Here is a 57671-nt window from a genome sequence, read left to right on the forward strand (position 1 = left end):
ATTGTCCCTTGAGATGTATTAATAGTAATTGTAACATCGTAATTTCCTGAATTTGCATAAACATGACTGATATTCATGCCAATTTGAGTTGGTGTACCATCCCCAAAATCCCAAGTGGTGTTTGAAATAGAGAGATTGCTATTTATACTAAAATTACTCATTTCACCTTCACAACTACCATTAAATTGTATGGTAGGTGAGAAAAAAAATGATGTAACAAATGGAGGCAGACCTAAATCGCATTTTCTTCCTGCTAAATCAACAGCATCTAATTGCACATTACATCCAGCACCTACAATATCTGGGTTGTTTATTACCCCCAATTTTGATTCTCCGTATTGGCTAATATAAATCTTATTATTGGGCCCCATCTGTATGCCTGAAGGTATAACTCCAAATGGGGTATTACTTACAACTTGAACAGATGATGAAATATTTGGAGAGTTTAAATCAAATTGTAAAATTGAATTGACATTATCATATGGAATTGTTGCATATAAAATTTCAGAATTTGGGGAAAATTCGACTCCATAAGTATATTGACCAAATATTGTTTGTGGATTACTTAACTGACCTGTATTGATATTAAAATCAAAAAGTTCAAGATTCATTAATGTATTTGAAATTGCCAGTTTGCTACCATTAGGAGAAATCTTCATATAGCCCCAAGCATTATCAGTTACCCCGCCAGTAGAAGATCCTACGTTTGATATTATAGGGGTAGTATTTAATCCCGAAGATGTTAATAAGTAACTGTAAAAAGAATTGTTGTTCCAACCATGAGTGACAATCCAAAAGTCTGTACCATTTGCATGTTTTACGACAGATATTTTTTCGTTAGATGGAGTATAAATCAAAATATTTTTATCATTAGTAACAGCACCTAAAGCTCCATCTTGATTCATATCAATTATGGAATAGCGAAAGCCGTTTACTCCTGCATAAGAATCTAAAGTAAAAATATAAAATAAATTAACGGAACCTGGTTTTTGAACAATAGTTGCAGATTGAGTTGTAGACCAATTACCCATTAATCCACTACCATTACTCATTATTTGATGATTTTTATTCCAAATTGTACTCCCGTCAGTATAAAAGAGTAAATTACCATTGCTATCTGCAAGAGATGCACATCCTTCCGAAGTGTTCAACTGACCATCTAATAAGGCTGTGATACTTCCATTATTGTTAAATTTAACACCAGCATTCCTTCCAAAATACCAAATACTCGCTTCTTGCTGAGAAAAAGCGAGTGCACTTGTGAAAAATAAAAAGAATATGAATTTCATTATTCTATTTCTTTCAAAGAATCTTCTAAATCATAAATGAAATTTTCTAATTCAAACTCTTTCAGCTTTTTATCAGATAAAATTATTCTTGATTTTATCAAAAATTCATTGCATAAAATTTTAAACCTTTCTTCAGAATTTGAATTAAAAAAGATTTCAAAATCTAATTTGATTTCATACTCAATTGCTGATTCCTTTTTTAAAATTTTTAGAGGTCTAACTGTAAAAAAAGACTCAAAATCTTTAGATATACAAATAAAATCTAAATAGACTTTTTTCAAATTATTGCTATAGCTTTTTGTCGAAATTTTTTCATTTAAAATATTTCTTAGTTTTTCTGTAATTAATGTCTCCTCAAAGTTAAACTCTCTTGAAAATTGTGTTCCTATAATAAATTCCATAATTTAAATTTTATCTAAATATTCTATTTCCTGGAGGTAATGTTCCATTTGTGAAAAAATACCCATAAATCATTATTTTTTCTTGTATTTTAATTTCTACTTGATTTCCTGTAAATATTGGAAACATTCTAACACCCCCTGGCACCATTGCTTGAAGTTCTGAACGAGAATATCTTGTCTCTCCAGATGTAGTTTCACCATATTTCCAAATATCCCCTGAGTTTAAATGAACTTTATTTCCTCTTACATCCAAATATTCTCCTGATCGATTAACTCTTAATTCATATAAAAATCCTTTTGGCCCTCCTACTTTACGTCCAATCCTTTCAATCTCTTTATTCATTTTCCCAACATAATCAGTAGTTGCCGTAAAAGCTAGTTTTACTTCTTGAGCACCATCAATTGCTGATTTTATAATTGCAAATCTATTTTCCCATGCCCAATAACCAGCAGCTCCACCTACAACAAATGGGATGAGCACGTCATCCACAGCACCAATTCCAGTTACATCATCAGCTAAAAGAGCAACAGTTACCGCTCCTGCATACTTAAATGAACTATTGTCATATTTGGCTTTGTTTATATTTGCTACAAATGTATCATAGTTTAGTTCATTATCTTTAATACTTGAATTAACATTTGATGTTTCCCTTTCATTTTTATTCCAACTACTTTCAATTAAATTATTTGAACTATTTGTTAATGCAGTTGACATTGTTATTGAAGCTGCACTCAAACCTGCATTCACCCATTGCCCAGCATTCCATTGAAATGGATTTGGATTTCCTGTTGCTTGTGCTCCATGGACATAAGTTGAGAATATAAATCCTGCGAACCAACCCCAAAATTCTCCTGTTTGATCCGTATATTTAGTAGGATTGTTCATCACATAAGCATAACGGTTGTAGTTTTGTGTGTTAGAAGGGTCTTGTATATTATTATCAGGTTGTAAAAAGCGATGCAATTTATAATCGTAAATACGTCCATTCATATTAATTAAACCTACTCCAAACAAATGTTCATGCCCCGTATATCCTCTATCAATAAGCATTGTTCCTGTGTTTACAGGTAAGGCAGTAATTGCTCCATTTTGGTATTTAATTATTTCACCCCAAACATCAAATAGACGTTTTTCTACTATTGCTCCCGAAGCATCAGAAACGCCTACAATAGTTCCTTGATAATCACGGTGTAAATAATATATTTTTTGTGTAGTACCATCACTTTTTAAGACGGCTGGAGCAGTATAGCCATCACCTCCTAAATAGGTAATCAACTCAACAGAAGTAGGAGAGGAAGTTTTTAGCTTTATTTCCATCGTCCCATCATCAGAGTAGTATTTGCGGTATGGACGTATTGATTTATCAGCATCTAAACTCCCATAATACATAGCTGACCTAGAGTTATAAGCTCCATATTCAAAATCAATATTTTCTTTTGTAGCTTCTTGAATACTTATTGGACTTTTGAAAAGATTATAAGTAATATTTTGTGTTCTAGGATCATAATAGTTTAATACAGTCGATGTCGCTGATTGGTCTAGAGGTGTAACAGATGATGTTTGAAACGGTTTTCCTGAGATCCCATAGGCATAATCTCCAATATTATTTTTAGCAATAGTTCCGTTATTATTATATGATTGATTTTGAACACCTACTGCATCTCTATAGCTTGTCAACCTATCAGCATTATCATATGTTATTGTTTCACTCCATGTCCCAAACATGTTATTAGTACGAGTTAATAAGTTACCTCTTACTGGATCGAATGTATTAGTCAAAGTCATGATATTTGTACCTGACTTGTCATGTTTATTTTGAGAAGGGAAACCATATTCATCATAAGTGTTGGTAATGGTTATTCCGTTACCCAAGCTTGCTGTTAAAATTTGTCCATGAGAATTAACTGTTTTAGCTTCCCAAAGAGGAATTGTTGGTGAATTATTATCATAAATTTTTGATTTGTAACCGTTCTTATATTCATTTATAATAATTCTTGAAGATGTTTTGTTGTCAGATTTATTTTCAATTAGATATGTTTCTGTTGAAGGCCTTCCAAACAAATCATAAGATATTGTTTTTACAAATTTAGCTTTTCCATTTAATTCCTCTGTACTTGACAAAATATTATTATAAGTGCCATATGTGAAACTATTCGTTGAAAATGTTGAATTAACATAATCATCAAATCGTATATTTTCGATCAAGTTATTTGATGAATTATATATATATGTACTTTTTGATTTAATGTTGCCTCCAACATCTTTTACCGTTTTGAAACTGATTTTGCCAAAATCGTCTAATTCATAAATTAGTTCTCCTTGACCAACTATTTCCTCACGAATTAATTGACCAAAGTGATTATAATCATATTTTCTATTTCCAGCTGAAGGATCATTTAGTTCTATTTTATTTCCCCAACCATCTTCGACGATATTTATAGTTGCTCCGTTGCAAATTGTGGATTTTAAATTACCACTTGCAAAGTATTCATTGTTAATAACACCTCCTGGAGTCTCCGTTATAGTTATTTGTTGATCTAAAGAATTTCGTATTATTTCTTTAGTCTTTATTCCATCATTTTCAGTTGTTGAAGTACCAGAATAAGAATAATTTGTTATTTGACCTGGTGAACTTAATGATTTTAATCTTGTAGACTGCATTAACCTACCGTATACATCATATTGCATTTCATTCCATACAGATGCAACATTATTATATGGTTGACTTTTCTTTATAACTCTATCATAAATATCATATTCAGTATCAATTATAGACCAATTATCATTAATATCTTTTACTTGACTCCTCACCTCTCTACCTAGTTCGTCAAACATAATTTTTGAACTGCTACCATCATCTTGTATAGTCTCTTTTAAAAATCCACCTAATCCGTAATAATAATAATTATAAGTTTCATTTTTTCCATAAATGTCTTTCTGAGAAATTATTTTACCCCAGACATCATACTTATAACTGTTTCTTAGAGTTGTAGTTGTCTTGGAAGGGAATGATTTACTCTGAAGGTTTCCATTATTTACATCATATGTATATTTTGTAATTATACCTCCAACATCTGTTTTTTTAATTAGAAAACGACCAGTATTGTCATATGCAAAACTGCTGACTCTAGGTGCTAATCCAGGTGCAGATATTGTTTTTTTTACAATATTCCCAAAGTCATCATAATCATTATCTTCTATTATATAAACTGTTCCATTACCTTTCTTCTTAATTCGTGTCAATAAATTTCCATTATATGTATAAATCTCTTCACTACTAGTTGAATTATTACTAGGGTAAATTATTGCATTTTTATTTTTTTGTTCTAATCTATCTACCATATATGGAGATGTGATAGATGCATATGACAATATTTCTGTACTAACTTTTTCAACTAATACTCCTTTTTTATATGTAGTTGTAATTTGAATAGGATTACTATTTAAATTATAAACAGTTGCAATTTCTTTACTTGTGTCTTCTAAACCATTTGTTTGTTTAATCAAAGTCTTTTTTAGTTTAAATACTTTATTTGGTAATAATGGCATTTCGTATGAAGTATCTTCATCATTATAAACAATTTCCGTTCTATTTATAAATGGATTAACACCTCCTGTATTTAAATTATAGTCTGGAGTAACCAAGCCTAAAACTGTAAAATTATCAATTTGCGCACCTCTCTTACTTAAATCAAATTTTTCAATGTTAGAAATTATTTGTAAAGGATCAGTATACCAATTTGTTTTTAATATAGATCGAAAACCTAAAAACCCTAATCCTTCTGCGTGGAAAGTAGCACCAGAATATTTATAATCTTTTTTCTTAGAATGTGAATCCGAATAACTGTGTATTTGTGATACTAACTTAAAATCAATTCTAGATGGGATTTCGTAATAAGGATAGTCATATATTTGTGTACTACTATTTGTATATACATCAAAATCGCTTAATTTTCTATAATTAATTTCATCTACCAAAGAATTATTGATGATAGATTTTAATAAATTTTCATTTCCAAGTGTTGATATTTCAAATAATACAGTAGGATAATTATAGGGAGTTAAATACTGTAAACCTAATATGTTTTTTGAAGTTTTTTTATTTGTTTTTAAAAGAACAGGATATTGTGGTGGAATAGGAATTCCGTCAGATTTTTCAATAGCTCCAGTGTTATATTCAAGAGTATTATATGTCCAAACAGAACTATCAACACCTGAAACACCACTTTTTATAAATGTTCTTATAGATACATATTTATAGTATAATTGTCTTTCTCGTGATTCGTAAAATGGCCCACTAGCTGTATAACCAGCAAGAACTGGATAATATTCAACACCAGCATATACATTATAATTACTAACACTTATAATATCTGATTTTCTATCATTGTTTAAATCAAAAACAAGAATAAAATTATCTTTATCTGGAGTAGGTAAGTTATTTGGTAAAGGTTCAGCTATAAGTCCACTTCCTGTAGAATATAAAATAGATTTTTGTACATAAGTAGATAACAAATCGGATTTCCCATCACCATTAAAATCAGCTACTAGAATTGATCTTAATAGAATAGATGAGCTATAATTGACTCCAAAATCGAAATCATAATCAAAAATCTTTTGCAATGCTGAATTGGATTCATCTAATGAAAATGCAATAATTTTTTTTGTATCCCCATTATAGGTAAGTATATCTGTTTTACCATTTCCATCAAAATCTCCAATTTTTAAAAAGCTATTATTTATAATATTATTTGCAGAAGAAATATCTTTATTATAATTGTTTATTAACCTTTTGTCTAAGTCTATAAGAGTAATTTTAAAAGTTGAATGATTATTAGGAGAGGTTCCTAATAGAATTACATCTGTTAAACCATCTCCGTTAAAATCACCGTTTAATATTGTCTCAGGAGAATAGTGATAACCATCAGTTAAAAACTCTTTTGTAACATGAAGAACGACATTATTTGTATTATAATTATTAGAATAAATTTTAAAAAGAAGTTTAGATGGATTATTTTGACCTCTGACAGTACACCAATATTGTTTATTTGATTTTTTATTACCAGACAAAGAATAATCTAGTGCTTCTATGTTAAACGATTTATAAACCGTTGATGATTCGTTGTTTGAAGTCTTAGTTGCTTGTATAACAGATCCAGCATTTTCATCTACATTTGAAATTATTTCATATGAATTATTAGAAGTTTTTAATAAATCAATTTCTCCATCTCCATTATAGTCTCCTTGAATTAGTGATGATTCATTTAAAGAAATATAATTGTTATTGTCATCAACAAATAATTTTTGAGCTATAAATTCAATGTCGTTAGAAAAATTTTGACCGTATGTGAATCTAATAGGTTTTAATGCCTTTGTTTCATTTCCAGATTTTTCTTGTATTTCTATGAGTTGCTCTTGTCCTATTACATTCTCATGTGTTAAGTAATAATTTCTATATCCATTTGTATTGCCTAATACTTTTATTTGACTCAATATCTTGTCGTTTATAATATTAGTGTTTCCTTGATAACTTTGTTCTGCACTAGCTCTAGATTTATAAATAAATTGTACTTCATTGATTCCTTCACTTGTTACTCTACTCCCATATTTAATAGAAGCTATATACAAATAGTTATTTGAATTCGTATAAGTATAATTAATTTTTAAACCTTGAGGATTTTCCCAAGATGTTATTCCTGAAATCGAGAAAGCACTGGAATCCAATGAATTACCATAATATGCTATAGCGCCATCTGGATATTCTACTTTAAAAGTCAGTTTACCAAATATTTGAACAGAACTTCCATTTTCAACACTTGTGGTATATGAGTAGTATGATGTTAATGTTATTTTCAAATTTGAATAGTTCTCTGTTTCATATGTTGATCCCGGGACTCCATAGGTACCGCTTTTCAACAAAAGCCTTTGTCCATCAAGAGCAAAACGATCATTACTATCAAGATCAACTGGATCGTTAATACCGTCATGAAATTTAGTAGCTGATATTCTAGTGATTGATGATAAACCAGAAAGATTCCAGCCATAACCAGCCAAGCCTACTGCTCCATGACTATTATAAGAAAGGGATAATCTAGGTTCAATCCCATTTATACCTGGAGGAACAAGGATTGGTATATCATAAGTTGCAGCTCCGCTTAAAGAAACACCAAGATTACCATTAGTTCGTCCAACTTCTCCTTCTAAAGTAAGCTCTGAATTTTGGGAAAAAATTGAATTAAATGTTAAAAATAAAATTATTAGATAAATATTTTTCATAATGCTATATGCTCTAAAGTATACGTTATTTATTCTTTAAGACTTTTAAAGACTTATTTTCTCCATTTTCATATATTAACAAAACATTATAAAAACCTTCAGGATATTTATAAAAGTCAATTTTCATATTATTTTGACTAATTAAATTTTCATATCGTTTTAGGAGTTGACCATTTAAAGAGAAGAGATCAATTGATATTACTTTTCTTTCATTTGTATTTGGCCATTTTATATAAAGTTCTTCTAAAACTGGATTTGGATAATATTTTATTTGTTCATACTCGGCATCTTGTATCATGTCTTCTTCAACTAAAGTTTCTTCAGTTTTATAAATTGAATCATTTGCATTTTTAGCACTTAAGCAAAGACAAATATATCTTTGTGTTTGATTTCCAGCTGAATCATATACAAACTTTATTCTTTTGGGTGTTTGACTATATGCGTTTGATCCTATTAGTAAGAATAAAAAGAGTAGTTTTTTCATTAAGATATTTGGTATTTAAATTTTGCGCGAAATTACTGTTAAAAATCAATACGACGCAATACCTAAATTTAGTTAGATTTATCCGACAAATAACAAATCCGCTTGATATGTTATAAATATTCTCATTTTGAAAAAGAGTATGGATATGCTAACTTAGAGTAGAGTTAAGAACAAAATCTTAATTTTAACCATTTTAGACAAAATGTCATGTTTTTTATTCGGCACAAAAGTTGCCTTGACTATCAGTCTATTAATTAAACTAAAAAACAAAACATGACTGAAAATTACTCATTAGAAATTGATTTTATGCCCGTTGGAGACGGAGAAAAAAGTGGCGATGCAATCGCTTTGAGATTCGGATTGTACGAAGACGGCAGATGGAAAAATCAAAAGGTTTTTATTATTGATGGTGGTAATCTAGCGAGTGGTGATGCACTTGTAAAACACGTAAAAGAGGTTTATAAGACCAACAAAGTTGACAGGGTTATTCTTACTCATCCCGATTCTGACCATGCTTCGGGATTAAGAAAAGTTATAGAGGGACTGGAAGTAGAAAAAATATGGATGCACAGACCTTGGAATCATTGGGGAGACTTGAAAGATTCAATCGTAGACGGACGAATCACAAGAAAGAGTTTTACTGACAAGTTAAGAAATGCCTACCAATATGCTCACGATATTGAGCAACTAGCGATTGAAAATAAAATTGAAATTTTTTCCCCACATCAAGGTAGTTCTTATACTATAAATGAAGAAGATATTCTAACAGTTTTAGGCCCTAGTAAAGAACTTTATACAAGTCTTGTTCAAGCATCCGGTAAAACACCGGATATGGGTGTTTTTGAGAGTGTACGTGGCTTCAGCGCAGATACAAAGACTAAAACCAAATTTGTACGTGAAGATTTGACTTTTGAAACGGAGAACTTGGCAGAAACTGATGTGCCAACATCAGCAGAGAATGACATGAGTTTAGTTTTACTTTTGACAGTAGGTAAAGCCAGAGTTCTATTTACTGGTGATGCAGGTACGCAGGGAATGCATAAGGCAATTTATTACGCAACTGAAAAAGGGATATCCCTTAAGAATTTAAACGTTTTTGATGTACCACATCATGGAAGTAGAAGAAACCTTTCAAAAGGGATTTTAAGACACATTTCAGCTAATTATTCTGTTGTTTCGTGTTCTGTGCTAGGTGCTCCAAAACATCCATCACCTATTGTCATAAATAGTTTGATAAGAAGAAACATGACACCCTACAAAACTCAAGGAAAAGTTCTTAACTTCAGATTTGGTAGTGTTCCAACTAGAGAAGGTTACACAACTGCAATACCAATGCCATTCACTAACCAAGTTGAAATTCCAGAGTAACATGAAATTTGACATTGATAATTATTCCGTTAAGGCAAGACTATATCCCTGCTTACTGATTTTATTGCCAGCATTTATTGTAGGTGTTTATTATATTACTGATTTAGAAAAATATTATCACTACTTCACAGCCGTTTTGGCTTTTGGTCTCTTCACTTTTGTACTAGCTCAATTCGGAAGAGATAAAGGGAAGTCCAAAGAGTCCGAACTTTACAAGTACTTTGGAGGTAAGCCTACAACACAAATTTTAAGATACAAAAATACATATTTGGATAGCGTTACTAAAAATCGATACCGACAGATTTTGACGCAAAAAATACCAAATATTCAGATGCCAACAGCTCAAGAGGAAAACGATGAACCTGATGATGCTGATGAAGTTTACAACAGCTGTGCAAAATTCTTAATATCGAAAACGAGAGATACCACTAAATTCAATTTACTTTTTAAGGAAAATGTGAGTTATGGTTTTAGGCGTAATTTATGGGCAATGAAAAATTTTGCTCTATCCATAATTTTTTTATGCCTAATAACTCATTTCTATTTTGTAACCGAAGGGTTTAAAGTTTTTAATAAATTCACAACTCAATCCATAGGACTTTTTGCATTTTTGCTAATTGCTATACTGACATGGCTTTTTGTAATAACAAGAGACTGGATTAAGTTGGTAGCTTTCTCATATGCTGAAAGGCTTTTTGAAGCTTTAAACGAAGTCTAGTGCGAAAAATAATTTAAAAAAGGGTCAATTCTGACCCTTTTTTATACGAAATATAGATTACTTACAATTTCATTTTCTAAATAATTCTAATACCGCTTCCTTTTTCATCGATTAAATCAAAAGTTTCAATAAGTGAAATTATAGAAGGATTTATTTTTGACAGCCTTTGGATTTTCTTTTCAGTTTCAGATAATACAATTTCAACCTTATTTTTATTTGTGTTATTTTTCACTGCAAAGTAAATATCAGCTAAATCTATTCCTGTTTCAAATTCCGAGTTCTCAACTATTGAACTGCATTTAATTTTAAAACCTTGCTTTTGCAATTCGATTACTTTTTTATTCCAGTCAGCAAATTCTCCCTTATCAGGGTAAACAACAATATTCTCTTTTTTGATTGGTTCTAACAATTGCAATTTTAAGTTTTGTTTACTTCCAGTAGCCATCCATAAATATTCGGGAATAAACAGGCTCATTATGATTGCAGTCTTTTCAGATTCCACAATTGCAATGGATGTTTGCAACAAGTTTGCAACCCTTGTTTTAACAAGATGCAACCCAAACAGACATTGTTTGAGGTTAAATTTATCCTTATTGATTTTCTTGTGAACCCAGTTAATATGTGGAAATGGAATTTTTACTCGTTTGCCTGTGTTTTCATCAAATAGAATTATTTTGCCAGTATGGACTTTTTGAGTTTGATTGATTTGCCAAAATACAGTTGCACCCTCCCAATGTTTTGAAGTTCCGATATTATACTTTGCGATGCAATTTTCAACTTCATCTTTTGCAAAATGCTTATATAGGAACTTTGCAAAATTGTTATTGCAATATTTTTTTAATGATTGCTTTACCAGTAGTGGATCAATAAAATCGGGAATTAAATTTATCGTTTCAATATTGAAAATTGTAATGCACTCATTTTGTTTTGGGCTATTATGATAGCCACAACTTGTCTCTCTGTCGCATCTACCGTAAGTTTCTTCAAGATAATCACTTGTAATTTTATTGATATACCTAACAAATCTTCTTTTGCCACAGTTAGGGCAAATAAACTTTTTACTCGACTTATCTAATGAATACTTAAACTCATTCATAACTATTCGTAATAATCGTAATCCTCGTAGTAATCGAAGTATTTACGACCATTACGAGAATTACGAGGTTAGTATTTGGGTTTGAAAACGGTTGCAAGTAAATATTCAATTGCATCTTCTTTGGTAAATTTGATTTTTTTGCTTTTTTTCTTTCTAAAGTCGTATTTGGGTTTTTCTTCTTGTCCTTTGACCAATACAATAAATTTCTCCCTCTCCTCTGGGGAAAGTGCTAGAAAAACTTCATATACTGTATTGGCAGTCATTTTTAAAGATTATTTTTCTTTAAAATGATTCTTACTGTACCCTCTGAAATACCTAGTTGTCTTCCAATTTCAGATTTTGAAATGCCACTTTCAAACAGCTCCAGTATTTTTGAATTACGCTCATTTGCATCCCCAACACTTAATGTTTTTAAATGCTCATTTTCTGAATCATAGCCATTGAAACTGAATTGTAAAAAGCTATTTACTTTTTCAATTCTGCAAACGATAATGTTTTCAGAATCGTAAATCTGTTCACAATTACGTTGTTTGATTTGCTTGATATATCTTAACCCAATTTCTTGATGACTTTCTCCAATTGCAAAACTGCTATCGCAAAAGTTCATTAACATTTTGCTCCCTGATAAATGGTTTTTTGTTATGGGTTTGCAAGTATCAATTTTTGGTGTATGCGCTAGAACTAAAATTGATAGCACATATTTGTTTTTCAAGTCTTTTAAAAATTTCATCAATGGTAAAGCATCTTTTGCTTTCTCATTGTCACTCTTCAAATAAGTGATGTTGTCAACAATTAAAACTTTAACACCAAAATCAATGATAGATTTTTCAAGTGAATAGAATAGAAATTCTTCAAAAGTTTTAAACCGTTTATCTTCAAAATAATCGGGATTAATTTCTGCTCTCAAAAAGTTTGGACTAAATGAAAAATGATTTGCGAAGTTTTCAGAATATCTATTTTCAAACTGTTTATCTGAAAGTTCAAAATCAAAATAGATAATAGGAGTAGGTGGGCATTCTAATTTTAAGCCACAAGTAGAAATTCCAGTACTAATGCTGTTGGCAATCTGAACAGCTAAAATTGACTTACCTAAATTAGTGTCAGCAAACAAAATGCATATTTCTCCCTCAAACCAAAATTCACCGAAAAGCATTCGGGGTATTGGTCTGTTTTTGGCAATTTCGATAAATTGGTTTGCTGATTTTATTTCAAAAATAGAGTTAGAATCAGAAGCTAATTCTTTCTTTATTTCGTCTTTGAAATCATCGAGATTATCATTCATAACACTTAGATTTTTTTGCAAATCTATTGTGGTATGTAATTAGGAATTTAATCTTAAAGCTTGAAAGTATTGTAATTACAGTACTTTACAAAAGTTTAAAGAAGTTTACAGAACTTAAAAGTATTGATTAAGGATTGTTTCTAATTCATTCGTTATTCTCGAATAATCGGAATCTTTATTTTCATTTACTTTATAACCGAAAATAGAGGGATAAGTACCAATATTACAATTAAATGTTCTTTTTAAAGCATCATATAATTCAGTTTGCGTGCCATAGGTAATAGTTAATGCTTTCTTTTTAACTAGAAAATCAATGATATATCTCATTTTTTTCCCTTTAATAGTTGGGTATTTCTTTAAAATGGTGCTTTCAATTTCTTTGTTTTTTTCGTGTGAAATAAAGTCTCTAAAGTATTTTTCTCTCGGAGCAAGATTAACGGAAAACCTCTTAAAAACCGGCGTTTCCTTTACTTCTTGAATAAAATTTTGCTGATTGAAATTTTGCACTTTTAAACCAGTTATTTTTTCGACTTCTGCAATGTGTGTGTTAAAGTTGAGACTTTGACAATTAAATAAAGCTTGTGTGTTTATGTCTTTATCTGGGGAATTTTTTTCAAAATACAGTGATAATTGATTTGAAAAAAAAGCATAGGTTTCGAGTTGTTTCAAGTAGTTTTCGGATAGATAACTAAAACTGATAGCATTTAATGTTTCTTTATATTCTATTAGTTTGAAACAATTGTTTTTTAATTTACTGGACTTTAAAAGGAGTGTTGAAAATCCAAGACTGTTTTCATATACGAAATTCAAGTCCTCATCAATATAAGTTATTCTATCAATAACTGATTTACTTTCTTCAGGGAGTTTTTTAAACTCTTCCATATCAAGAATTGATATAGGAATATAGAAAATAAAATTTCTAAATATTTCATTAATTAATTCGTTATATTTTGAGTTCAATTCAGACATTAGTTGATTTTTATGTTTACCGCATTGATGTGACAAACATCGCAATTATTTTATATTTTCATTGCAATTCTAATTCAATTTCATTGCAATTGTTGTCTTTACTATTTTGGGATAGTATCAAATTTTAGTTTTAAATAAAAAACATTGCAATTACTTTATTTTTTATTGCAATCTTATTTGAGTAAATGTGAATAATCTTCTGGTAGTTCGGCATCAATATCCCTTAAATACTTTTCAAGTGCTGTCATTGTAGAATGTCCTGTTACAAGCATTAATTTGCTTTTGGTTTCAAACTGTGAACTGGTTTTACGCATCTCTCTGTACAATTTAGTAATGAAAGTATGTCTGAAACTATACATTCCATAATCTTTGTTAAGATTAAAATGTGTTTTCACAACTTCTTTAAATCTTTTTGAGAAATAATCCCTTTTATTGTTTGGCTCTGTAATCCAGTCTTGACCGAAACCATTAGGAGTGAAAAGAAAACTTTCAGGATTAAATTTTGACAAATCGGGTAAATCATTCATCAATATTTCAGGTATGATTTTGATTTTTACAGCCTTGTTTTTAGTCCTCAAGTAAATCCTTTTACCAATTAAATCAATATCTTTAATCTTCAATTCACAAACCTCAATGGGTCTTAAAAAATTATATGACACAAATTTTATGAATAGTAAAAGTAACTTGTCATTTTCTTCTAGAAAAAAATAAATGTCTTTCTGCATTTCAGAAGTGTAAGTTTTATTTCTCTCTGGGTTTGACTTTAAAACATTTATTTTTTTGATTACATTATCAACAATTACCTCATTGTCCTCTAAAACTTGAAATAAAGAACTTAAATCTGCTCTTGTATTGTTTCTGTTCCTTGCACTTGAATTAATTAATACTCCATTCAGATAATCATTAATAACCTTTTTGGTTATGAAGGTTATCGGTTTGTTTTCATCTAAAGACTTTCTGAATTTTCTAACTCTTAATTCAAAGTTTTTATATGAAGTATCTCTAATTGTATTCTTCTTGATGTTTAAAGCAAATTCAAAAGCTTCTTTAATTGTTAGGGTTTCGGGTATTGCAATGCTATCATTAATAATTGCAATTTTTTCTTTAGGGATTACAACACTATTATTGTTCGCTTTTGAACTATCGGATTGTTTTTTGTTGAGTAGCTCTTCTATATTATTGTTATCAATATTTGGGTTAAATCCTTTTTCGAGTAAAAATTCAAGTGCGCTACTCATTGCACTCAAATAATCAATTCTTTCTTTTTTAGTTTTTAGCTTATTTGCATTGCCTTTAATGTTTGGCATTCTTTTGAGTTTACCTGTTTTTACATCCCTAAAACTATAATATACATACCAGCTTTTAGATAGTGCTTTTGATTTTTCGGATTCGCTAAGTTGATTCCATAGCAGAATATTTACGCCACCAGTAAATATTTTTGGAGAAGTAAATTCTTTCTGTTTCAACAAGTTTTTGAATTGATTAATTTGGGTATTGTGTTCTAAACTGTATACTAAATCGTGTACTTTTTGTAAATATAAAAAAATTTTAGACATAAAAAAAACGGTTTAGAGTACCTAAACCGTTGATTTTCATAACTTCAATTTCTGTAGCGAAGACGGGAGTTGAACCCGTGACCTCAGGGTTATGAATCCTGCGCTCTAACCAACTGAGCTACCTCGCCATTGTTGGTATTGCATCTCTCAATGCGGGTGCAAATATAACACTATATTTAAAGCCTGCAAATAAAATTTCAAAAAAATAATTATTAAAAATTTATTTTTTTTTCTATTCTATATTATATATATTACGCCCAAAATTAACACCTATGGATAGCAAAATACGTTACGAACTAGAATTCCCTATACATTCTTCGCCACAATTACTTTATCAATATATTTCCACTCCATCAGGACTTCAAGAATGGTTTGCAAACAATGTTAACTCAAGAGGTGAGTTTTACACATTTATTTGGGATGATTCCCAAGAAAAAGCAAGGTTATACTCTAAGAAAACAGGAGAAAAAGTAAAATTTAAATGGGTTGATGAACAAAATCATGACACAGAATACTTTTTCGAAATGAGAATATTAGTAGATGACATCACAAAAGATGTTTCACTAATGGTAGTTGATTATGCTGAAGAAGATGAAATGGAAGAGGCTAAAATGTTATGGGAAAATCAGATTTCCGATCTAAAACATGTTATTGGTTCTGTTTAATATTTAAAATTATAAGACTTATATTTGCCCCGCTTTGTTACTAAAAACAAAGCGGGATTTTTTTATGACAAACTCACTACTTAACAATCGCGGTTTTTTATATGGCGATGCCTTATTTGAAACAGTTAAAATTCTAGATGGAAAAATACTTTTTTTAGAAGACCACTATTTCAGATTAATGTCGTCTATGCGAATTTTAAGAATGGAAATCCCTATGAATTTCACTATGGAATTCTTTGAAAGCGAAATATTAAATGAGGTTAAAAAAGAACAATTAGAAACTTCAGCTAGAGCCAGAATGACTGTTTATCGCAAAGATGGCGGCTTTTATCTTCCCGACAACAACGCAATAGATTATGTTATTTCTGTTTCAAAAATTGAAAAACCAATTTACGAAATTGAAAACACAACATACGAAGTAGACATTTTTAAAGACTTTTATGTATCTAAACAATTAATTTCGACCCTAAAAAGCACTAACAAAATTGTTCAAATCACAGGAAGTATTTATGCCAAAGAAAATGCGTTGGACAATTGTATATTACTCAATGAAGATAAAAACGTAGTAGAAGTTCTTAATGGTAACATTTTTATGTTAAAAGACAAAACATTAACAACACCTCCAGTTTCTGAAGGCTGTCTTAATGGAATCATGAGAAAACAAATTATTGCTTTAGCAAAAACAATTGATGATTTAACATTTACCGAAAGCAATATTTCTCCTTTTGATTTACAAAAAGCCGATGAGATATTTATTACAAACGTGATTAAAGGAATTCAACCCATAACTAAATACAGGAAAAAAGAATTCGAAACCAGTTTAGCTAAATCTCTAATTTCTAAATTAAACGTAAAAATACGTCTAAGCTAGTTGTAAATAGGATTTTCGGGAGCATTAGACCAAATCAAATATTCGCCACCTTGCTCTATGATTTTTTCTTTCCAAAAATCTGTAGCAGATTTACCAATGATTTTATTTCTAAGACCATTTTCGGAAATAATCCAAGAGTTAGATTCGAGCTCATTTTGTAATTGCTCTGCATCCCACCCTGAATAACCTAGAAAAAATCGAACATTAGTTCTACCTATTTTACCTTGGTTAATAAGATTTTTGGCATGTTCAAAATCACCTCCCCAGTAAATCCCTTCGGCAATCTCTATGCTTTCGGGTATTAATTGAGGTACATTATGAATAAAGTAAAGATTATCCTGCTCAATTGGTCCGCCATTATAAATCTTGAAAGTTGCGTCAATTTCAGGAATTAAATCGTGAAGTGTATAACCAAGTGGCTTGTTTAGGATAAATCCAACAGAACCATCTTCGTTATGATCTGCCAACAGAACTACTGATCTATTAAAAGATAAATCTCCCGTAATAGACGGTTCTGCTACCAGTAAGTGCCCTTTTTTTGGTCGTACAGAAATCATAACAATAAGAATTAGACTTAAATTTAACAATTAATTTATCTAATTCCCAAATAAAATCGTTAAAAAGCAAAAAAAAAGCCACGCAAGGCGTGGCTCTATTTCTTTATGCAAACTATTATTTGTTTACTGCACCTTCTAATTCAGCACCAGCTTTGAATTTTACTACGTTTTTAGCAGCAATTTTGATAGTTTTTCCTGTTTGAGGGTTTCTTCCATCTCTTGCAGCTCTCTTAGATACTGACCAAGATCCAAATCCAACTAAAGATACTCTTCCACCTTTTTTCAAAGTACCTTCAACATTTTCTAAAAATGATTCTAAAGCTAATTTAGCAGCAGCTTTTGTAATCCCTGCGTGAGCAGCCATAGCATCGATTAAATCTGATTTGTTCATAATTGTTATTAATTGATTGGTTAATATTAATACTTACACCTACAAATTTAATAGGATTTCCTTACTATACAACAGTTGAGGCGTTTTTTTATTGTTTTTGTTAATAACTCAAGTAATTTGTTGATAAACAACTCTTTTTTATATAAAAAATTCGTTAAACCTTGTTTTTACTAGTCTTATAAAGCTTTGGCTTGTTCAGAAAAAGTCATTCCATTAAGTAATTCATGTATTAACATTTTCTTTTTTCCTGGAAATTGTATTGAAACCACATGAATAAATCCTCCAGAAACAGCAATTTTCATTTCTTTTTTTGTTGTTATCACTAAGCCTAGTTCAAACTCATGATTTACAACTTCTTTTGTTACTTCATAAATCTTAACATTCCATTCCAAATCACCGTCTTTAAAAAAGCAATAAGCAGTAGGATAAGGACTAAGTCCTCTTATTAAATTATAAACTTCATCAATTCCTTGGCTAAAATCAATTTTACAATTATCGCGATCAAGCTTGTAAGCCGTTTTAATTTCTGGTGTATCTTCTTGGATTTTTGTAGTGACAGAACCCAAACTTATTTTCTGTAAAGTTTCTAAAACAGCGTCACAACCTAAAACCATAAGTTTATCATGCAACTCTCCTGCTGTTTCATTTTCTGCTATACTAATTTCTTTACTAAGGATCATAGCTCCGGTGTCAATTTTATCATCTATAAAAAAGGTAGTCACTCCTGTTTTAGTTTCACCATTAATTATTGCCCAATTTATAGGCGCAGCACCTCTATAATTAGGCAACAACGAAGCATGCAAATTAAAAGTCCCATATTCAGGCATTTGCCAAACTGCCTGAGGAAGCATTCTAAAAGCGACTACAACTTGTAAGTTAGCATTTAACGATTGCAACTCTTGCAGAAATTCTTCATTTTTTAGGTTAGAAGGTTGTAATAATCTTAAACCTTTTTCAATTGCATATTCTTTTACTGCAGAGTATTTAATTTTTTGACCTCTACCTGCTGGCTTATCCACTGCAGTTATAACTCCAACAATTTCATGCTTATCTTCCTTCACTATTGCATCTAGGATTCCCACTGCAAATTCTGGAGTACCCATAAAAACAATTCTTAGTTTTTCCATTATTTTACTATTGTAAACTGATTTCTACTATTAATCGATACTATATTATATTCTAATAAACCCTTAATTACTTCCAATACTTGCTTCTCTTCAATACCAATTAAAGCAACAATTTCTCTAGCAGTCATTTCATTTTGACTTAAAAGTTTTATTATTTGTGTTTTTAAATCTTCTAAAGGAACATTCTTCATCCTTTTTGAAACACAAAAAGAACAAACTCCACATTCTTTACTGTTGCCTTCTCCGAAATAATTCAACAATAATTGACTTTTACAACTCTTATCATCAGACACATAATCAACCATAGCTTTTATTTGTTCAATTTTTGCCAGATTTTGACTTTCCAAGTGTCTAGAAACTCTATTAATTGTTCTTTCATCTTCTCTAACCTCTAAAAAAATAATTTTAGACTCATTAAATTGAGAAAAAAATTCAACTATATTCAATTTTTTAAGTTTCTCTAGCAAATTTAGCACTTTAACCTCTGTCGTTCCTGCTTTTTTTGCCACAAAAGCCAAATTAACATTGATCTGCAAATCAAAAATACCTGGATAACTTCTTAAAATAGTAGAAATAATAGGCTCATCTTCTGGATTTAAGCTTATATATCTAATTACCTCTTTAGACTCTAATAAAAATTGAACCTGAAGTTTTTCTGAAAATTCCTGAGTAAGACTAATTATTCCTTGTTTGTCTAAAAACTGAAGTGCGTTAAATGTTTTTAAAACAGGAAAATCGTACTGCAAACAAAACTGATTTAAACCAAACGGAAATTCCTCATTAATTCCTTCTCCATAAGCAATTTGAAAATAGTTGCAAAGTTTAACGTAAACTTCTTTAAGAAACTTAACATCTGGCAAAACCTGAATAAACTGATTTTCGGCTTGAATAATATCTGAAGGCGAACTAATTAATATTGCAAATGCTTTTTGCCCGTTTCTACCTGCTCTACCCGCTTCCTGATAATAACTTTCTAAATTTTCGGGTAGATTAATATGAATTACTGTTTTTACATTTGGTTTATCTATCCCCATACCAAAAGCGCTTGTAGCAATCATTACAGGTGTTTTATCTATAAGCCAAGAATCCATGTTCTTTTCCTTTTCCTTTAAAGGCAATCCACCGTGATAATAGGTTGTTTTAAAACCTAAATCTGAAAGTTTTTGAGCAAAAACATGACAGTTTTTTCTATTACGAACATATATAATTGATGGCTCAGGATTTTTTTGAAGAATTTGATTCAGCTTAAACAATTTATCTTCAGCCTTTATGACATGATATCCAAGATTTTCTCTAGCAAAAGACTTCGAAAAAAAACTAGGATCTTCTAATCCTAACAAGTTAATTATATCAACCTGAACTCTAGGAGTAGCCGAAGCTGTTAAAGCGATAAAAGGTACTTTAGGGAAATGAGTTTTTAAATTTTTAATTTTTAAATAAGAAGGTCTAAAATCATGCCCCCATTGAGAAACACAATGAGCCTCATCAATCGCAATCATGCTTATTGGCAAATTTTTAATTCGTTCTAATACCCACTCCTGCTCTAATCGTTCTGGAGATAGATATAAAAATTTATAATTACCAAATTGACAGTTATCTAATAATTGTATTATTTCTTCAGATTTAATTCCTCCTGTCAATGCTATAGCTTTAATGCTTTTGGATTGTAATTGAGCAACCTGATCTTTCATTAAAGCAACTAAAGGAGAAACCACTAGACAAATTCCATCAAAAACCATCCCCGGCACTTGAAAACATAATGATTTTCCTCCACCGGTTGGCATTAATCCAAAAGTATCTTTTCTTTCTAATACCGATTTGATTATTTCGTCCTGAACGGGTCTAAAAGAAGAATAATTCCAATATTTTTCAAGAATTTGTAATGCTTGTTGCATTCAAAAGTATTTAAAGTTTAAAAATAAAGAGTTTACTTGTTTAAAGCAAAACAATTTAAATTAAAACTATCAAATTATTTAAGATGAGTAAAAATAAAGTCTATACGCTCACTTACAGTCCCGATAGGCACTTCGATAAGTTCGTAACCATATTTTGCATATGTTTCTTTAAGATGATCGTAGATAATTTTTGCTTGTTCAAAATTTTCATAACGAGCCTGATCACTAACATATATATCTTCCCAAGGAGGCAAGACAAACACTTTAGTATATTTACTATCGTGACAACTTTGATCAAAATGTTCTGGATAAGTATCACCAATAAAATGCATATAAGCCAAAACATCTGGCACCCCCCTGTCAATAAAAACCTGAGAGCTTTCTTCTTGAATAGCGTTTTGATACTGTTTTAATCTCCCATCTAAAAGCATTTGACTAAACAGCAAAGGTTCCGTCAAAAACAATTGATCAATTCCTTGCCTTTGCGCCTCTAAGGTTACTTCACGGGAAATTTCAGGATAACACGTAAATCCTTTTTCGATTAATCCTTCAATAATCGTTGTCTTTCCAGTTCCTGGTCCACCGGTAATTACAATAATTTCCTTTTTCAAAACTCTAAAAATAAAGGTGCAAACTTAATTAAACTTATTGGTTTTTGAAAATTGAATTTACAATCGATAATTTCTAATTTCAAAAAGCTTATATTTGCGTTTATTTTAATGCAGAAGATGGATAAGAAAACAACTGAGTTTTACGAAAGATTAAAGGAAGAACTTAATTCGACCACAAAAAAATGGCCTTCTGAATACTTATATAAATTTATTGTTCCTAGCGATATCGAAAAAATAGCGCAAGTGGAAGGTGCCTTTAACAGAATGGGAGCTATTATTGATACTCGCCAATCTAAAAACGGAAAATTTACAAGTATTTCAATAAGTGTGCATTTAAATAGCGCTGACGAGGTAATTCAAAAATACCAAGAAGTGTCAACAATCGAGGGGATAATATCTTTATAAATGGATACAAAATACATTAGAGAAAATGCTGGCGATGTAGTTCATAACTTAGAATACAATTCTGAAAGAAAATCGCTAATCATACCTGAATATGGCCGTCATTTACAAAAATTAATTGACCAAGCTCTAGCAATTCAGGATAGAGAGGAACGAAATAAAATGGCTAAATATATTATTTCAGTCATGGGAAGCATGAATCCTCACTTGCGAGATGTGCCTGATTTTCAACATAAACTATGGGACCAACTATTTATTATGTCTGATTTTTCATTAGACGTAGATTCTCCCTACCCAATACCTTCAAAAGAGGTATTAAAAATGAAACCTGACACATTAAAATACCCTCAAAACTTTCCTAAATATCGTTTTTACGGAAACAATATAACTTATATGATTGCTAAAGCAAATGAGTGGGAAGAAGGGGATATGAAAAATGCTCTGGTTAGAGTTATTGCCAATCATATGAAAAAATCATATTTAAGTTGGAACAAAGACACCGTTACTGATGCAGTTATATTTGAACATTTATATGAATTATCGGGAGGTAAATTAAACCTTACTACCTCTAGTGAAGAGCTTTCAAACACTCAGGATTTAATGCGTACCAATAAACGTATGTCTAATAAAATCCAAAACAACAACAATAACAACAGTAAGCTTAAAAACCAAAAGAATGGTCCTAAAAAACCATTTATAAAAAACAATAATAATCCTAAATAATTAAGAGTAAACCTCATAATTACTAATTTATAACTCATAATTTAAAATGGGAACATTTAAAATTGAAGGTGGTATACCACTAAAAGGAACAGTTCAACCTCAGGGTGCAAAAAATGAAGCATTACAAATATTATGTCCTGTTTTATTAACTTCAGAAAAAGTAAGGATTACTAATATCCCTGACATTATTGATGTTAACAAGCTTATTGTCCTTTTAGGAAATTTAGGTGTAAAAATTCAAAAAAACGGCCCTGGAGATTATACTTTTCAGGCTGATGAAGTAAATATAGACTACCTTAAAACTGAAGCATTTAAAAAAGAAGGTGGAAGTTTAAGAGGATCAATCATGATTGTTGGACCACTTTTAGCACGTTTTGGTTGCGGATATATTCCTAAACCTGGAGGTGACAAAATTGGTCGCCGCCGTCTAGATACTCACTTTGAAGGCTTTATCAACTTAGGCGCTAAATTCCGTTACGAAAGAGCTGACCATTTTTATGGTGTGGAAATAGATGGAAGACTTCAGGGAACATACATGTTACTTGATGAAGCTTCGGTTACTGGAACAGCAAATATTGTTATGGCTGCAGTTTTAGCCGAAGGCACAACAACAATTTATAATGCAGCTTGTGAGCCTTATCTACAACAACTTTGTAAAATGTTGAATTCGATGGGTGCTAAAATCACCGGAATTGGATCTAACCTTTTAACTATTGAAGGTGTTGACAGTCTTGGTGGTTGCGAACACAGAGTTTTACCTGATATGATCGAAATTGGATCTTGGATTGGTCTTGCTGCTATGACAAGAAGCGAAATTACTATCAAAGATGTAAGTTGGGAGAATTTAGGAGTTATCCCAAATGTTTTTAGAAAATTAGGAATCACTTTAGAAAAACGAGGTGACGATATTTATATTCCTGCTCATACAGATGGATATGAAATCAAAACTGACATTGATGGTTCAATTTTAACAGTAGCAGATGCTCCTTGGCCAGGTTTCACTCCTGACTTATTAAGTATTGTATTAGTTGTTGCAACTCAAGCAAAAGGAGATGTTTTAATTCATCAAAAAATGTTTGAAAGCCGTTTATTCTTTGTGGATAAATTAATTGACATGGGTGCAAAAATCATGTTATGTGATCCACACAGAGCCGTGGTTATGGGACATAATTTCCAGTCGCAACTAAAAGCAACAACAATGAGTTCTCCAGATATTAGAGCTGGTATTTCATTATTAATTGCTGCACTTACTGCTAAAGGAACTAGCACAATTCAAAATATTGAGCAAATAGATAGAGGTTATGAGCGCATTGATGAGCGATTAAGAGCTTTAGGTGCTAATATTGTTAGAGCATAATCTAAAGTATGTAATTATATATAATTCCAAATTCCGATAACTATATTGGGATTTGGAATTTTCTTTTTAACCCAACCAAGAATGGAAACCTACATTATTATATTTCTTTGCATCGCCTCATTTTTAGCAGGATTTATTGATGCTATTGCTGGTGGTGGTGGATTAATTCAAACTCCAATTGCTTTGATTCTTTTACCTCATCAACCTATAGCTAATTTATCAGGATCTCTCAAAGTTCCTGGTATAACAGGAACGAGTATTGCCTCAATTCAATACTTAAAGAACGTGGACATGAATTGGAGATTGTTGTTTATAATGACAATATTTTCATGCTTGAGCGCTTTCTTTGGCTCTTATATTCTTACCATTGTGAACAATGATTTTATGAAGCCATTATTATTAGTAATCCTAATTTTATTAGCTATTTACACCTTCATAAAAAAAGATTTTGGCAGCCATCAACCTAAAGAAATTTCAAATATTAAAGCTATTTTATACGGGATATTAATTAGTGCTTTTATTGGTTTTTATGATGGTTTTATTGGTCCAGGAACAGGTAGCTTTCTTATTGTTGCGTTTATATTTGTACTTGGATTTGATTTTTTACATGCCTCAGCAAATGCAAAATTGGTAAACATCGCCTCAAACATTGGATCACTAGTCTTATTCATTTCGAAAGGAAAAATTCTATGGCTAATGGCTTTACCAATGGCCGTTTGCAACGGTTTTGGGGGATGGTTAGGCGCAAAATTAGCCATTAAAAAAGGAAACGGTTTTATCCGCATCTTTTTTCTAGTTGTTGTAATTGGCACCTTAATTAGACTAAGTTATGATGTATTTTTAAAGAATTAATTCAAAGCGTTTAATATTTTCAAGCCAAAAACAATTCCGTCTCTATGAATTGTACTTTGATATGAACGAACATAATCCAATCTAAACAGCTTAAATTTACCAAAACCTAAATTATCCAATCCAACAGAAAACTCTTGATACGGATTAATTCCAGGCAAAGACAAGTTGTGATACCCTAAAATCATATTTACTTTAAGTAGATTAATTAACGGAATTTTATTGGCAATAAACCCTTTGTCATCATATTCCGCATGCGCTTCAAAAAAAGAATCATTTGTACTGTATTTGTAATACGGCATCATATTAAATACATTCAAATATCTGTCTGATTGACCAATATGTGTTTGATTTCCATTAAAATGCTTATAATCCACAAAAGAAATATTATCTCCATTAAAAAATTTACCAGCTGAAATATTCACACCTAAATTTCCTTTATTACCCAAAGGAAAATCATGAGAAACTCTTGAAGCTACATAATCAAAATTATATTGTGATTCGTTTCCAGCAAAGCCTTTTTCATAAGTTAAATAAACAGTTGGATACTTATCATTAGATAAATTAAACTTTCCATCTGGTCTTGACCAATATTCTTGCGCAAAATTTATCTTCCCTGTGATTCTAGCTTTTATCAAATTATGCTTCATGATAATAGGTTTATTGTAATCAAAAGGCAGCAATGGATTGTTAGAAGTATACACTTTGTCTTTCTTCACGACAGTATAATCTGTTGTATTAAAGAGTGGTTTTCTTTCGGAATATTCCATGTTAGTATAAACCGAAAAACCATTTATAACCTCTTGACTATAGCCTACGTTTATAAAACTCTTATCATAAAGTTTCATGAAGTTATTCTTAAAGAATAAGGTGCTTACTGTGTTTACAATACTCGAAATTGGATTATTAGCATTGAACTGAACAATATCTCTTCCTCCTGAAAAACTCAACAACGCATCATTTACATTATTAAACTTTTGTGAATACTCCGCTTTCATCCTGAGTTTTTGTTCTTCTAATCCATAATTAAAAATAATACCCGCAGATGTATAAGTTCTATTTTCTCTATTATTTTTTAAATAATTGAAACCCGTACTTAAAACATAACCTTGAACAGTATTAAATCGTAAACTTGTTAAAACTCCTGAATAACTTAAAGTCCAATCTTTATATGAATTCTTGTAATTATAACCACTAACTACATCAAATAAAGAAAATTTATTATTCTTTCTATCTATAGAGTCTAAATATTCTTTAGACTGTCTTAATGTTTGAATGCTATCTTTTTTTGTATAGTCTGTACTTTCTTCTAATGTCAATGGAACTGGTCTTATAGAATTCCAAAAATCATTATCCTTTTTATTAGAATCTTTTTCAAAGCTCAACACTTCTCGTGTAAATGTTTTTTTATCAAATGAAGGCTCAAATTCAAAATTGCTATATACATATGTAAACCTTCCTGAAAGATTTATACCTAATAAACCTGCAACAAAATCAAGACTTTGAGTGTTCTTAGTCCAAATATTATCATTTTTATTATAACTAAAACTTTGTTTTAAAATTAAATTATCTAAAGCGGGTGTTTGCATTCTATAGCCTTTAATATTGACATCTACAGCATAAATAGCCCAAGAATCCTCAACAATATAAATATAACCTTCAACTACTGGTTCAGTGTCTCTACGTGGTATAACTTTAATTTTATTTACTTGTTGTTTGTCTTCTGTATAAAAACTTCCATCAATTTTAAATTTGTAGTACGAAAAAGCATTATCACTTATAGGAGAAATGATATTAACCTGAAATGGTAAATAATTCTCATAAAAATCAAACTCAACACTTGCTGCATTATTGAAACTAAAACCATTGTTTTTACCAGCTACTTTAGAAGCAAGAATGGTTTCTTTCATTTTATCAGGTTTTTGAAAACTAAGTTTAGAAACAGTTTCTGATAAATACAAAATACCTGTTCTAGTTGAATCTAAAGCTCCATCAAAATCGCCTAATTCCTGACCTAAAATCTTTTTAGGAGCATCCTTAATTCGCATCAGTCCTCTTGAATAGAAATCTGCTTTATATTTAGCCGTTCTTTCAGAGTTTTCTTTTTTGGCAGCAATTGCGTTACGAATAATTTGCTTAGCGGGATCTTCTTGATTTGTTACAACAACCTCATTTAATGTGTACTTTTCTTCCACTAGTTTTACATTAAGATCATGAGGAAAGCTATCAATATTGATCGCAACCTTTTTAGTCTTGAAACCCAAAAACTGGAAAATTATAGTATACTTCCCTTTTTGCTTTATATTCAACTCATAAAACCCTTTTTCATTTGTCGTAGTACTATTATAAGTATTATCTACTAAAACTGTTACTAAAGGAAGAGGTTGATTATTTTCATCTGTTACCAAACCTTTTATTTGAGAATTTGATACAATAGAAATCAATAGAAAGGCAAAAAGAAAGAAATTTTTCATTTGGTTTTTTCTTAATAGACGTAATTAAACAAGAAATGGTTGCTTTACAAAAAAGATTGAATGGCCAATTCATAACTTTGAAGACCAAAACCAATAATTACTCCTTTTGCATTAGGCGCAATATAAGATTGATGTCTAAAAGATTCTCTAGAAAAAGTATTAGAGATATGAACTTCTATAACTGGAGTAACAATTGCTTTTATACAATCGCCTATTCCAATAGATGTATGGGTATAAGCTCCAGCATTTAAAATAATTCCGTCATAACTAAAACCTACTTCTTGTAGTTTGTTAATAATTTCACCTTCAATGTTACTTTGAAAGTATTCCAAATCGACATTTAAATATTTAGTTTTTAAAGAATCAAAAAAAAAATCAAAATCTTGATTACCATAAACACTAGGCTCTCTCTTTCCCAGTAAGTTTAAATTTGGGCCATTTATAATAAGTACTTTCACATCAAATAATTTGAGTAAATATAAGGGTTTATTGACAAATATCTATACTATGACAGAATAGAATCCATTATCTTTTTAAACAAAAAAAGATAATCAACAAACATACTTTAGGAGCTTTTCCTACAAAAAACAACTTAAAACACACTTTAAAAAGTAAGAAAAAAACGTTCTAAAAGCCATGTTTTAGAGCATAAAACATTAATTAACAATTAAATAAAAATTGTTAATAACTATTTTATTAAGCTTACATTCGAAATTTATTAAATTATAATTTCACACTGTTAATTTTAAATTTAAAAAACAAATGAAAAAAGTATTAATGACTGCAGTAGCATTATTTGCTTTCGGTTTTGCTAATGCACAAGAATCAACAGGAGAAGGTTTCTCTAAAGGTAATGTTTTCGTTTCAGGATCAGTTGGATTTGGAACAGAATCAACTGGAGATGAAAAAATGAATGAATTTAATTTTTCACCAAAAGGAGCTTATTTTGTTACTGATAATATAGCAGTAGGACTTGCTTTAGGTCTTTCTTCTACTAAAACAGAAGACGCATCTCCTGTAGAAGAAACTAACACTAAATTTTCAGCTGGTGTATTTGGAAGATACTACTTTACTCCTGCTTCAAAATTTTCAATTTTTGGGCAATTAGGTGTTAACATGAATTCATATAAAGATGAGACTAAAAACACAGCTTCAGGAGTAACAGTAAGTACTGAAGGAAATGGATTTGATGTTATGTTATCTCCAGGTGTTAGCTATTTCTTATCTAACCATTTCGCTATTGAAGCTTCATTTGGTGCTTTAGGATACGAAACTACAAAGCCTGATGCTGATGGTGCAGAATCAACTGATAAATTTGGTTTAGAACTTAACTTAAGCTCAATTAACTTTGGTTTAGTTTACAAATTCTAATCAGTATAATAGATTATAAAAAAACCACGCTCAAAAAGCGTGGTTTTTTATTTATAAGAAATCATATTACATTTTAAATCCAATACCTGCTTGGATTACCATATTTTTAGAACCCGTGTCCTTAACCACTTCATTTAAACTCTGAGTAAAACGACCAAAGATAAAAGCTCCACCAGAAAAATTTAAAGAAATACCTCCAGCAATTGCGGTATCAAAGCTATTAACATCATTTTGATCAGAAACATTATTGTCTGATTCTACTTTTTCTGAGACTTTCATTCCAAACTGTGGACCAGCTTCTATAGCAAAAACATTTCCTAATTTTAATTTTGCTAAAACAGGTACATTAATGTAATCTATTTTATAAGTTACTTTATACGAATTACCAAAAATAGGCTTGATGGTATTTTCAAATCCTTGTCTAGAGTAAAGCAACTCAGGCTGAAGTGATAAAACTTTAGGCACTAAAGGCACTTCTCCCATAAAACCAAAATGAAAACTTGTTCTTGGATCTGGCCCTTCATCAAAATCTCCCTTAGACACAGTAGCATAGTTAAGTCCCCCTTTAATACCAAAACTTGAACCGCCTCCATCTTGCGCAAAAACATTACTCGATAATGTCAATAAAAAAACTCCTAATGTTAAATTTTTAATTAATTTCATATCCGAAAAGTTTTAGTTTATAAATATTGAACGCTAAAATTTTTAAAAAATTATATTTTGTAATGAACAACAATTGGACCAAATTTATTAAGAATTTTCAATCTTACCTAAAAATCGAACGTGGTTTATCTCAAAATTCTATTGACAATTACACTCTTGATATTGAAAAATTAAGTTTTTATTTAACTGAAAATCAAATAGACAAAACACCAATCACAATTACCGAAGAAGTTGTCCAAGAGTTCATTTATGATGTATCTAAAAAAGTGAATCCTAGAAGTCAAGCAAGAATAATTTCTGGATTGAAAAGTTTTTTTAATTATTTAATTTTTGAAGATTACAGACCAGATAACCCACTAGAATTAATCGAAGCTCCTCGATTAGGCAGAAAACTTCCAGACACCCTAAACATAAAAGACATAGACAACTTAATAAATGCAATTGACTTATCAAGCAATGAAGGAGAGCGTAATAGAGCTATGCTTGAAACATTATATGGTTGCGGACTTCGGGTTTCTGAATTGGTTTCTGTTAAAATATCAGACTTGTTTTTTGATGAAGGTTTTATAAAAATAACAGGAAAAGGGAATAAGCAACGATTTGTACCTATTAGCCCTTTAACTCAAAAATATATTGAGATTTATAAAAATGAAGTTCGTCCTCATTTACCAATTCAAAAAGAATTTAGCGATACTTTGTTTTTAAATAGAAGAGGTAAACAGCTTACTAGAGCTATGATTTTTACTATTATTAAAGATTTAGCAAAAAAAATAAACCTCAACAAAACTATAAGTCCACACACCTTTCGCCATTCATTTGCTACACATTTATTAGAAAACGGTGCCGATTTACGTTCGATTCAACTAATGCTTGGACATGAATCGATTACAACAACAGAAATTTACATGCATGTTGATCGAAAACATTTAAACCAAGTAATGCAGACTTTTCACCCCAGAAATAAATAAAAAATCCTTCTTTCGAAGGATTTAATTTATTGTAAAATATTTTGTAATGATTCAAAATCTAAGGTTTGCTGTTCTCCTGATGCCAAATTTTTTAAATTATAAACATTATTCTTAAGTTCCTCTCCTCCTACTATAATCGCATAAGAAATTCCTCTTTTATCAGCATACTGAAATTGTTTACCAATTTTAGCATTATCTGGATACATTTCTACTTTAATTCCAGCTGCACGTAATTTTGAAATAGCTTTCATAGCATATTTGGCTTCTGATTCTCCAAAATTCAAGAAAATAGCTTTTGAAGTAGAAGTTACTGTTTCAGGAAACAATCCTAATTCTTCTACAACTAAATAAATTCTATCTAAACCAAAAGAAATTCCCACTCCGCTCATATTTTTCAAACCGAAAATTCCAGTTAAATCATCATAACGGCCACCACCACCAATAGATCCCATTGAAACTCCTTCTGGAGCAGAAACTTCAAAAATAGCACCAGTATAATAATTAAGTCCTCTTGCTAAAGTAACATCCAAATCTAGTTTTGAATCCTTTAATCCTATTTCAAGAACATTTTCGCATATAAAACGCAACTCCTCTACTCCTTTTAGACCTTCTTGAGAACCTGCTAACAATTGTGATAATTTTTCGAGTTTTTCGGCAGTAGTCCCCGTGAAGTTAAATAGCGGTTGAACTTTCACGATCGCTTCTTCAGAAATACCTTTTTCAAGCATTTCTTTCTTAACTCCATCTTCTCCAATCTTATCTAACTTATCAAGTGCAACTGTAAAATCGATTAACTTATCCGATGCTCCAATAACTTCAGCAATTCCAGATAATATTTTACGGTTATTTATTTTAATGGTAACTCCTTTTAATCCTAAATCAAAAAAAACAGAGTCATACAATTGAACCAATTCTACTTCTTGCCATAACGATGTAGAGCCTACAACATCAGCATCGCACTGATAAAACTCTCTAAAACGCCCTTTCTGAGGTCTATCTGCTCTCCATACCGGTTGGATTTGATAGCGTTTAAAAGGAAACTCAATTTCATTTTGGTGTTGTACCACATAACGCGCAAAAGGCACTGTTAAATCGTAACGAAGTGCTTTTTCTGAAATCTTATTAGTGAACTGATTTAGTTGAACCAATTCTTCTACCGAAATTGTTTCAGCTGAATTTACTTGTAACGATTCAATTGATCTTGGCAACTCAATTTTTTGCTTATTAAAAAAATAATTTCCTGAATTTAAAATCTTAAAAATCAATCGATCACCTTCTTCTCCATATTTACCCATCAACGTTTCTGAGTTTTCAAAAGTTGGCGTTTCGATAGGCTGATAACCAAATCTCTCAAAATGGGCACGTATTGTATTAAAAATATAATTACGCTTTGCCACTTCAATAGGAGAAAAATCTCTGGTTCCTTTAGGAATACTTGGTTTTTGTGCCATTTTTAAAAATTATGAGTTATAAATTTTCGGTTATGAAATATCGGTTAAAGAAAACCTCCATCATAAAAGAAGTGCAAATATCTTACATTTTGAAAGAATACTAAAATTTTAAAAAGAATTGTAACAAAAAACATACTTTAATGACTTATTAGCCATGATAGGATTGTTTAGAGAGAATGTAAAAATCGCAATGGGTTCTATAAGAACTCAGTTATTGCGTACCATTTTAACCGTACTTATTATTGGTATTGGTATTATGGCTCTGGTTGGTATCTTAACTGTTGTTTCGGCACTCGAAAACACCATTTCGAAAGATTTTGCCTCTATGGGTGCCAATACATTTACCCTAAACCAATACGACAACTTAACTCGCAGCGAAGGAAACGGAGAGGTTAAAAAAATAAACCCTATCATATCCTATCCCGAAGCAGTTGCCTTTAAAAAGAACTACAACTATCCGTTTGCACATACATCGGTTTCATTTACTGCCACAGCAAATGCAGAAGTTAAATTTGAAAGCAAAAAGACTGATCCTGAGGTTTCGGTACTTGGTGTAGATGATTACTATACAGTCAATTCTGGATTAGAAGTTGTTAAAGGAAGAAATTTTACGGGCTTTGATATCGAAAACAACAATTATGTTTGTGTTCTTGGTGCCGATTTTGAAAAAGAACTTTTATCTGATGTTAATCCTATTGACAAAACAATATCTATTAGAGGAGCTAAATTTAAAGTTATAGGAGTATTAAAGGAAAAAGGATCAACTTTTGGAAAAAGTCAAGACCTAAGGGTTTTAATACCAATTCAAGTCGCAAGAACGCTTTTTACAGCACCCAACATTAATTACTCAACCAGCGTTATGATTGAGAAAAAAGAATTACTGGATGAAGCTGTTGATAATGCAACCATTGCCATGCGTAAGGTAAGAAAATTAAGCCCTATTGAAGACAATAACTTTGGAGTATCAAGGAGTGACGACCTAATTAATAAGATTTTAGGGATCACTCAATATTTAGGAATTTCTGCTTGGATCATTGGAGTTATTACCATTTTTGGTTCTACTATAGCCTTAATGAATATCATGTTGGTATCAGTTACCGAAAGAACTCGTGAAATAGGTACTAGAAAAGCCTTAGGTGCTAAAAGAAGTACTATTGCCATGCAGTTTTTTATGGAAACTTTGGTTATTGGTCAATTGGGTGGCTTAGTTGGAACTTTGCTTGGAATACTTATAGGTTTTGGATTTGCATCCTTGTTAGACTTTAAATTTGTTATTCCTTGGTTAGCCATAACCTCTGCTTTTTTAGTATGTTTTCTTGTTGCTATAATTTCAGGGTTGTATCCCGCTTTAAAAGCCGCAAAACTGGATCCTATAGAAGCATTGCGTTACGAATAATTAACACCAAAATGAAACAAAAAGATTACGTTGAAAAAGAGATAGAAAAACTTAGTTTAATACTTAAAAAACTACTCTCTGTAATTATTAAAAGTAATAAAACTGAATCTTCAAATCACCTGGCAGATGAAGTTAATGCCACATTAATAGACAAATTTAATTTAAGCAATATTGAATTTGAAGAACTAAATTCAGATGACTTAATCCAAATCCTTATTGAGGAAAAAAAGATTAGTTCTTTACACTTGGAAGATTTAGCGAATATATTTTATAATCTGGCTAAAACATCAACAAAGAATTCAAAAAAAAATAAAAGCACTTTAAAAAACTGCTTGACCATTTACAATCACTTAGAAAAATCAGAAGGTATTTTCTCTTTCGAAAGGAATCAAAAAATCAATGAGATTAAACACTTAATAACCCTTTAATCATTCGGTCATTACCATAAATATCTTTTTTAAGCTCTATGTCCGAAAAGTTATAATCCTGAAGAAGTCTAATCATTTCTTTTCCTAAATACTGATTGATTTCGAAAAACAACATACCTCTATCTGAAAGATTTTTTTTAGCCAATTGGGTTATTTTTCTGTAAAACAATAATGGATCATTATCTTCTACAAACAGAGCTAAATGCGGTTCAAAGTCTAACACATTCTTTTTAATTTCTTGTTTTTCAAGATTACGAACATAAGGAGGGTTAGAAACAATTATATGAAATTCGCGCAACAAATCTTCGGTTTCTAATATACTTTGGCTCAAAAAAGTAACAGATACATTATTCCTATTGGCATTTTTATGAGCAATCTCTAAAGCCTTTTCAGAAACATCTAGCGCATAAACTTCAGCATTTGTTAAATTCTTGGCTAATGAAACGGCAATACATCCAGTTCCGGTACCAATATCTAAAATTTTAATTTTCTCTATTTTAAACTTTTCATTTGCGCATTGGATAATCCAATCCACTAATTCTTCGGTTTCTGGCCTTGGAATTAAAGTATTCTCGTTTACATAAAAAGGCAATCCAAAAAACTCTGTTTCCCCTAAAATATATTGTATTGGTTTTTCTTCTTTAAGTTGAGATAAAACAGTTTCCCATTGAAAAAGCTGCATAGCATCAAGTTCTAAAGCATCGTTTAGCACTAAATCGACTCTTTTCATTTGATGAAAAGCTTCCAACACTATATAGAAAAAACTATCAATTTCTTGAGAATCATAAATTCCTGACAACTCATTAGCAAACTGAATTTTATACTCTTTTAAAAACATTTAAATATTTTTTATCATCCAAACTGGGCATGCCGAATGTCCTGTACAACCCATTGGCCCATCAAGGTATTCAAAACCAGACTTTTTATATAATTTTTGTGCTGCTTCCATATAAGGCATGGTTTCAAGATAGCATTGTTTAAAGCCAAACTCTTTTGCCTTGACTAAACACGCCTTCATCATTAGTACTCCTAATCCCAAACCTCTAGTTTCGGGCAGAAAATACATTTTTTGCAACTCACAAACATCTTCACTACCATTAGCTAAAGGAGAAATACCTGCAACACCTATAATTCTTCCTTCATTTTCTAAAACAAAGTATGTAGATCTAGGTTTCTGATATGCTTCGTACATTGAATCCAATTCAGGATCTGCATAGGCTGTTCCTACTTTTGGTACGTTAAATTCCTCTAAAACAGTCCTAACAACTTTGGCAACCTGAACATTATCTTGTTGTTGTATTTCTCTAATCAACATAAAATTAAAAGCTTATTTTTGTGATGTGAAGATACATGAAAAATACATATCTAGATGTATAGAATTAGCTAAAAATGGACTAGGTACTACCTATCCAAACCCTTTGGTTGGAAGTGTAATTGTATACGATGGAAAAATAATTGGCGAGGGTTGGCACAAAAAAGCAGGTGAAGCTCACGCCGAAGTTAATGCAATAAACTCTGTTAAAGACAAATCATTACTTTCAAAATCGACTATCTATGTGAGCTTAGAACCATGTAGTCATTTTGGGAAAACACCTCCTTGTTCAGATTTGATTATTCATCACAAAATACCCAATGTAGTTATAGGAACTATTGATCCATTTGCTAAAGTTGCTGGTAATGGGATAAAAAAACTAATTGAATCTGGAGCAAATGTAACCATTGGCATACTAGAAGAAGAATGCAATAAACTCAATAAACGCTTTTTTACGTTTCATAATAAAAAGAGACCCTATATAATTTTAAAATGGGCAGAAACTCAAGATGGCTTTATTGCTCCTAAAACAAAAGAGAATCAAAGTCCAGTTTGGATAACTAACAAATACTCTAGACAACTAGTCCACAAATGGAGAACTGAAGAACAAGGAATTCTAGCTGGTACCCAAACAGTGATTGACGACAACCCAAGTTTAACAGCAAGAGATTGGAAAGGCAATCAACCTGTAAGAATAGTTTTAGACAAAAATAAAAGAATTTCAAAAGAAAATGCTATATTTGATAGTTCGGCTACTACCCTCTTACTTACTGATCATGAAATTAATTTTTCAAAAGATGTTGCTAATCAAATTTGCAAGTACTTATTTGACAACGATATTCAGTCTGTAATTATTGAAGGTGGGAGTAAAACTTTACAAACTTTTATTGATTCTCAATTGTGGGATGAAGCAAGAGTTTTTAAAGGTTTGACATTTTTTTCTGAAGGAACAAAAGCTCCAATCATTACTGGAAAAAATATCAAACGGTATAAAATATCAAATGATGAACTTTTAATTTTTTCAAATTATGATTAATACCATTATTTTCGATTTTGGCGACGTATTCATGAATTTAGACAAAAATGCATCTTTAGAAGCATTGAAAAAACTTGGATTACAATCCTGGAACGAAGATATAGACAAGGTAAATCAACAATTTGAAAAAGGAAAAATCTCTGAAGTACAGTTTATGATTGAAATGAAAAAAATCATACCCAATGCTTCTATTGATGATATTAGAGAAGCTTGGAATTCGGTTTTAATAGATTTTCCTTTAAATCGATTAGAATTTCTTCAAAAGTTATCTCACAAATATCGTTTATTCCTTTTAAGCAATACAGACGAAATACACATTGCAAAATTTGAACACCGAGTAGGAATGACATTTGCTCGTGAATTTTATCAATGTTTTGAGAAAGTCTATTTTTCATTTGAAATAGGTCATCGCAAACCAGAACCCGAAGCTTTCAGCTTTATAATCAACAAGCACGAGTTAACTCCTAAACGAACTTTATTTGTCGATGACAAAAAAACAAATACAGATATAGCCGCTTCACTTGGCATGCATGTTTGGAATTTACAAGTTGGAAAAGAAGACATAACAGAACTTTTTTCAAAAAAAGAACTTCCCTTTTCCTAATTACCTATTTAGATAAAACATTACTTTTGTGTTCAAATTACAATTTTGAGTACAACTCCTGACACATACAAAACTCTTGAAGAAGCTTCTCCCGAAGTACTGTATAAAGAAAAAAACAGTAAGTTTTTTGGCTATGCCTTTCCCATTTCTTCAGAAGATGAAGTAAAAACTCACATTGAAAGATTAAAAAAAGAACATTTTTCTGCACGACACTGGTGTTATGCATGGCAATTAGGCACAACAAAAATTTCCTATAGAGCTAACGATGACGGAGAACCAAACAACAGTGCCGGAATGCCTATTTACGGTCAAATTCAATCCTTTGACATTACAAATGTTTTAGTAGTTGTGGTTCGTTATTTTGGAGGAGTTAAACTTGGAGTCGGTGGTTTAATATCTGCTTATCGGGAGGGTGCTAAACTAGCACTAGAAGCATCATCCATTATTGAAAAAACAATAGACGTACATTTTAACATTACTTTTGATTACAAAAACATGAATAAAGTAATGAGAGTTATAAAAGAAAAGAACCTCAATATTGTTTCACAAAAAATGGAAGAGAATTGTCGGATTGAAATTTCCACACGTAAAAAAAATGCCGAAATGATTTTCGCCATTTTTACCAACTTATTTGAAGTAGAGATTAAAGAAATTTAAATTTGTTCAACTAACTCTTTGATGTAATCTGGAGGTAAAGTTGGACGACCAGTTTTAACATCCACAAAAACCAAAACGGAACTACCAATTGTTAATAACTCATTTGATTGATTGTAAATTTCATAATCAAATTCTATCTTGACTGATTCTAGATTTTTAAATATAGTTCTCACAGTTAATTCATCATCATACCTGGCAGGCCTTTTATAATTCATGGTTAACGAAACTACCGGAAGCATAATTCCCTTCTCCTCCATTGATTTGTAAGAAATCCCTTTATTTCTTAGCCATTCGACCCTACCCATCTCAAAATATTGAGCATAATTACCGTGATAAACAACTCCCATTTGATCTGTTTCAGCATATCTAACTCGTAAATTCAAATCATAATATTTCATCATTCTAACTTTAAAAAAAATTAACACTCTGTTAACCCCTATAAAACGCTTTACAACAATTTTTTTATAAAATCAATATCAAAAAAATTTTTTTTTAAGAATTTTATAAGGCATATTTGCTATCCCAATCAACTCGAAAACTTGTGCCTATTTTAACAAGTTTAATCTTTTAAAAATTAACAACTTAGATGCATACAATGAATAAAACTGCGGAATCAGTATGGGAGAATTGTCTGTCTTTTATAAAAGATAATATTCAAGAGCAAGCATTCAAAACTTGGTTTGAACCAATCAAGTCTGTTGAGCTTACTGACAACGCACTTTATATTCAAGTTCCTAGTAAATTCTTTTACGAATGGCTAGAGGAACACTACGTTAAATTATTAAAAGTAGCTTTACAAAAAGAACTTGGAAAAAATGCTAAGTTACTCTATAAAATAAAAATGGAGAATACTTATGGCAACAAACTTCCATTTACTGAGCAAATACCAAGTAATAATAGACCTGCGGTAAAAACTCAAGAAATCGATGTTCCTGTTCAACAAAAAAATCCTGAATTAAAGAATCCATTTATCATACCTGGGATTAGAAATATTAAAATCGAATCTCAATTAAATGCAAACTATAGTTTTGAAAACTTTCTTGAAGGTGATTCAAACCGTTTAGCGAGATCTGCTGGTATGGCTGTTGCAAATAAACCAGGCGGTACTTCTTTTAATCCGTTGTTGATTTTTGGAGGTGTTGGATTAGGAAAAACTCACTTAGCCCATGCCATTGGAGTTGAAATTAAAGATAAATATCCAGACAAAACTGTTTTATACATCTCTGCTGAGATTTTTACTCAACAATATATAGATTCAGTTAAGAAAAATACTCGAAATGATTTTATACACTTTTATCAATTAATAGATGTATTAATTATTGATGATGTTCAATTCCTTTCTGGCAAAACAGGAACTCAAGATGTTTTCTTCCACATATTCAACCATTTACATCAAAATGGAAAGCAGGTAATTTTAACATCAGATAAAGCACCTGTTGACATGCAAGATATTGAACAACGTTTACTATCTCGTTTTAAATGGGGATTATCTGCTGAGTTACATCAGCCAGATTACGAAACTAGAGTATCTATCTTGAAAAACATTCTATTCCGTGATGGTGTAGAAATGCCAGAAGATATTATTGAATATGTTGCTCGCAATATAAAATCAAATGTTAGAGAGCTTGAAGGTGCCATTATCTCTTTAATAGCACAATCGTCTTTTAATAAAAAAGAAGTTACAATTGACTTAGCGAAACAGGTAGTTGAGAAGTTTGTGAAAAATGTTAAACGAGAAATATCTATCGACTACATTCAAAAAGTCGTTTCAGATTATTTCCAGTTAGACGTTGATACATTACAATCTCAAACTAGAAAGCGTCATGTTGTTCAAGCTCGTCAATTAGCTATGTTCTTTGCAAAAAAATACACTAAAGCATCTTTAGCAAATATTGGTTCTCAAATTGGAGACAGAGATCACGCTACGGTTTTACATGCCTGTAAAACAGTTGATAATTTAGTGACTACAGACAAACAGTTCAAAAAATTTGTTGATGATATCAATAAAAAACTTTCGTTATAATGTCAAAAAAAATCCTGATGGTGTGTTTGGGGAATATTTGCCGTTCCCCACTTGCCGAGGGTATATTACGCTCAAAACTACCTAATAACTTTATAGTAGATTCTGCCGGAACTGGAGGATGGCATGCTGGTGAACAACCAGACAAGCGATCTATTTTAACTGCAAAAAACAGAGGTATAGATATTACTCATCAAAGAGCTCGAAAATTTCAAAAAAATGATTTTGAAAATTTTGATTACATTTATGTAATGGATAATCAAAACTTTAAAGACGTATCCTCTCTTGCAGAAAAAGAAAATCACAAAGCTAAAGTTCAACTTATTCTAGAAGAAATTTTTCCAGGCGAACGAGTTGATGTACCAGACCCATATTATGGTGGTCAGGATGGCTTTGAAAAGGTCTATGACATGCTTGATGAAGCTTGTGAAATAATAGCAAAAAAATTAGAAAACAAATAATTACAATGAAGCCAATTACTTTTTTAGGAAAACTATACTTGATTCCTACTACACTTGGAGAAATGAATCCTGAAGATGTTTTACCTCAAACTATAAAAAGAAGTATTGATTTTATTGACCATTATATTGTTGAAAACGAAAAAACGGCTCGTCGCTTTATAAAAAGTATACATCCAGAAAAAAAACAACCTGATTTAAAAATTTCAGTACTAAACAAACACACTGAAGTTCATGAACATCAAGAGTTTATAAAACCTCTATTGAGCGGAATTAATGTTGGTTTAATGAGCGAAGCTGGATGCCCCGCTGTAGCTGATCCTGGAGCTGTAATAGTAAAATTGGCACATGAAAAGGGAATTCAAGTTGTACCATTAGTTGGACCTAGTTCTATTTTATTAGCTGTAATGGCTTCGGGTATGAATGGCCAAAGCTTTGCTTTTAATGGATACCTTCCTATAGATAAAGGCGAAAAAAAGTCAGCATTAAAAAATTTTGAAAAAATATCTTTTGAAAAAAATCAATCACAATTATTTATTGAAACACCTTACAGAAACAACAAACTTCTGGAAGATATCTTAAGTACACTACAACCTAACACAAATTTGTGTATTGCTTGCGATATAACTCTCCCTACTGAGTATATAAAAACACTAGCAGTAAAAGACTGGAAAAAACAAAAGGTCGATTTACAAAACCGACCTTCTATATTTATCATTCATAAAAACTATTAATACTCTCTAGCTTTCGCTTTTTTATTAGCTTCTATAAAACTGGTATCATATCCACCAAATTCACTTAAGTATTCTGTTATTGAAGTACCGTAGCCATCTTTGAATTTTCTTTGACCGTTACTTCTCAAGAATTTTTTTACTGCTCCTGGACCACCTAAATGAGCTGCAGCTAATATACCAGATTCTGTAATCGTTATACCTCTTATAACTTTTCCAGTATACTTTTCAATTTCTTTTCTTAGTTCCCACTTATTTCTTGCTAAATAAGCCATAAAAGCTTTCTCTTGAAGCTTTCTACTCTCTAAAAAATGTTGCTCATCATTCACACCTAGACTTTGAAGTGTCTTAGTTCCAAATTGGTACTTCCCTAAATATCCTAAAGTATTTACCTTATGATATTTTCCTTGCGACTCTCTTACTGCCAATCTTTGTCGAAAACCAACAAAAGTTTTACCCGTAAAAGGGACTTCAAAATACGTTTGGTCAACTTCTATTTCGGTAGGTACTTTGTAAATTATTTCTTTGTCAAAAACATGGAACCAAGGAAATAATTCTGAATTGAAAGGTCTAAAACCTGAACTAAGGGTGATGATTGAGGCAAATAATCCGAGATAAAATATCTGTTTTTTTGTCATAAAATGAATTTCTTCTAGCTAGGAAACACAATAATTTATACGTGTTAATTCCATCATCACTAGAAAATTTCTACGAGACAAAGGTAAACCTTTAATATTGAACGTATTGTTAATAAATTCAAAAAATAGATAAAAAACAAAATAAATCGTTGATATACAGCGTATTTACTGAATTTTAAATTATAACAAAAAAAGCCGATTTAGTTAAAATCGGCTTTTTTATGATAGTTATTAACAATTATAATCCGAGTTTAGTAACCCATTCGGCATATTTTTTTGCATTAACTTGATGCGCTTCATAAGTACTTGCAAAATCATGATAACCTTGTCTCTCAACACTTGCACAAAAATATGTGTAATCGTGTTTTTCGGCATTAAGTACAGCATCTATCGCAGTAATGTCTGGCATTGCAATAGGTCCTGGAGGTAATCCCAATTTTACATATGTATTATAAGGTGAGTCAAGTCGTAACATATTACCCTTTACCCTTTTAATTACCTGGTTAAAATCGCCACTTTCTCTTTTAACAGCATAAATAACTGTTGGATCAGCTTGTAATGGCATTTCAAGTTTTAATCTATTTAAGTAAACACCAGCAACACGTGGACGCTCGTCAGTTTTTACTGTTTCTTTATGAACAATAGCTGCTAAAGTAATTACTTGCGCAGGAGTCATACCCAAAGCCTTAGCTTTAGCTTTTCTTTCGTCATTCCAAAAATTATTAAACTCATCAGCCATTTTATCTCTAAACTTATCTGCAGAGGTATTCCATTTTACCTGGTATGTATTAGGTATAAACATTCCTAGAACTGTTTCTCTATTCAATCCGTTTTTCTCCATAAAAACCGAATCTGTAATAGACTTCATTAAGCTTAGGCTATCTGCTTCTATTTGAGATGAAACACGTGAAACTAATTTCTCAAGACTCTCTTGATTGTTAAATGCAAGATTTAGAGGCATATTATGACGCAATGCCGACACTAATGCAAAACTCCCCATTCCTTTTTTAAATAAGAAACGTCCCGGAAAAACATTTTCATCGTAAGAACGTTTTTCTGCAACAAATTTGAACTTATCAATATCTGATACGTAAGGCTCTAGAATCTGAAGTACATCTTCATATTTTGATCCTGTTGGAACAAACACATATACCTCATCTTTATCAAACTTAGTATTTGCCGAAAACAAATTAATGTAAGCATAAATGGCTACTGCCAAAACCGCTACAAATACAGCTATTGCGATTTTTTTTATATTCAAAACTTTAAATTTATTGAGTTGTATTAATTAACTGAAACATGTACTCATCATTAAATCGATGATTACTATAATTCCAATCTTTTTTTGTGCCAATTTTTTGAAATCCAAATGTAGTAAAAAGCTTTAAACTTGGTTCATTGTCTACTCCAATATTTGCATAAAGCTGATGAAGATCTAATTGTTTAAAACTATAGTTTATAAGCAAAGCTAAAGATTCTTTACCAACCCCTTGGTTTCTATCAATTTGATTCTGAATCACTATTCCAATACCTGCTCTTTTGTTCTTAGGATCAAAGTCGAACAAATCTATAAGTCCTATGGCTTCAAAAGTATCATTTTTACAAATCGCTAAACGTAATTGTTTCGCGATGTAAATATCTTGATGTGCATTCTCTAAATACTGATGAATTAAAAATCTAGAATACGGAGTTTGAGTATTACTTACTTCCCAAATTTCTTCATTATTTTCAATAGTGAAAACAAAGTCTAAATCTTCGGGCTCTAATGCTCTTAGATATATATTTTCTCCTTTTAAAGTAATCATAGCGTTATTGTATGGCTATTTGTCCTTCATAAACAAAATTTGCAGGCCCCTTTAGAAATACCTGAGTAAAAAATCCGTTCTTTTGGTTGAAAGAAACCTCAAGTTCTCCACCTTCTACTTTTAATTGGATTACAGAACTGTTTGTTTTACCAATGGCTTTCATAGCAATAGCAACCGCAGTAGCTCCTGTTCCACATGAAAGTGTTTCATCTTCAACACCTCTTTCATAAGTTCGTAAAGAAAACTTATTCTCGTCTGTTTGAGTTACAAAGTTTACATTGCTTCCCGCCTGTCCATAAAGACTACCATAACGTATTTTTGAACCTTCATTTCTAACATCAAAAATATGCAAATCTTCTACCAATTGAACATGATGAGGCGAACCAGTATCTAAAAAAATATGACTTTCATGCTGTTCTACTTTATCTACATCCTTCATTTGCAGTGACACAATGTCATTTTCATCAATTGTTGCATGATGCAGACCATCAACAGCAATAAAAGTTGCCGAATCTGAAATCACATTCAATTTCTTGGCAAAAGCAACCAAGCATCGTCCTCCATTTCCACACATTGAGCTTTCATTTCCGTCAGAATTATAGTAAACCATTTTAAAATCTGTCGATTCGTCATTTTCCAGCAAGATTAAACCATCAGCACCAATACCAAATCGTCTATCACACAATCTTTCAATCAGTTTGGTATCATTTTTGGGAAAAGTAAGAGAACGGTTATCGATCATGACAAAGTCATTCCCTGTTCCTTGATATTTGTAAAATGTAAATTGCATAATGATATGTAATGTTGTTAAATAGCCCTGATGGAAGCGACATCCTTTTTGTTGGTCATTTCGACTCCGCTCAATGACCAACAAAAAGATATAGCGAACAACAGGACAAATGCTGAACTGGAACACAAATGTAGTGCTCCTAAACAACATATCAAATGTACAAATATTAATAAGAAGTTAAAGACTGTTAAAGAGCGTTAAACTCGATTTTATTTATATATGAAAATTATATTTTTACGTTAACATTTAAAATTTAAATACTAACACCTATGAAAAAATTTGGAAGTTTATTTTTGGTTTCTTTATTGAGCGGAGCCACTACTTTAGGGGCTTACAAATTATTTTTTGATAATAGCTCTACTTCATCAAAACTATCTGTATCAGGCGAAAACTATGCTAGAAATGTAAGTTTAGGTGCCGAAGGCGTTGACTTTACAACTGCTGCAGATAATGCAATTCACACTGTAGTGCATGTTAAAAACAAAACGGTTTACAATATCCCTAGCAATCCATTAATGGAATTCTTTTATGGATATCAAGGAGAAGGAAGACAGCAAACACAAGTAGGAACCGGTTCTGGCGTAATTATAAGTGAAGACGGATATATTGTAACTAACAATCACGTAGTAAAAGACGCTACTGAACTAGAAGTTACTTTAAATAATAACAAAACATACAAAGCCAAGCTTGTAGGTACTGACAGCAAAATGGATATTGCTTTACTTAAAGTAGATGCAGATGCTAAATTGCCTTATGCAACCTTTGGAAATTCAGACAACATTAAAGTTGGCGAATGGGTCCTTGCAGTTGGAAATCCTTACAACTTAACTTCGACTGTTACCGCTGGTATTGTTTCGGCAAAAGCAAGAGATTTAAGCAATCAAGGGATTCAATCATTTATCCAAACTGATGCAGCTGTAAACCCAGGAAACAGTGGTGGTGCACTTGTAAATACTCGTGGTGAGCTAGTAGGTATCAACACAATGATTTCATCTCCTACTGGAAGTTATACAGGTTATTCGTTTGCGGTACCTTCTAACCTTACTCGTAAAATTGTTGAGGATTTAATGGAATATGGAAATGTACAACGAGGCGTATTAGGAATTGAAGGTAGAGAATTAAATACTGCTGCTGCTAACGAATTTGGCGTGAAAGAAACCACTGGAGTATTAATTGGCAAAATATCTAAAAACACTGGTGCCGAAAAAGCGGGTCTTAAAAAAGGAGATATCATTAATAAAATTGACGATAAAGGCATTATCACTTTTGCTGATTTGACTTCATACATTAATACTAAAAGACCTAATGATGATGTAAAAGTTGGATTTTTAAGAGATGGAAAATTAATGAGTACTACTGTTAAATTAACAAAAAAGGAACTTATTAATTATGATTTAAAAGGTTTAGAATTAGAAGATATTGATGCTGCTGATAAGAAAAACTTTAGAGTAAACTACGGTGTAAAAATAAAAGACATCACCAATGACGAATTAGTAGAATACGCTGATCAATTAAAAGGCGGAATTATTTTGAGTGTTGACAATGTAAAAGCAACAGACATAGAAACTATCACAAGAGTGCTTTCTAAAAAAGGTGAAAATCAACGCTCTCAAATAGAATTACTAACAAATAACGGTCAAATACTACGTTTCTTACTATAAGAAAAAAATGCAAAAACAAGTAAAAAGCCAATCGGAATCGATTGGCTTTTTTAATTATAAAATGTTTCAAATGATTTTAAAAGATACTATTCTTTAATGAATTTTATGTTTTCTAAACCTTTATTTGATCGAATTTGTAAAAAATAAAACCCTTTAGAAAGATTTTGTATATCAATTTTATTATTTTGAATATCATTTACAACCATAACATTTCTTCCGTTACTATCAAAAATTTGGGCTTTAGCTATGTTCATATTTTCTGAATTTTTGACAAAAATGAATTCTGAAGATGGATTAGGATAAATTTTTAATTTATCTTGAATCATAAAACCCTCTGTACTTAGGGTACCGTTAATTATAAAATCTGTCCAAACAGGTGTAGCCTGATAAAGTGATTCTGTTCCAGATGGCACATGCAAAACCACCACAGATGTATTTACATTATTAAAAACAGAAGCATTAATGGGTAGAGGCGTAGCCCAACTAACTGTTACAGATGCGAGAGAAGTACAATTTTCAAAAGCACCATCAAAGATGTTTACAACCGAATTTGGTATAATTACGTTGGTAAGTTCAGTACAATTACCAAAAGCTCCATAACCAATAACTGTTACCAAATTAGGAATAACCACCGATGTTAAGCTAGAACAATTACCAAACACTCCGTTTTCAATAGCTGTCAATGAATTTGAAATTGTGACTGTAGTAAGTCCAGCACAACTATTAAACGCTCCGCCTTGCATTGTCGTTACAGAATCGGGAATAATCAGAGAAGTTAGTCCAACACAACCTCTAAAAGAATCATAACCTAGAGTTGTTAGCGAGTTAGGCATTGTAATAGAAGTTAATCCAGCACAATCCCTAAAAGCATCAAATTCAATAACTGTAATTGAGTTTGGAATAGTCACTGAAATTAAGCCACTACAGTATGCAAACGTTGCTGGATTAATAATTGTAACTCCGTTAGGAATATTGACCGAAGTCAAACCAGAACAGTTTTGAAATGCATAACTTCCTATTGTTGTTACAGAATTTGGAATAGCAGCGGAAAGTAAATTTGAACAATATTGAAAAGCCCTTTCATTAATAGTTGTAATAGAACCAGGAATTGTTACAGAAGTAAGAGCATAACATCTAGAAAATGTAGATTTTGCAATAACAGTCATCGAATTAGGAATTGCAACTGATGTTAAACTGGTACAAAATTCAAATGCTGCTTCTCCTATAGACACTACTGAGTTTGGAATTGTTATTGATACTAAATTTGAGCATTCATAAAATGAATAGTCCCCTATAGTTGTTACCGAGTTTGGAATTACCATACTTGTTATACCATCACAATCCATAAAAGCCTCTTTTCCAATAGTTATTACAGAGCTTGGAATTATTACTGAGGTGATTCCGCTACAATATCTAAACGCACTCTCCTCTATTATTGTTACAGAACTTGGGATTGACACTGAAATTAGATTTTCGCAACTATAAAATGCATTATCCCCAATAGAAGTCACCTCATAACTTTGCGAATTATAAGGAACAAATTGAGGTATAGTTGCAGCACCAGTAAATCCAGGATTAGTAGCTACTTTTACTTTAAAATTTGAAGCATCTGTAATTGAATAATTAATTCCGTTGTATAAGAAGTTCTGAGCGAAACAAAATGTTGTAAAGCACATCAACAATGATATGAAGTAAAACTTTTTCATGATTTTAGTTTTTTTGTTTATTACTGTATCAAAGTTAGTACCCAAAACCACTCAGGACAATCATCCTTTTAGATGATTTTTATCTTTTTTTTTATTCATTTTTTTGTTTGAATAATCGAAGTGAAAGAAATGGTTTATCTTATAAATTTATGTTTTCTTAAAACCAGGAGGATTATCAATAATTGACGTATTATCTTCTCGATATTTATAGTTCCCTAACACTTCATCAGTTTTATTGGATTTAAGAATAAGACTAGAACTATTACTTCCTGAAAAATATTTTATTTCAAAAAAATAGGTTTTTGGTTCCAATTTAGATTTAGAAATACTTACAACACTCCCCCATAATTTAGTATTGTTGCTTTTTTTACTCCACCATCCCTCTTCACCTTTTTTGGGAGTAATTATAATTTTATTTCCCATTACTGAATATGTTCCTGATTCGTAAACAAATGAAATGTTTTTAGCTTTTGTAAGCCATTGTTTATTTCTAAATATATAAGTTCCATCTTTATAAAAAGTATATTCTTTTCTTAAGTATCCTGATGTATATTGAGGATTCCCATTAAAACTTACTCCACTTGTTTCTAGTATATAATCAGTCCACAACCCAACAATTGAATTTTGATTAGTGTTTACATTGGTATTAGGCTTAGTTATTACATTATCAACTTTTTTTATTTCCAACGAATTAAGAAATGAAATCAAATCGTCTTGATACTTTTTTGAATTGGTCATTAAAACCACACTTACCTTTTGCCCACCTCCTGCTGCTGTAAGCAAGGTTGCCAGTCCTTTGTTGTTACCATCAGTATAATTAGCTGAGCCAGAAATAATATCCCATCCATTTTTATTTGTTTTAGGTTTTTTTATAGGCTTACCATCAATTTTTACTGTACCCTCTAATAATTTTTCCCATTCATTATCAAAACTCTCAAGAACCGATTCATTAGATAGGGTTGCTTTTGTAATTACTACTAATGCGTAAGTCCCATCATTTTTATCAGACGTAGACAATTGGATTCCACCTTCGTTTTGCGACTGATTCCATTCTTTAGGCAATGTAAAAGAAACAACATCATAAGTCTTTTTTTGACCATACAGACTAGTTCCCATTACAATTAAAATCAGCAGAAAGTTTTTAAAATTTTTCATATATTTTTCAATCTTTAACCTTTTTATCACTAAAAAAATTTTCTCAAAAGAATACTCTTAAAAGTTAGCTTTCAATTTTTCTCAATAAATTTTCGATAGCTTTCATAACCTCATCGTTTTATGATTTACCAAAAATAATAGGACTTTCAATAGAGGTCAATCATCTATTTAGATGATTTTTAATAAATTCAAATATTACTTTACTTATTGTAATGAAATCATACAAAACCTTAAAAACCAACCCTATTTTGATTAGTTTATTTTATCAAAAAAATATCTAAAATAATTTTACGAAAACGTTTGAAATTGATACTTTTGCGCCAATAAAAAACATAAACTCTTTTATAACAATGAGCAACAACACAACGGTTTACGAGAAAGAAATAGCTTTTCAGGCTGATAGAAGAAGAGCTGCTGTTGAATTTATTAAAATCATCAGTGATTTGTGGTATGACAAGTCAATAGAGCTAGTTCTTTTTAGAAATCAATTAATCGACAGAAACGTAAGCGACATTATTAACTTACATGAATATGCAGGGGAATTTGTTCAAAAACCAATTAATGTTTTTGATTCAGTTGAAATTGCTCGCGCTATCAACAAATTAGACTTACCTCCTTCAAGACTTGATATTGGAAAATTAACTTACGAATATCATTTAGAAGACAATAAATACAACGATGCTATGGCATTTGTTGTTGACAAATTAAAAAATGCTAAAGAAACTTCTGAAATCAAACCTAAAGATGTTGTTTTATATGGTTTTGGACGTATTGGTCGTTTGTTAGCTCGTGAAATGTCATCTAAAGTTGGAAAAGGACAACAATTACGTTTACGTGCCATTGTAACTCGTGATAAAAACGATGCTGTTTTATTAGAAAAACGTGCTTCATTATTACGTTATGATTCGGTACATGGTGATTTTGAGGGTTCTGTTCAAGCAGATCCAGAAAACAATGCTTTAATTATTAATGGTGCTACTGTACACATCATCACAGCAAACTCTCCAGAAGAAATTGATTATACAACTTACGGAATCAACGACGCTTTAGTTATTGATAATACAGGCGCATTTACTACTGAAGAAGCTTTAGCAAGACATTTAACTTCTAAAGGAGTTGAAAAAGTATTATTAACTGCTCCTGGAAAAGGTGTTCCAAATATCGTTTACGGTGTAAACCATGAAGATTATAATCCCGAAGAAGTAAAAATTTGGTCAGCGGCTTCATGTACTACAAATGCAATTACTCCAATACTAAAAGTAGTTGAAGATACATTAGGCGTTGTAAAAGGTCATATCGAAACTATTCACGCGTATACAAACGACCAAAACTTGGTTGACAACATGCACAAAAAATACCGTCGTGGACGTTCTGCTGCCTTAAACATGGTAATTACTGAAACTGGTGCTGGAAGCGCTGTTGCAAAAGCATTACCAAGCTTAGCTGGAAAATTAACTTCAAACGCTATTCGTGTACCTGTTCCTAATGGATCATTAGTTGTTTTAAATCTTGAAGTTGGAAAAGAAACTTCTGTAGCAGATTTAAACAACATTATGAAAAAATATGCTTTAGAAGGTGCTTTAGTAGAGCAAATTAAATATTCATTAAACAATGAATTAGTTTCTTCTGATATCGTAGGAACTGCACAACCATCTATTTATGACAGTAATGCTACATTAGTTTCTGGAGATGGTAAAAACATTGTTTTATACGTTTGGTATGATAACGAATATGGTTATAGCCACCAAGTTATTCGTTTAGCAAAATATATCGCAAAGGTTAGACGTTATACTTATTATTAGTAGGTTAGAATTAATTGAATAACAAAAATCCGCTTCAAAAAAACGAAGCGGATTTTTTATTTCTCACATTTTTTTTTATCTTTCTTACAAATTAAAACACTAATCTATTTATTATGGGAAAATTTGTAATTTCTAAAAGAGCTAATGGCGAGTTCCAATTTAACTTAAAAGCGGGTAACGGACAAGTAATTCTAACTAGCGAAGGATATACTGCAAAAGCTGGTTGTGAAAACGGTATCGAATCTGTTAAAAAAAATTCACAAGATGAATCAAATTTTGACAAAAAAACTGCTGCAAATGGTAAAGCTTATTTCAATTTAAAAGCTGGGAACGGACAAATCATTGGTTCTAGCCAAATGTACGAAAGCGAGCAAGGAAGAGACAATGGTGTTAGCTCTGTAATGGAAAATGCTCCAAGCGCAACAATAGAAGACGAAACAGTTTAAAATAAATTCACAAAATCCGTTTCAAAAGAAACGGATTTTTTTTAAACTTTCAGTATGCTAAACTACAGCAAGAAATACCAAACTATTGACGAATATATTTCCGACTTCTCAAATGATGTCTCTACAATTTTATCTACTATTAGAACCAAGATAACCGAGGTAGCTCCTACTGCATCAGAATGTATCAGTTATAACATGCCTGCTTTTAAATTGAAAAAAGTTTTGGTGTACTTTGCAGCATTTAAAAATCATATTGGATTTTACGCCTTACCTTCGGGTAATCTAGCATTTCAGGAAGAACTTAAAAATTACAAAACAGGCAAAGGATCTATCCAATTTCCATTATCTCAACCCATACCCTATGATTTAATTCAAAAGATTGTTGAATTTAGAATTAAAGAAGTTTCTGAAAAATCCTAAAAATGAATTTACAACCACAATTAGAAAACGAGTTAGTTGTTTTGCAACCACTATCTATAAACGATTTTGAAGAATTATACGAGGTCGCTAGTGACCCATTTGTTTGGGAGCAACATCCCAATAAAGACCGATATAAAAGAGAAGTATTTCAGAACTTTTTTGACGGCGCTATGCAATCGAAAGGCGCTTTTAAAATAATTGACAAAACTACTAGCAAAACTATTGGAAGCAGTCGTTTTTATGATTTAGACATGAACAACAAATCAGTTTTAATTGGCTATACTTTTTACGGAAGAAATTACTGGGGAACTTTATACAATCCCAGTGTAAAAAAACTCATGATGGATTATGCTTTTCAATTTGTGGATACTATATACTTTCACATTGGCGCCAACAATATTCGTTCTCAAAAAGCAATAGAAAGATTAGGCGCTATAAAAGTTCGCGAAATTGAAGTTGCCTATCACGGTGAACCCGAAAAGCTAAATTTTGAATATGCTATCAGTAAAAAAGATTGGAAATAACTAAACTAAAAAACTATGTTTTTAAAATACCAAGCCTTGATTCTACTAACAGTAGTAGCTTCACAATGTGAAAACAAAAATTTAATTAAAGATTGTCCTGAGGAAAAAATTATCAATACAATGCCAACAGTTGGTGATTTTAATCAACCCAAAGAATATTATATATACAAAGGGGAACGAAAAGAAATTAATGAATTTGACGCAACTTGGATTTCAGAAAACTGTAAAGTTCCAGTAACCGAAGTTCACTAATTTAAAACTCTGTTCACTTGAACAAAACGTCGTGAATAATAAGGTTCATTGACTGATGAAATGATAACACCAGAGCTTGTAGAAGAATGTATAAATTTAATATCATCCTCTGAAACCTCTGTAATCATACCTACATGGCTTACACCACTTCCGCGAGTTGCAAAGAAAATTAAATCGCCTTTTTGTGCTTGACTCTTGTCGATTTTAACACCTGCATTTGCTGCCATATCACGAGACGAACGTGGTAATGTCATCTCTATATTTTTGAAAGTTGCAAACATTAAACCAGAACAATCAAAACCACCATTCCCAGTTGCACCACTTCTATACCTTGCTCCTAAATTTTCAGATGCTTTTGCAATCAAAAATTCTGCTTTAGTCATATTTTCTGGTGACAACGAAGTCACTTCTTCTACCTCAGCATTTTCTACAACTGCATCTGATTCTTCATCAGACTCTTCCATTTGTGGTTTTACAGCTGCTATTTCTTCATTTTTTTCAGACTCAACTTTTCCTATGATTTTGAACTGACTTTTAGGCTTCTCAGATTCTTTTGGTTTCTCAACTACTTTTTCTTCATTTGAGATTTTTGGTAACTCTTTTGGTTCCGGTTTAGCAATAGCCAATTGAGTTTTTTCCTCTTTCAAAACAGGAATGTCTTTAACTTCTCCTTTTTTAACAATTAGTTTTACACCAATAGCTAAACCGTTTTTAATTTCTGGATTAAGCTCTTCTAATTGAGCAACTGTTATTCCGTATTTTCTTGAAATTCCGTACTTAGTTTCTTTAGCCTGAACTTCGTGAACAATTTGCGCATTACTTTCGTTCTTAACAACTTCTTTTGGAAGCACAACCTCTTTTACTTTTGGTTTTTCTTCCTTTTTAGCAACAGCAACCTCAGTATTGTTTGCTCCAACAGGAATTGTCAATTTTAAACCTATTTTCAAGCCTTCACTTTCAATTACAGGATTGGCTTGTTTGATCTTATCTATTGAAGTATTGTATTTTTTTGAAAGTCCATACAATGTTTCTTTTGCTGCAACTTCATGGACTATAGTTTCTGGTTGCTTTTCTTCAACTGTATTTTTAGAAGGAATTTGTAAAACCATATTCAACTGAAGCGTTTTTTTAGCTTTAGGATTTAGTGCTAAAATTTCAGCTGGTTTTACATTATATTTTTGAGCAATACTATAAACTGATTCTCCTTTTGACACCGAATGCTGAATTTTTTCCTGAGAAAAAATAATATTAGTAATTGCTAAAAGAGTAAAGAGTAAAAGTTTTTGGAGCTTCATATATATTAAATTTTTACACAGTGAGAAAATACTGCTAAATTTTTAACGTAGCACAAGATAGGAATTTTAAATCTTTGCCTTCTAATTTTTTAACATTTTTTAATAAATACAGAACCAAAAAGTAAGAATTCATTTCTGAAAATGTAGCTTTACAAAATAGCATAATAAACTAAAAATCAATTACTTAATAAAATTAAAAAACAGAAAAGACACAATAATTTGTTAATTACTAACAACTTAACTCATCTACTTTTTAAATTTGATTCAATCAAAAAACAAACGGTCAAATCATGAAAAAATTGTTACTAGTACTAAGCTTTTTATCTATTACCTATTCACACGCACAAAAAGAGCCTCAAAAATTTGAAGAATATATCATCTCAAATGGTGGTGTATTTGGCCTAACTATTTCACCCGATTCTGAAACTGCCCTTTGGGTAAATTCTAAAGGAAAAAGAGATACATTAATCATTATGGAATCTCATAAAAGAAATGGAAAATGGATGAAACCCGTTGTTGCCTCTTTTTCGAGTCCTAACGGAAGCTGGAAAGACATCGACCCTGTTTTTAGTCCGGATGGTAAAATGGTGCTGTTTCAATCCACCAGAAGTGTAGAAAATCATCCCGACCGAAAAGGTTTCGATATTTGGGCGGTTAAAAAACTAAAAAACGGTTGGAGCACACCGTATCATTTAGGAAACACTATTAATACCGACGCCTCCGAATCATTTGCTTCGATGACTAAAAGTGGCAACATTTACTTCATGAAAGACAATGAGACCCAAAAAGGGAATTCGGACATTTGGGTTTCTCGATTAGTGAAAGGCGAATACCAAAAACCTGAAAATTTAGGTAGTCCAATCAATACCGAAGAAAGAGAATCGAATCCTTACATTTCGCCTAACGAAGATTACATCATTTATTTTTCAAGCAATCCAAAAGGGCATGGTGAAATCGATTTCTACATTAGTTTCAATAACAAAGGCAAATGGAGCGAACCCATAAATTTAGGAAAACCGATTAACTCTGAATTGGCTGAGTTTTGTCCGTTTGTGCACCAAAAAGAAAAGAAACTTTATTTTGCGCGTCAGAAGAAATTGGAAAATGGAAAGATGACTGAAGATTTTTATTCTGTAGATTTTGATGTGAAGAAATATAAAAAGTAATGATTGAAAAAAGATTGCAGCTTACTTTATTTGTTCCTAATCCTTTTTTAGAAACAATAGAAAAAGTACGGGCCAAATTTAATCCTGAACAACATCAGCTTATAGATGCTCACGTTACTTTATGTCGTGAAGATGAGATAACCGATATTGAAAATGTAATCCATAATCTTAAACGTCAAAACTTAGAACATTTATCAATACACTTTGGTAAAGTAATCCGATTTTCTGAAGGAAAAGGTGTTTTACTACCTGCAATTAATTCAGATGAATCATTCAAAAAATTAAGACAGCAAATTATTGAAAGTCCAAGAAATCACGAAGCACATATCACCTTGATGCATCCAAGAAATTCAAGATGCACAGATGAAATTTTTAGTCAAATTGAAAATCATGAGTTTCCTGAAACAATTACTTTCAATGAAATTTGTCTAATAGAACAAGAAATAGGACAACAATGGAAAGTTTTACAAAGGTTTCCATTAAAATAAAAAACTCCTGCAAAAAGCAGGAGTTTTTTTGTCACTCCGACGAAAGGAGGAGTCTCATAATATACATCATGAGATTTAGCTCCGCTGAACTCATGTTTCTCCCTTTGGTCGAAATGACAAGATTGCGACCTTTTCAGGCGCTTCTTGTATATAATTCATTACGCTTTACCGGCAGCAATTAGGTTTAATGCAGAACCAGCCACAAACCAGCCAATCTGGCTTTCGTTATACGTATGATTTGCTAGAATTACATCTTTCGAACCGTCAGCATGGACAAATTCTAAGGTTAATGGTTTTCCTGGTGCAAATTCGGTTAAATCTAAGAAATTGATTGTATCGTCTTCTTGAATTTTATCATAATCGGCTTCGTTAGCAAAAGTCAATGCCAACATTCCTTGCTTTTTCAGGTTGGTTTCGTGGATACGTGCAAACGATTTTACCAATACGGCTTTCACACCCAAGAAACGAGGCTCCATGGCCGCATGTTCACGCGAAGAACCTTCACCGTAGTTTTGATCACCTACAACAATTGAAGGCACACCAGCCGCTTTATACGCTCTTTGTACTTTTGGCACCTCATCATAAGCACCTGTCAATTGGTTTTTTACCGAATTCGCTTTGTTATTGAAGGCATTTTCGGCACCAATCAACATATTATTGGAAATATTATCCAAATGCCCACGGTAACGCAACCACGGTCCCGCCATCGAAATATGATCGGTGGTACATTTACCAAAGGCTTTAATCAACAACTTCGCTCCGGTAATATTCTTACCATCCCAAGGCTCAAATGGTGCTAGTAATTGCAAACGATCCGATGTAGGTGAAACGATTACCTCAACCGATGAACCATCAGCTGCCGGCGGTTGAAAACCGGGATCTTCCACTTCGAAACCTTTGGTTGGCAATTCATCACCATGAGGCGGATTTAATTTTACTTCCTGACCGCTATCACTCAATAAGGTATCTGTCAATGGGTTAAAATCCAAACGTCCCGAAATTGCAATGGCTGCTACCATTTCTGGTGACGTTACAAACGCATGGGTATTGGGATTCCCGTCGGCTCTTTTCGAGAAATTACGGTTGAAAGAGTGAATAATCGTATTTTTTTCTTGCTTGTCTGCTCCTGCTCTATCCCACTGCCCGATACACGGTCCGCAGGCATTGGTAAACACTTTGGTTCCCATTTTTTCGAACGTTGCGATAATACCGTCTCTTTCGATGGTATAACGAATTTGTTCAGAACCCGGATTGATCCCGAATTCTGCTTTTGGCGTGATACCATATGCTACAGCTTGCTCCACGATAGAAGCGGCTCTCGACATATCTTCGTACGACGAGTTGGTACACGAACCAATTAATCCCCACTCTACTTTGATGGGCCAACCGTTCGCTTCGGCTTCGGCTTTCATTTTAGAAACTGGCGTTCCGCGGTCTGGTGTGAATGGTCCGTTAATATGCGGTTCTAGCTCTGATAAGTTGATTTCAATTAATTGATCGAAATACTGCGCCGGATTGGCATATACCTCAGCATCGGCGGTTAAATACGAAGCTACTTTATCGGCAGCATTTACAACGTCTTGACGACCGGTTGCTGCTAAATATCTTCTCATGGAATCGTCGTAACCGAAAGTTGATGTGGTCGCACCAATTTCGGCACCCATGTTACAGATTGTTCCTTTTCCAGTACACGACATCGACTCGGCACCTTCACCAAAATATTCAACAATGGCTCCTGTTCCTCCTTTTACCGTTAGAATATCCGCTACTTTTAAAATCACATCTTTAGGCGCTGTCCAACCGTTCAATTTTCCGGTTAACTTCACACCAATCAGTTTCGGGAATTTCAACTCCCATGACATGCCCGACATGACATCTACCGCATCGGCACCACCCACACCAATGGCTAGCATTCCCAATCCACCGGCATTCACCGTATGCGAATCGGTTCCAATCATCATTCCTCCTGGAAAAGCGTAATTTTCCAATACGATTTGGTGGATAATTCCCGAGCCTGGTTTCCAGAACCCAATGCCGTATTTATTAGACACCGACGACAAGAAATCGAACACTTCTTTGGATTGTTTGTTGGCAAACGCCAAATCCTCTGCAGCACCGTTTTTTGCTTGAATTAAGTGATCGCAATGCACTGTGGTAGGCACAGCCACGGTCTTTTTACCCGCATGCATGAATTGCAGCAATGCCATTTGCGCCGTAGCATCTTGGCATGCTACACGATCTGGAGCAAAATCGACATAGTCTTTACCTCTTGTGAAAGCTTGAGAAGGCGTTCCTTCCCAAAGGTGGGAATATAAAATCTTTTCAGAAAGCGTGAGCGGACGCCCTACCAGTTCACGTGCTTTATCCACACGAGAAGCCATAGTAGCGTACACTTTTTCAATCATTTCAATATCAAAAGCCATAATTCTAAGTTTTTATTTTTTGTTGTTTGTTTATAACCCTACAAGTTACAAAAAATTACATTGGAATTAAAAAAAAGCCCGAGTTATTAACTCGGGCTTTGGTGTTATGGTTTTGAAAAATGATTGATAAGAATAGACTCTCAAAGTCAGGAGACTTTGCGTAGCGGGTTTTTGACACTTTATATCATTAAGATTAGCTTTGTAAATCACTCAAGCAGTAAGTAATTATCACAAAGAAACCATCAAGCCTAGTTTTTTTACTGCATATTAATATCTCTATAACTTTTTAACCAGTTTTCAAAATAGATTAAATCTGCTCTACCAATTATTGAATATGACAACCATTCATTATCTAGTTGACTAAATTTAATTTGCTTCTTTGATTTTTTTTCAATTAAGCTATTTAAATCATTAAGAGCTTCAATCCTATTTTCAAACCTCATTGATTTTGTCACTATTGTTGCAATCTCGTCATTTGTTATCTCCTCTTTTAGATAATCCCTTGACTTATTAATTGTCTCAAAAATCAAAGAACTTCTTAATATATGAGATAAAAAATTTAGCCAGTTTATATGATATGAATTAGATTTTAATTGATGTAAATTATTAAGTAATCTAATTATTACAGTCGCAGCATCAATTA

The 57671-nt window shown here is 31.7% G+C and carries 57 protein-coding genes and 1 tRNA gene (2 of these 58 running past the window's edge); 27 read left to right on the forward strand and 31 right to left on the reverse strand.

Going from position 1 to position 57671, the window contains the following annotated elements:
• The 4 genes in view from BUC09_RS06450 to BUC09_RS06465 are tightly spaced (at most 25 nt apart) and all read right to left on the reverse strand, a layout consistent with a single transcriptional unit that may run on beyond the window.
• A protein-coding gene (locus BUC09_RS06450) for a T9SS type B sorting domain-containing protein (protein ID WP_073309816.1) crosses the window boundary here: on the reverse strand, positions 1–1289 show its 5' portion. Its footprint begins 1924 nt before the window's first position; the window shows 1289 of its 3213 coding nt (coding positions 1–1289); the start codon lies at positions 1287–1289; its stop codon lies off the left edge, out of view.
• Positions 1289–1690 (reverse strand): hypothetical protein, encoded by a 402-nt coding sequence (locus BUC09_RS06455; protein WP_073309819.1) that lies wholly within the window; start codon positions 1688–1690, stop codon positions 1289–1291. The genes BUC09_RS06450 and BUC09_RS06455 overlap by 1 nt, the downstream gene beginning before the upstream one ends.
• A gap of 10 nt (positions 1691–1700) precedes the next feature.
• A complete protein-coding gene (locus BUC09_RS06460; protein WP_073309821.1) occupies positions 1701–7967 on the reverse strand; it encodes an RHS repeat-associated core domain-containing protein in 6267 nt (2088 codons plus the stop codon).
• Between the two features lie 25 nt (positions 7968–7992).
• Complete coding sequence (locus BUC09_RS06465) at positions 7993–8451, reverse strand: T9SS type A sorting domain-containing protein (RefSeq protein ID WP_073309823.1); 459 nt, start codon at positions 8449–8451, stop codon at positions 7993–7995.
• Between the two features lie 273 nt (positions 8452–8724).
• Here BUC09_RS06465 and BUC09_RS06470 point away from each other — a divergent pair, with 273 nt between their 5' ends.
• On the forward strand, positions 8725–9819 hold the full coding sequence (locus tag BUC09_RS06470; protein ID WP_073309825.1) for a ComEC/Rec2 family competence protein: 1095 nt from the start codon (positions 8725–8727) through the stop codon (positions 9817–9819).
• A gap of 1 nt (position 9820) precedes the next feature.
• Positions 9821–10537, forward strand: a complete 717-nt coding sequence (locus BUC09_RS06475; protein ID WP_073309827.1) for a hypothetical protein — start codon at positions 9821–9823, stop codon at positions 10535–10537.
• A 76-nt stretch (positions 10538–10613) separates the two neighbouring features.
• On the opposite strand, the gene BUC09_RS06480 is transcribed toward BUC09_RS06475, so the two are convergent.
• The 6 genes from BUC09_RS06480 to BUC09_RS06505 all read right to left on the reverse strand — a co-directional run bounded on the left by BUC09_RS06480 (position 10614) and on the right by BUC09_RS06505 (position 15568).
• Positions 10614–11633, reverse strand: a complete 1020-nt coding sequence (locus BUC09_RS06480; protein WP_073309829.1) for a DUF6371 domain-containing protein — start codon at positions 11631–11633, stop codon at positions 10614–10616.
• Between the two features lie 68 nt (positions 11634–11701).
• Positions 11702–11896, reverse strand: coding sequence for a hypothetical protein (locus tag BUC09_RS06485; protein WP_073309831.1), 195 nt, complete (start codon positions 11894–11896; stop codon positions 11702–11704).
• 2 nt (positions 11897–11898) lie between these two features.
• The gene (locus BUC09_RS06490) at positions 11899–12915 is read right to left on the reverse strand and encodes an AAA family ATPase (protein ID WP_073309833.1); all 1017 of its coding nucleotides are present in this window, start codon (positions 12913–12915) and stop codon (positions 11899–11901) included.
• Positions 12916–13029: 114 nt separating this feature from the next.
• On the reverse strand, positions 13030–13884 hold the full coding sequence (locus BUC09_RS06495; protein ID WP_073309835.1) for a hypothetical protein: 855 nt from the start codon (positions 13882–13884) through the stop codon (positions 13030–13032).
• Positions 13885–14057: 173 nt separating this feature from the next.
• Complete coding sequence (locus BUC09_RS06500) at positions 14058–15440, reverse strand: tyrosine-type recombinase/integrase (RefSeq protein WP_073309836.1); 1383 nt, start codon at positions 15438–15440, stop codon at positions 14058–14060.
• A gap of 54 nt (positions 15441–15494) precedes the next feature.
• Positions 15495–15568, reverse strand: a tRNA-Met gene (locus BUC09_RS06505).
• A gap of 144 nt (positions 15569–15712) precedes the next feature.
• Here BUC09_RS06505 and BUC09_RS06510 point away from each other — a divergent pair.
• The gene (locus BUC09_RS06510) at positions 15713–16105 is read left to right on the forward strand and encodes an START-like domain-containing protein (protein WP_073309838.1); all 393 of its coding nucleotides are present in this window, start codon (positions 15713–15715) and stop codon (positions 16103–16105) included.
• Positions 16106–16169: 64 nt separating this feature from the next.
• Entirely contained in the window at positions 16170–16976 is an 807-nt protein-coding gene (locus BUC09_RS06515; RefSeq protein WP_073309840.1) for an aminotransferase class IV, read from the forward strand.
• Here BUC09_RS06515 and BUC09_RS06520 read toward each other — a convergent pair.
• The 5 genes from BUC09_RS06520 to BUC09_RS06540 all read right to left on the reverse strand — a co-directional run bounded on the left by BUC09_RS06520 (position 16973) and on the right by BUC09_RS06540 (position 21557).
• On the reverse strand, positions 16973–17533 hold the full coding sequence (locus tag BUC09_RS06520) for a YqgE/AlgH family protein (RefSeq protein ID WP_073309842.1): 561 nt from the start codon (positions 17531–17533) through the stop codon (positions 16973–16975). The two genes, BUC09_RS06515 and BUC09_RS06520, sit on opposite strands and share 4 nt — an antisense overlap.
• 115 nt (positions 17534–17648) lie before the next feature.
• Entirely contained in the window at positions 17649–17924 is a 276-nt protein-coding gene (locus BUC09_RS06525; protein ID WP_073309844.1) for an HU family DNA-binding protein, read from the reverse strand.
• Between the two features lie 176 nt (positions 17925–18100).
• Entirely contained in the window at positions 18101–19051 is a 951-nt protein-coding gene (gene fmt / locus BUC09_RS06530; RefSeq protein WP_073309846.1) for a methionyl-tRNA formyltransferase, read from the reverse strand.
• Positions 19051–20946, reverse strand: a complete 1896-nt coding sequence (locus tag BUC09_RS06535; RefSeq protein WP_073309848.1) for a RecQ family ATP-dependent DNA helicase — start codon at positions 20944–20946, stop codon at positions 19051–19053. Before BUC09_RS06535 ends, fmt begins: the two co-directional genes overlap by 1 nt.
• 74 nt (positions 20947–21020) lie before the next feature.
• Entirely contained in the window at positions 21021–21557 is a 537-nt protein-coding gene (locus BUC09_RS06540) for an AAA family ATPase (protein WP_073309850.1), read from the reverse strand.
• A gap of 117 nt (positions 21558–21674) precedes the next feature.
• Between BUC09_RS06540 and BUC09_RS06545 the strand changes: the two genes are divergently transcribed.
• From BUC09_RS06545 to BUC09_RS06560, 4 genes are all read left to right on the forward strand, one after another.
• A complete protein-coding gene (locus BUC09_RS06545; protein ID WP_073309852.1) occupies positions 21675–21962 on the forward strand; it encodes a DUF493 family protein in 288 nt (95 codons plus the stop codon).
• On the forward strand, positions 21963–22682 hold the full coding sequence (locus BUC09_RS06550) for a DUF4290 domain-containing protein (protein ID WP_073309854.1): 720 nt from the start codon (positions 21963–21965) through the stop codon (positions 22680–22682). It begins immediately after the preceding gene.
• 46 nt (positions 22683–22728) lie between these two features.
• Positions 22729–24039 (forward strand): UDP-N-acetylglucosamine 1-carboxyvinyltransferase, encoded by a 1311-nt coding sequence (gene murA / locus BUC09_RS06555; RefSeq protein ID WP_073309856.1) that lies wholly within the window; start codon positions 22729–22731, stop codon positions 24037–24039.
• An 81-nt stretch (positions 24040–24120) separates the two neighbouring features.
• Complete coding sequence (locus BUC09_RS06560; protein WP_073309858.1) at positions 24121–24891, forward strand: sulfite exporter TauE/SafE family protein; 771 nt, start codon at positions 24121–24123, stop codon at positions 24889–24891.
• Here the strand turns inward: BUC09_RS06560 and BUC09_RS06565 are convergent.
• Together BUC09_RS06565 and aroQ are read right to left on the reverse strand one after the other, a co-directional pair.
• Complete coding sequence (locus BUC09_RS06565) at positions 24888–27362, reverse strand: DUF5686 and carboxypeptidase regulatory-like domain-containing protein (protein ID WP_073309859.1); 2475 nt, start codon at positions 27360–27362, stop codon at positions 24888–24890. The genes BUC09_RS06560 and BUC09_RS06565 overlap by 4 nt on opposite strands.
• Before the next feature lie 44 nt (positions 27363–27406).
• Complete coding sequence (gene aroQ / locus BUC09_RS06570; RefSeq protein WP_073309861.1) at positions 27407–27820, reverse strand: type II 3-dehydroquinate dehydratase; 414 nt, start codon at positions 27818–27820, stop codon at positions 27407–27409.
• A gap of 304 nt (positions 27821–28124) precedes the next feature.
• Here aroQ and BUC09_RS06575 point away from each other — a divergent pair, with 304 nt between their 5' ends.
• The gene (locus BUC09_RS06575; protein WP_073309863.1) at positions 28125–28733 is read left to right on the forward strand and encodes an outer membrane beta-barrel protein; all 609 of its coding nucleotides are present in this window, start codon (positions 28125–28127) and stop codon (positions 28731–28733) included.
• Positions 28734–28799: 66 nt separating this feature from the next.
• Here BUC09_RS06575 and BUC09_RS06580 read toward each other — a convergent pair whose 3' ends face one another.
• Positions 28800–29396, reverse strand: a complete 597-nt coding sequence (locus BUC09_RS06580) for a porin family protein (protein ID WP_073309865.1) — start codon at positions 29394–29396, stop codon at positions 28800–28802.
• Between the two features lie 62 nt (positions 29397–29458).
• On the opposite strand from BUC09_RS06580, the gene xerD reads away from it, so the two are divergent.
• Positions 29459–30364 (forward strand): site-specific tyrosine recombinase XerD, encoded by a 906-nt coding sequence (gene xerD / locus BUC09_RS06585; protein WP_073309867.1) that lies wholly within the window; start codon positions 29459–29461, stop codon positions 30362–30364.
• Between the two features lie 26 nt (positions 30365–30390).
• Here xerD and hisS read toward each other — a convergent pair whose 3' ends face one another.
• A complete protein-coding gene (gene hisS / locus BUC09_RS06590; protein WP_073309878.1) occupies positions 30391–31815 on the reverse strand; it encodes a histidine--tRNA ligase in 1425 nt (474 codons plus the stop codon).
• 154 nt (positions 31816–31969) lie between these two features.
• On the opposite strand from hisS, the gene BUC09_RS06595 reads away from it, so the two are divergent.
• Together BUC09_RS06595 and BUC09_RS06600 are read left to right on the forward strand one after the other, a co-directional pair.
• Entirely contained in the window at positions 31970–33211 is a 1242-nt protein-coding gene (locus tag BUC09_RS06595) for an ABC transporter permease (protein ID WP_073309880.1), read from the forward strand.
• An 11-nt stretch (positions 33212–33222) separates the two neighbouring features.
• On the forward strand, positions 33223–33639 hold the full coding sequence (locus BUC09_RS06600) for a hypothetical protein (RefSeq protein ID WP_073309882.1): 417 nt from the start codon (positions 33223–33225) through the stop codon (positions 33637–33639).
• On the opposite strand, the gene prmC is transcribed toward BUC09_RS06600, so the two are convergent.
• Both prmC and BUC09_RS06610 read right to left on the reverse strand, forming a co-directional pair.
• Positions 33617–34477, reverse strand: coding sequence for a peptide chain release factor N(5)-glutamine methyltransferase (gene prmC, locus BUC09_RS06605; RefSeq protein WP_073309884.1), 861 nt, complete (start codon positions 34475–34477; stop codon positions 33617–33619). The genes BUC09_RS06600 and prmC overlap by 23 nt on opposite strands.
• A complete protein-coding gene (locus BUC09_RS06610; protein WP_073309886.1) occupies positions 34478–34954 on the reverse strand; it encodes a GNAT family N-acetyltransferase in 477 nt (158 codons plus the stop codon).
• A 25-nt stretch (positions 34955–34979) separates the two neighbouring features.
• On the opposite strand from BUC09_RS06610, the gene ribD reads away from it, so the two are divergent.
• From ribD to BUC09_RS06625, 3 genes are read left to right on the forward strand one after another with little or no spacing between them, the layout of a single operon-like run.
• Complete coding sequence (gene ribD, locus BUC09_RS06615) at positions 34980–35987, forward strand: bifunctional diaminohydroxyphosphoribosylaminopyrimidine deaminase/5-amino-6-(5-phosphoribosylamino)uracil reductase RibD (RefSeq protein WP_073309888.1); 1008 nt, start codon at positions 34980–34982, stop codon at positions 35985–35987.
• Complete coding sequence (locus tag BUC09_RS06620; protein WP_073309890.1) at positions 35980–36591, forward strand: HAD family hydrolase; 612 nt, start codon at positions 35980–35982, stop codon at positions 36589–36591. The genes ribD and BUC09_RS06620 overlap by 8 nt, the downstream gene beginning before the upstream one ends.
• Positions 36592–36636: 45 nt before the next feature.
• On the forward strand, positions 36637–37248 hold the full coding sequence (locus BUC09_RS06625; RefSeq protein ID WP_073309892.1) for an IMPACT family protein: 612 nt from the start codon (positions 36637–36639) through the stop codon (positions 37246–37248).
• On the opposite strand, the gene BUC09_RS06630 is transcribed toward BUC09_RS06625, so the two are convergent.
• Positions 37245–37646: an acyl-CoA thioesterase gene (locus BUC09_RS06630; RefSeq protein WP_073309894.1), complete on the reverse strand. Its 402-nt coding sequence runs from the start codon at positions 37644–37646 to the stop codon at positions 37245–37247. The genes BUC09_RS06625 and BUC09_RS06630 overlap by 4 nt on opposite strands.
• Before the next feature lie 197 nt (positions 37647–37843).
• Between BUC09_RS06630 and dnaA the strand changes: the two genes are divergently transcribed.
• Genes dnaA through BUC09_RS06645 form a run of 3 tightly spaced genes read left to right on the forward strand, consistent with a single transcriptional unit; the run spans position 37844 to position 40460 of the window.
• Positions 37844–39271, forward strand: a complete 1428-nt coding sequence (gene dnaA, locus BUC09_RS06635) for a chromosomal replication initiator protein DnaA (protein ID WP_073310395.1) — start codon at positions 37844–37846, stop codon at positions 39269–39271.
• Positions 39271–39729 carry a low molecular weight protein-tyrosine-phosphatase gene (locus tag BUC09_RS06640; protein WP_073309896.1) on the forward strand — a complete coding sequence of 153 codons (459 nt, stop codon included), beginning with the start codon at positions 39271–39273 and terminating at the stop codon, positions 39727–39729. Before dnaA ends, BUC09_RS06640 begins: the two co-directional genes overlap by 1 nt.
• Before the next feature lie 5 nt (positions 39730–39734).
• A complete protein-coding gene (locus BUC09_RS06645; RefSeq protein ID WP_073309898.1) occupies positions 39735–40460 on the forward strand; it encodes an SAM-dependent methyltransferase in 726 nt (241 codons plus the stop codon).
• On the opposite strand, the gene BUC09_RS06650 is transcribed toward BUC09_RS06645, so the two are convergent.
• The 4 genes from BUC09_RS06650 to dapF form a co-directional block, all read right to left on the reverse strand.
• On the reverse strand, positions 40457–41095 hold the full coding sequence (locus tag BUC09_RS06650; protein ID WP_073309900.1) for a peptidoglycan-binding protein LysM: 639 nt from the start codon (positions 41093–41095) through the stop codon (positions 40457–40459). The genes BUC09_RS06645 and BUC09_RS06650 overlap by 4 nt on opposite strands.
• 238 nt (positions 41096–41333) lie before the next feature.
• Positions 41334–42356 (reverse strand): endolytic transglycosylase MltG, encoded by a 1023-nt coding sequence (mltG, locus tag BUC09_RS06655; RefSeq protein ID WP_073309901.1) that lies wholly within the window; start codon positions 42354–42356, stop codon positions 41334–41336.
• 10 nt (positions 42357–42366) lie between these two features.
• Positions 42367–42900: a GNAT family N-acetyltransferase gene (locus tag BUC09_RS06660; RefSeq protein WP_073309903.1), complete on the reverse strand. Its 534-nt coding sequence runs from the start codon at positions 42898–42900 to the stop codon at positions 42367–42369.
• A 4-nt stretch (positions 42901–42904) separates the two neighbouring features.
• Positions 42905–43690: a diaminopimelate epimerase gene (gene dapF / locus BUC09_RS06665; protein WP_073309905.1), complete on the reverse strand. Its 786-nt coding sequence runs from the start codon at positions 43688–43690 to the stop codon at positions 42905–42907.
• Between the two features lie 30 nt (positions 43691–43720).
• On the opposite strand from dapF, the gene BUC09_RS14770 reads away from it, so the two are divergent.
• On the forward strand, positions 43721–43891 hold the full coding sequence (locus BUC09_RS14770) for a hypothetical protein (protein ID WP_159432942.1): 171 nt from the start codon (positions 43721–43723) through the stop codon (positions 43889–43891).
• A gap of 68 nt (positions 43892–43959) precedes the next feature.
• Positions 43960–45351 (forward strand): S1C family serine protease, encoded by a 1392-nt coding sequence (locus BUC09_RS06670; RefSeq protein WP_073309906.1) that lies wholly within the window; start codon positions 43960–43962, stop codon positions 45349–45351.
• Positions 45352–45437: 86 nt separating this feature from the next.
• On the opposite strand, the gene BUC09_RS06675 is transcribed toward BUC09_RS06670, so the two are convergent.
• Together BUC09_RS06675 and BUC09_RS06680 are read right to left on the reverse strand one after the other, a co-directional pair.
• Positions 45438–47057: a leucine-rich repeat domain-containing protein gene (locus tag BUC09_RS06675; RefSeq protein WP_084127126.1), complete on the reverse strand. Its 1620-nt coding sequence runs from the start codon at positions 47055–47057 to the stop codon at positions 45438–45440.
• A gap of 147 nt (positions 47058–47204) precedes the next feature.
• On the reverse strand, positions 47205–48212 hold the full coding sequence (locus tag BUC09_RS06680) for a hypothetical protein (protein ID WP_073309908.1): 1008 nt from the start codon (positions 48210–48212) through the stop codon (positions 47205–47207).
• Positions 48213–48562: 350 nt separating this feature from the next.
• Between BUC09_RS06680 and BUC09_RS06685 the strand changes: the two genes are divergently transcribed.
• The 5 genes from BUC09_RS06685 to BUC09_RS06705 all read left to right on the forward strand — a co-directional run bounded on the left by BUC09_RS06685 (position 48563) and on the right by BUC09_RS06705 (position 51656).
• A complete protein-coding gene (locus BUC09_RS06685) occupies positions 48563–50014 on the forward strand; it encodes a glyceraldehyde-3-phosphate dehydrogenase (protein WP_073309910.1) in 1452 nt (483 codons plus the stop codon).
• Positions 50015–50127: 113 nt separating this feature from the next.
• Positions 50128–50460 (forward strand): YegP family protein, encoded by a 333-nt coding sequence (locus BUC09_RS06690; RefSeq protein ID WP_073309911.1) that lies wholly within the window; start codon positions 50128–50130, stop codon positions 50458–50460.
• A gap of 54 nt (positions 50461–50514) precedes the next feature.
• Complete coding sequence (locus BUC09_RS06695) at positions 50515–50880, forward strand: iron chaperone (protein WP_073309913.1); 366 nt, start codon at positions 50515–50517, stop codon at positions 50878–50880.
• Positions 50881–50882: 2 nt separating this feature from the next.
• On the forward strand, positions 50883–51404 hold the full coding sequence (locus tag BUC09_RS06700; protein WP_073309915.1) for a GNAT family N-acetyltransferase: 522 nt from the start codon (positions 50883–50885) through the stop codon (positions 51402–51404).
• A 15-nt stretch (positions 51405–51419) separates the two neighbouring features.
• A complete protein-coding gene (locus BUC09_RS06705) occupies positions 51420–51656 on the forward strand; it encodes a hypothetical protein (protein ID WP_073309917.1) in 237 nt (78 codons plus the stop codon).
• On the opposite strand, the gene BUC09_RS06710 is transcribed toward BUC09_RS06705, so the two are convergent.
• Positions 51653–52951, reverse strand: a complete 1299-nt coding sequence (locus tag BUC09_RS06710; RefSeq protein WP_073309919.1) for a C40 family peptidase — start codon at positions 52949–52951, stop codon at positions 51653–51655. The two genes, BUC09_RS06705 and BUC09_RS06710, sit on opposite strands and share 4 nt — an antisense overlap.
• 290 nt (positions 52952–53241) lie before the next feature.
• On the opposite strand from BUC09_RS06710, the gene BUC09_RS06715 reads away from it, so the two are divergent.
• Complete coding sequence (locus BUC09_RS06715; RefSeq protein WP_073309921.1) at positions 53242–54117, forward strand: TolB family protein; 876 nt, start codon at positions 53242–53244, stop codon at positions 54115–54117.
• Positions 54117–54605 carry a 2'-5' RNA ligase family protein gene (locus BUC09_RS06720; RefSeq protein ID WP_073309923.1) on the forward strand — a complete coding sequence of 163 codons (489 nt, stop codon included), beginning with the start codon at positions 54117–54119 and terminating at the stop codon, positions 54603–54605. The genes BUC09_RS06715 and BUC09_RS06720 overlap by 1 nt, the downstream gene beginning before the upstream one ends.
• A 158-nt stretch (positions 54606–54763) precedes the next feature.
• Here BUC09_RS06720 and BUC09_RS06725 read toward each other — a convergent pair whose 3' ends face one another.
• Both BUC09_RS06725 and BUC09_RS06730 read right to left on the reverse strand, forming a co-directional pair.
• The gene (locus BUC09_RS06725) at positions 54764–57028 is read right to left on the reverse strand and encodes an aconitate hydratase (protein ID WP_073309924.1); all 2265 of its coding nucleotides are present in this window, start codon (positions 57026–57028) and stop codon (positions 54764–54766) included.
• Between the two features lie 257 nt (positions 57029–57285).
• Positions 57286–57671 carry the 3' end of a CHAT domain-containing protein gene (locus tag BUC09_RS06730; RefSeq protein WP_073309927.1) on the reverse strand. It continues 1819 nt past the right edge of the window, so the window shows 386 of its 2205 coding nt (coding positions 1820–2205); the start codon falls outside the window, past its right edge — the gene reads right to left on this strand; its stop codon occupies positions 57286–57288.

This window comes from Flavobacterium terrae (assembly GCF_900142035.1).
Classification (GTDB): Bacteria; Bacteroidota; Bacteroidia; order Flavobacteriales; family Flavobacteriaceae; genus Flavobacterium; species Flavobacterium terrae.

What these genes read in the sequence shown, in the direction of transcription:
- BUC09_RS06560 (WP_073309858.1), top strand. Translation starts at nt 24,121, where the DNA reads ATGGAAACCTACATTATTATATTTCTTTGCATCGCCTCATTTTTAGCA.
- BUC09_RS06675 (WP_084127126.1), bottom strand. Translation starts at nt 47,057, where the DNA reads ATGAAAAAGTTTTACTTCATATCATTGTTGATGTGCTTTACAACATTT.
- BUC09_RS06640 (WP_073309896.1), top strand. Translation starts at nt 39,271, where the DNA reads ATGTCAAAAAAAATCCTGATGGTGTGTTTGGGGAATATTTGCCGTTCC.
- BUC09_RS06715 (WP_073309921.1), top strand. Translation starts at nt 53,242, where the DNA reads ATGAAAAAATTGTTACTAGTACTAAGCTTTTTATCTATTACCTATTCA.
- murA (WP_073309856.1), top strand. Translation starts at nt 22,729, where the DNA reads ATGGGAACATTTAAAATTGAAGGTGGTATACCACTAAAAGGAACAGTT.
- BUC09_RS06545 (WP_073309852.1), top strand. Translation starts at nt 21,675, where the DNA reads ATGGATAAGAAAACAACTGAGTTTTACGAAAGATTAAAGGAAGAACTT.
- BUC09_RS06600 (WP_073309882.1), top strand. Translation starts at nt 33,223, where the DNA reads ATGAAACAAAAAGATTACGTTGAAAAAGAGATAGAAAAACTTAGTTTA.
- BUC09_RS06575 (WP_073309863.1), top strand. Translation starts at nt 28,125, where the DNA reads ATGAAAAAAGTATTAATGACTGCAGTAGCATTATTTGCTTTCGGTTTT.
- fmt (WP_073309846.1), bottom strand. Translation starts at nt 19,051, where the DNA reads ATGGAAAAACTAAGAATTGTTTTTATGGGTACTCCAGAATTTGCAGTG.
- BUC09_RS06670 (WP_073309906.1), top strand. Translation starts at nt 43,960, where the DNA reads ATGAAAAAATTTGGAAGTTTATTTTTGGTTTCTTTATTGAGCGGAGCC.
- BUC09_RS06525 (WP_073309844.1), bottom strand. Translation starts at nt 17,924, where the DNA reads ATGAACAAATCAGATTTAATCGATGCTATGGCTGCTCACGCAGGGATT.
- BUC09_RS06480 (WP_073309829.1), bottom strand. Translation starts at nt 11,633, where the DNA reads ATGAATGAGTTTAAGTATTCATTAGATAAGTCGAGTAAAAAGTTTATT.
- BUC09_RS06595 (WP_073309880.1), top strand. Translation starts at nt 31,970, where the DNA reads ATGATAGGATTGTTTAGAGAGAATGTAAAAATCGCAATGGGTTCTATA.
- BUC09_RS06630 (WP_073309894.1), bottom strand. Translation starts at nt 37,646, where the DNA reads ATGAAATATTATGATTTGAATTTACGAGTTAGATATGCTGAAACAGAT.
- BUC09_RS06520 (WP_073309842.1), bottom strand. Translation starts at nt 17,533, where the DNA reads ATGATTTCTGTACGACCAAAAAAAGGGCACTTACTGGTAGCAGAACCG.
- BUC09_RS06650 (WP_073309900.1), bottom strand. Translation starts at nt 41,095, where the DNA reads ATGACAAAAAAACAGATATTTTATCTCGGATTATTTGCCTCAATCATC.
- BUC09_RS06515 (WP_073309840.1), top strand. Translation starts at nt 16,170, where the DNA reads ATGACAAACTCACTACTTAACAATCGCGGTTTTTTATATGGCGATGCC.
- BUC09_RS06685 (WP_073309910.1), top strand. Translation starts at nt 48,563, where the DNA reads ATGAGCAACAACACAACGGTTTACGAGAAAGAAATAGCTTTTCAGGCT.
- xerD (WP_073309867.1), top strand. Translation starts at nt 29,459, where the DNA reads ATGAACAACAATTGGACCAAATTTATTAAGAATTTTCAATCTTACCTA.
- BUC09_RS06705 (WP_073309917.1), top strand. Translation starts at nt 51,420, where the DNA reads ATGTTTTTAAAATACCAAGCCTTGATTCTACTAACAGTAGTAGCTTCA.
- BUC09_RS06470 (WP_073309825.1), top strand. Translation starts at nt 8,725, where the DNA reads ATGACTGAAAATTACTCATTAGAAATTGATTTTATGCCCGTTGGAGAC.
- BUC09_RS06725 (WP_073309924.1), bottom strand. Translation starts at nt 57,028, where the DNA reads ATGGCTTTTGATATTGAAATGATTGAAAAAGTGTACGCTACTATGGCT.
- BUC09_RS06495 (WP_073309835.1), bottom strand. Translation starts at nt 13,884, where the DNA reads ATGTCTGAATTGAACTCAAAATATAACGAATTAATTAATGAAATATTT.
- dapF (WP_073309905.1), bottom strand. Translation starts at nt 43,690, where the DNA reads ATGCAATTTACATTTTACAAATATCAAGGAACAGGGAATGACTTTGTC.
- BUC09_RS06510 (WP_073309838.1), top strand. Translation starts at nt 15,713, where the DNA reads ATGGATAGCAAAATACGTTACGAACTAGAATTCCCTATACATTCTTCG.
- BUC09_RS06710 (WP_073309919.1), bottom strand. Translation starts at nt 52,951, where the DNA reads ATGAAGCTCCAAAAACTTTTACTCTTTACTCTTTTAGCAATTACTAAT.
- BUC09_RS06455 (WP_073309819.1), bottom strand. Translation starts at nt 1,690, where the DNA reads ATGGAATTTATTATAGGAACACAATTTTCAAGAGAGTTTAACTTTGAG.
- BUC09_RS06680 (WP_073309908.1), bottom strand. Translation starts at nt 48,212, where the DNA reads ATGAAAAATTTTAAAAACTTTCTGCTGATTTTAATTGTAATGGGAACT.
- BUC09_RS06550 (WP_073309854.1), top strand. Translation starts at nt 21,963, where the DNA reads ATGGATACAAAATACATTAGAGAAAATGCTGGCGATGTAGTTCATAAC.
- BUC09_RS06645 (WP_073309898.1), top strand. Translation starts at nt 39,735, where the DNA reads ATGAAGCCAATTACTTTTTTAGGAAAACTATACTTGATTCCTACTACA.
- BUC09_RS06620 (WP_073309890.1), top strand. Translation starts at nt 35,980, where the DNA reads ATGATTAATACCATTATTTTCGATTTTGGCGACGTATTCATGAATTTA.
- BUC09_RS06465 (WP_073309823.1), bottom strand. Translation starts at nt 8,451, where the DNA reads ATGAAAAAACTACTCTTTTTATTCTTACTAATAGGATCAAACGCATAT.
- BUC09_RS06460 (WP_073309821.1), bottom strand. Translation starts at nt 7,967, where the DNA reads ATGAAAAATATTTATCTAATAATTTTATTTTTAACATTTAATTCAATT.
- BUC09_RS06485 (WP_073309831.1), bottom strand. Translation starts at nt 11,896, where the DNA reads ATGACTGCCAATACAGTATATGAAGTTTTTCTAGCACTTTCCCCAGAG.
- BUC09_RS06490 (WP_073309833.1), bottom strand. Translation starts at nt 12,915, where the DNA reads ATGAATGATAATCTCGATGATTTCAAAGACGAAATAAAGAAAGAATTA.
- BUC09_RS06700 (WP_073309915.1), top strand. Translation starts at nt 50,883, where the DNA reads ATGAATTTACAACCACAATTAGAAAACGAGTTAGTTGTTTTGCAACCA.
- BUC09_RS06475 (WP_073309827.1), top strand. Translation starts at nt 9,821, where the DNA reads ATGAAATTTGACATTGATAATTATTCCGTTAAGGCAAGACTATATCCC.
- dnaA (WP_073310395.1), top strand. Translation starts at nt 37,844, where the DNA reads ATGAATAAAACTGCGGAATCAGTATGGGAGAATTGTCTGTCTTTTATA.
- BUC09_RS06690 (WP_073309911.1), top strand. Translation starts at nt 50,128, where the DNA reads ATGGGAAAATTTGTAATTTCTAAAAGAGCTAATGGCGAGTTCCAATTT.
- hisS (WP_073309878.1), bottom strand. Translation starts at nt 31,815, where the DNA reads ATGGCACAAAAACCAAGTATTCCTAAAGGAACCAGAGATTTTTCTCCT.
- BUC09_RS06695 (WP_073309913.1), top strand. Translation starts at nt 50,515, where the DNA reads ATGCTAAACTACAGCAAGAAATACCAAACTATTGACGAATATATTTCC.
- BUC09_RS06535 (WP_073309848.1), bottom strand. Translation starts at nt 20,946, where the DNA reads ATGCAACAAGCATTACAAATTCTTGAAAAATATTGGAATTATTCTTCT.
- BUC09_RS06660 (WP_073309903.1), bottom strand. Translation starts at nt 42,900, where the DNA reads ATGATTACTTTAAAAGGAGAAAATATATATCTAAGAGCATTAGAGCCC.
- BUC09_RS06610 (WP_073309886.1), bottom strand. Translation starts at nt 34,954, where the DNA reads ATGTTGATTAGAGAAATACAACAACAAGATAATGTTCAGGTTGCCAAA.
- BUC09_RS06500 (WP_073309836.1), bottom strand. Translation starts at nt 15,440, where the DNA reads ATGTCTAAAATTTTTTTATATTTACAAAAAGTACACGATTTAGTATAC.
- BUC09_RS06580 (WP_073309865.1), bottom strand. Translation starts at nt 29,396, where the DNA reads ATGAAATTAATTAAAAATTTAACATTAGGAGTTTTTTTATTGACATTA.
- BUC09_RS14770 (WP_159432942.1), top strand. Translation starts at nt 43,721, where the DNA reads ATGGAAGCGACATCCTTTTTGTTGGTCATTTCGACTCCGCTCAATGAC.
- BUC09_RS06720 (WP_073309923.1), top strand. Translation starts at nt 54,117, where the DNA reads ATGATTGAAAAAAGATTGCAGCTTACTTTATTTGTTCCTAATCCTTTT.
- BUC09_RS06565 (WP_073309859.1), bottom strand. Translation starts at nt 27,362, where the DNA reads ATGAAAAATTTCTTTCTTTTTGCCTTTCTATTGATTTCTATTGTATCA.
- prmC (WP_073309884.1), bottom strand. Translation starts at nt 34,477, where the DNA reads ATGTTTTTAAAAGAGTATAAAATTCAGTTTGCTAATGAGTTGTCAGGA.